Below are 57065 nucleotides of genomic sequence, written 5' to 3' on the forward strand. Positions count from 1 at the left end.
TCGTCGGTGCACGTGGTCGGACCGCAGGGGCTGAGCCTGGAGGAGGTGCGCTACCCGCCCGACGAGGAGCTGGCCGAGCGCGCCTCGGCCACCCGCCGGGTGCGGGAGCTGTCCCGCCGGGGCCACACGGAGTGAGGCCGCGGCCGTCCCCGCGGGGCACGGCAGCGCCGGGGCCTCATCGCGCGGAGCGGTAGTGGTAGCCGCGCACCCGGACGAAGCCCGCCCGCCCGTACAGCCGCACGGCCGGGGTGTTGTCCTCCTCCACCTGCAGGTACATCCGTCCGGCCCCCTGTTCCTCGGCCCAGGCGGCCAGCGCCGCGAGCACGGCCCGGGCCGCGCCCCCGCCGCGGGCCCGGGGGAGCGTGGCCAGGCCGAACACCCCCGCCCAGCCGGTGTCGGCCACGGCGCGGCCCACCGCGACGACCTCGTCCCCGGCCAGCGCGCAGGCGTAGGCGGAGGGGGCGCGGACCCGGGCGAGGGTGGCGCGCTCCGCGCGGAGGTCGGCGCCCGGGCCCTGGGCCGCCCCCCGGACCCGCAGCCACGCGGGGGCGGGGCGCCCCTCCACCAGGACGCGCGGTGCCCCCTCCGGGACCCCGGACCGGACGCGCGCGGCGGGCGCCGCCATGAGCGCCAGTGAGCCGTGGCGGCGGTAGCCGCGCCCGGCCAGGGCGGCGTCGAGTTCCCCGGGGCAGGCCCCGGGGGTGATCTGGAACCGGGCGACCGTGCCCCGGGCCGTGTGGAAGCGCTCGGCCCCGGTGATCCGCTCCGCCAGGTCCTCCGGGTCCGTTCCGGCGTGCGGCAGGACCGTCCCGGTCCACCAGGCGCCGTCGGGCGCGTGGCGCAGCCACCAGCCCCGGGCGGGTTCGACCCGCTCCGCGGGCATGGCCCGGGCGGCCCTCTCCTGGAGGCCCCGCACCAGGGCGGGGTCGCTGACGGCGGTCACGGCCCCGCTCCTTCCGGACGGCGCGAGGGGCGTTCCGGCCGAGGCCGCGACGCCCCTCGCGCGCTCGGGGCCGGGGTCATCCGCGGTCCTCGACGAGCGCGGCGTGGGCCTCCTCGAAGAAGCCCTCGCCGATGGCGCGCAGCTCGGTGGCGGACTCGCTCTCCTCGGTGTCCTCGGTGCCGTCGCTGTTGGCGGCCAGGGAGAAGAGCAGGTAGCGGCCCCACTGGCCGCTGCTGCCGTGGCCGCCCGAGTGGCCGAGGCGCTCGGCCGGGCTGCCCTCCTCGCCGGGCAGTCCGGCGAACCACTGCGCGGCCACCAGGTCCTGGGCGTCCAGGGCGGCGGCGGCCTCCTCGTCGGTGGGCATGGCCGCGACGCCGACGGTGACCGCGTGGCCCTCGTCCTCGCTCAGGTAGGACGCGCGCACCATCTGGCGGCACTCGTTGTCGGTGAGCACCTGCCCGTAGTCGCCGTGGGCCCCGGCGGCGCAGTCCTCGGTGCTCTCCACGGCCACCCGGGTGAACGTGCCCTGGTCGGCCACGTCCAGGGTCTCGGGGAAGAGCGCCCCGGGGTCGAGCGCGTCGGGGTCGTCGGCCTCGTCGGCCACGGTCGCGGCCTCGGCACCGCCGCCCGTGCTGCTGGCGAGGAAGAAGGCCCCGGCGCCCGCGACGACCAGGAGCGCGGCGAAGCCGGCGATCATCATGATCCGGCGGTTGCGCGCTCCGGTGTCCGCGGAGCCGCCGCCGTAGTCGTCGTAGGAGTCGTAGTCCTCGTAGTCGTTCATCGCCTGGACGTCGAACTGGGCGGTGTCGACCCCGGCGTCGTCGGGGACCTCGTCCCGGAACATGGGGCGCTCGTTCCCGCGGGCGGGCGGCGCCGCCGGAACGGCGTTGATGTACTCCGTGGCGCCCACGGCCTCCGCGGGGAAGACCGGCTCGGGCGCCGGGGGCGCCGGGGGCGGTGGCTGGTAGGCCTGCTGGGCGGTCGGGGGCGGACCCTGGGGGAACCCCGGCGGCGGTCCGGAGGGCGCGCCGTGCGGCGGTCCGGGGGCCTGGTGGCCGGGGGGTTGGGGCCGCGTACCCGGCTGGCCGCCGACGGACGGCTGGGGCGGGCCGAACTGCCCGGGCGCGCCGTGCGGCGGCGGTCCCGGGCGCATCGAGGGCTGGCCGCCGGTCGGGACGGGGCCGCCGTGGAGGCCCGGCTGCCCGCCCTGGGGGTAGGGGGGCGCCTGGGGGCCGCTCGGCGCCGGCGGGAGCGGCTGCTGCCCGCCGGGGAAGCCCGGCTGGGGGCCCGGGGCGTGCGGCGGGTTCTGCGGCCCGCTCGGGAAGACCGGCCGGGGGCCGGAGGGGAAGCCGGGTGCCCCCGGGGCCTGGGGCGGGTAGTGCTGAGGTGGCTGGTGAGGCTGCCCGGACACGGGCGCGCCGTGTGACTGCTGTGGTCCCGATGTGGAATGCTGGCCCCGCGAGGGCGCTGGTCCGAGCAGGTCCTGCCCGTCACCGGTCTCCGGCCCGACGGGCCGCCCGTCGGGGCCGTACTGTGGCTGGTTCGGATGGGTACTGATGGGAGTCTCCGAAAGCTGTGGGGGTGGGACTGGACCGCGGTCCGCGCTGTGCGTCCGTTCTGGGTTCCCGGGTGCCGGCGACCGTGACGGGCGTCTCCAAGGTTCGTGTCGGCGCCCGTCGATACGGGCACAGACCCGCCTTTCGGTGCAAGCGTAGCCAACGCGGGGGCGGAGGAAGGACGAAGCACTCTCGGCAACGGGCATAATAAAAGACGGAGAGGTCACGGATGTGACCCCGTGCTGGCGCTGTACCCGCCGAGCGCGGTCCTGCCGGTCCGCCCCGCCGCTGGCTTTGACCTGCGCTGTGGTGGCCAGGTAGGATATTCCGTCGTTGTGCGTTGAGTTGCCGTGGGCCCCGGACTCGGGCGCCGATCCACGCACCATCGTCTGCGCACTCACCTTTCGGAGAGTCCTGTGGCAGTGCACGGGACATCCGGCCAGACACCCCGCAACCGCGGGTGTGTATACGAGTCCCCCTTCCCCGTGAGCGGGATGGGGCAGCCGACTGAAGAGCGAAGGCAAACGATCGTGCGCACATACAGCCCCAAACCAAACGATGTCCAGCGTCAGTGGCACGTTGTCGACGCTACCGATCTCGTGCTCGGGCGTATGGCGAGCCAGGTTGCCACGCTGCTTCGGGGCAAGCACAAGCCGTACTACGCGCCCCACATCGACACCGGCGACTTCGTGATCGTCGTGAACGCCGACAAGGTCGCCCTGACCGGCAAGAAGCTGGAGCAGAAGCGCGCCTACCGGCACTCCGGCTACCCGGGCGGTCTGCGCTCCGTCGCCTACGCCGACCTGCTGGAGAAGAACCCCGAGCGGGCGATCGAGAAGGCCATCAAGGGCATGCTCCCCAAGGGCTCCCTCGGCCGCCAGATGGCCAAGAAGCTCAAGGTGTACGCCGGTCCGGAGCACCCGCACCAGGCCCAGCAGCCGGTGCCGTTCGAAATCAGCAAGATCGAGCAGCCCGCCTAGGCGTTCGCAGACCTTTACAGAGAGCACGAGGAGCACCGTGGTCGAGCCCACCGGTATCGAAGACGTCGAGCAGGAGTTCGCCGAGAACCCGGAGGAGTTCCCCTCCGAGTACACGAGCGAGTCCGAGGAGACCGTCGCCGCCTACGTCCCCACCGCGTCCGGCCCCAGCGCCGGCACCGGTCGCCGCAAGCAGGCCGTCGCCCGCGTCCGCATCGCCCCCGGATCGGGCGAGTGGAAGGTCAACGGCAAGCCGCTTGAGGTCTACTTCCCGGACAAGGTCCACCAGCAGACCATCAAGGAGCCGTTCGTCTCCCTCGGTTTCGAGGGCGCCTACGACGTCTTCGCCCGCCTGAACGGCGGCGGCACCAGCGGCCAGGCCGGCGCCCTGCGCCACGGCATCGCCCGCGCGCTGGCCACCCTGGACCCGGAGAACAACCGCCCGACCCTGAAGAAGGCCGGCTTCCTCACCCGTGACGCCCGTGAGGTGGAGCGGAAGAAGGCCGGTCTGAAGAAGGCGCGCAAGGCTCCCCAGTTCTCCAAGCGCTAGTGCTCATGCGCCGGCACCCGCTCGGCTGAGCTTCGGCCCGTACGCCGTTCCCACTCCGGGAACGGCGTACGGGCCCTTCGTTTTTCCGGTGGCTCCTCCGGCCACCTCGATCTTCACCGGCGCCGCGACGCGGCGCCGCCTTCGAAAGGGGCTGTCCTCCTGTGGCTCGGCTGTTCGGAACAGATGGTGTACGCGGTCTCGCCGGCCGCGACCTGACCGCCTCCCTCGCCCTTGAGCTGTCCGTCGCCGCGGCGCGCGTCCTGACCCGCGGCGGCGACGGTGCCCGGCCTCGGGCCGTCGTCGGCCGCGACCCGCGCGCCTCCGGTGAGTTCCTGGAGGCCGCCGTGGTCGCCGGGCTGGCCAGCACGGGCGTGGACGTGGTGCGCGTGGGCGTGCTGCCCACCCCGGCCGTGGCCTATCTCACCGGTGCGCTGGAGGCCGACTTCGGCGTCATGCTCTCCGCCAGCCACAACCCCGCGCCCGACAACGGCATCAAGTTCTTCGCGCGCGGAGGCCAGAAGCTGGAGGACGCCCTGGAGGAGGAGATCGAGGGCATGCTCGGCGTGCCCTCCACCCCCGCCGTGGGCGCGGAGGTCGGCCGGGTCGTCGACGCCCACGACGGGGCCGAGCGCTACGTCGAGCACGTGGTCGCCTCGGTGCCGCACAGCCTCAAGGGCCTCAAGGTGGTCGTGGACTGCGCCAACGGCGCCTCCTCCCTGGTGGCCCCCGAGGCGCTGCGCCGCGCGGGCGCGGAGGTCGTCGCGATCGGTGACCGGCCCGACGGCCACAACATCAACGAGGGCTGCGGCTCCACGCACCTGGAGGCTCTCCAGGAGGCGGTGCGCCTGCACGGCGCGGACGCCGGTATCGCCAACGACGGCGACGCCGACCGCTGCCTGGCCGTGGACGCCGAGGGCCGCGTGGTGGACGGCGACCAGATCCTGGCCATCCTGGCCACCGAGGCCAAGGAGGCCGGGACCCTGGCCGAGGACACCCTCGTGGTGACGGTCATGTCCAACCTGGGCCTCAAGCTGGCGATGGAGCGGGCGGGCGTGACCGTGGTCGAGACCGCGGTGGGCGACCGGTACGTGCTGGAGGAGATGAAGCGCGGCGGCTTCGGTCTGGGCGGTGAGCAGTCCGGGCACGTCATCCTGCTGGAGCACGCCACCACCGGCGACGGCGTCCTCACCGGCCTGCACCTGCTGGCCGCGATGGCCCACCGCCAGCAGGGTCTGGCCGAGCTGGCCAAGGTGATGACCCGCCTGCCGCAGGTCCTCATCAACGTCAAGGACGTGGACAAGTCCCGGGCCGGGGACTCCGAGGAGCTCGCCGCGGCCGTGCGCGCGGCAGAGGCGGAGCTGGGCGAGACCGGCCGGGTGCTGATCCGGCCCAGCGGCACCGAGCCCAAGGTCCGGGTCATGGTCGAGGCGCCGGAGCAGAACCAGGCCATGGCCGTGGCCGAGCGCCTGGCCGGGGTGGTGCGCTCCGCGCTCGGATAGGGGTTGTGTTTCCCCGGCGCGGGTTCGGGCGCCTTCAGGGCGGGAACCTTCGTTCTCTGTGTGCCCTGGGTGTCTCCCGGGGCTGGCGGGGACTGTGCGCGTACTCGGGCACGGGAGTGGCCGGGTGCGCGTTCTTGTGTGCGACGACCCGCGGGGGCGGGTCCGGGACGGTGGAGTTGGTCATGGTGGCGAACACGCGGTACGGGCACGCCCTGACGATCGGGGTGGACATCGGCGGGACGAAGGTGGCCGCCGGGGTGGTGAGCCCCGGCGGCCGCGTCCTGGCGCGGCTGCGCACGGAGACCCCCGAGCGCAGCAAGAGCCCGGCCGTCGTGGAGGACACCATCGTCTCGGTGGTGGAGGAGCTGCGGACGGAGTTCCGGGTGCGCGCCGTGGGGGTGGGCGCGGCGGGTTTCGTCGACGAGCACCGGGCGAACGTCCTGTTCGCCCCGCACCTGTCCTGGCGGCGCGAACCGCTACGCGACGCCCTGTCGCTGCGGCTGGGGCTGCCGGTGGTGGTGGAGAACGACGCCAACGCCTCGGCCTGGGCGGAGGTGCGCGCCGGAGCGGCCCGGGGCGTGGACAACGTCGTGGTGGTCAACCTGGGCACCGGTATCGGCGGCGCGGTGGTCCTGGACGGGCGGCTGCGCCGGGGCCGGTACGGGCTGGCCGGGGAGTTCGGGCACATGACGGTGGTGCCGGGCGGCCACCGGTGCGAGTGCGGCAACCGGGGCTGCTGGGAACAGTACGCCAGCGGCAACGCACTGACCCGGGAGGCCCGCGAGCTCGTGGTCTCGGGGTCACCGGTGGCGGAAACGCTGCACCAGGCGGTGGCCGGTGACGTCGGCCAGATCACCGGGCCGCTGGTGAGCGAGCTGGCCCGCAAGGGCGACCGGGCGTGCGTGGAGTTGATGCGCGACGCGGGGGAGTGGCTGGGGGCGGGCCTGGCCAACCTGGCCGCGGCGTTCGACCCGGAGCTGTTCGTGGTGGGCGGCGGGGTGTCGGAGGCGGGCGGGCTGTTGCTGGACCCCGCCAGGACGGCCTTCGAACGCAGTCTGACCGGCCGGGGCTTCCGTCCGGAGGCCCGGGTGGCCGCCGCGGCCCTGGGCAACGAGGCGGGGATGATCGGCGCCGCCGACCTGGCCCGGGAGGCGCTGCCCCGGTGGTACCAGCGCCGCCGCCAGCCCCGCCTGGGGCGCTTCGGCCGGAACTAGTGGTGCGCGGCCCCCGACTGGTGTCGCGCGGCCCCCGCTCTCCGGGACCACCAACCGCCGTCTTAGGCGCGGTGCCCTTCGTCGTTCCGGGGATGCGGACTCGCCTTTTCCCGTTGACGTGCGACGTCACGGACCTTCTGTGTAAGGTGGCCCGGCTGCCGGACGTTTTCCGTCCCCCAGAGTCCGACCTTCCCTCCAGAGAAACCGCCGAACGCGATGACCCGCACCCCTCATCCGCCGCGACTCCGGCGAAGCGAAGCGCGTCGGCTGGAACGGCGCCGTCGGCGCCTGCTCATGGCGGCGCTGGCCTGTGGAACGGGTGCCCTCACCATGGTGGGCGTGCTCGTCGTCGTCCTGCTCGCCCAGGGGCAGGACCGGACCGGAGACAGGGCCGAACGGCAGGAGGAGGCCCGCGTGTCCCCGACCTCCGCGGCCACCGCCCCGGACCCCGTGACGCCGAGCCCCGTACCCGTCCTCACGGCCTCGGCCTCGGAGGAGGCCAGAGCCCGGGAGGTGGAGGAGGAGCCCTCGCCGTCGGAGGAGCCGGAGGAGGGGAGGGCGGACGCGGAGGAGGAGAGGCCGCCGGCTCCCGAGGCACCGCGTCCGGCGGGGAGCGGCCCGCAGCCGCCGCCCGCTGACGATCCGCCTCCTCCCCCGCCTCCGGAGGACGACGGCGGGAGCGGCGGCGGTGAGGACCCCGACCTTCCCTGGTGGCCCTGGTAGCGGACCGCCCCGCGCGGTGCCGGGTGCCCCGTCCCGCCCCCGCCGCCCCCGGCGGTGCGCGGTACTTCGGGGAAGGGGTTTCCCGGTCCCCCTGGGCGCCTGGGCGGCCGGCGCCCTCTCTGGCCAGTGCCCTGACGTCGATGTCGACCGGGAGGGGCACGTCCAGCCTGAGGCGGTTCCGGGCGATGGCGGTGGGCACGTACTGGGGGGTCTTCGTCCCGCCGAGCTCGTAGACGTGGATGACGGGTTCGCCCTTCTCCCTCTCGACGCGCCAGAAGTGTGGAATGCCCGCCATGGCGTACTTGTCAGGTTTCGTCAAGCGATCCCGCTCCTCGGACTCCTCGGACGCGATCTCCACCGCCAGCAGCACCTCATCCGGGGAGCTCCCGGGGGAAGGTCGTCCATGTCGTCGGCGGTCCAGCCGCCGGGCGGGGGCGTGAACCAGTCGGGGAGCGGCTCGGCGGTCATCGAATCCCCCGGGTCGCTTCCTGAGCCCGCTCTAATCCGGTGACGGCGGTCATGACAGGACGGTGGCGCTGGGTGACGACACGGTGGGGCCGTTCGGCGAAAACGCACGTCGGCCGGGGCGCGGGTGCCGAGGCCGGGTGCTGCCCGCAATTAACCGAACCCGGTTCTAGTGTGGCGGCGGCATTCTCTGTAGAGTGCGGCCCATGGATCTCAACGGAATCTCCGCCCTCGTCTCGGGCGGCGCGAGTGGCCTGGGCGAGGCCACCGCCAGGGAGCTCGCCTCGGCGGGCGCGACCGTCGTCATCGCCGACCTCAACGCCGAACGCGGCGAGGCCGTCGCCAAGGAGATCGGCGGTGTCTTCGTCAGCACCGACGTCTCACAGGAGGACCAGGTCCAGGCCGCGGTCCAGGCCGCCGTCGACACCGGCAGGCCCTTCCGCGTGGCGGTCTCCTGCGCCGGGATCGGCTGGGCCACCCGCACCGTGGACCGCGAGGGCAAGCCCCACGACCTGGCCAGCTACCAGAAGGTCATCCAGGTCAACCTCATCGGCACCTTCAACGTACTGCGCCTGGCCGCGGCCGAGATCGCCAAGACCGAACCGCTCAACGAGGACGGCGAGCGCGGCTCGATCGTCAACACCGCCTCCCTCGCCGGAATCGAGGGGCAGATCGGCCAGATCGCCTACTCCTCCTCCAAGGGCGGCGTCATCGGTATGACCCTCCCGGCCGCCCGCGACCTGGCGGCCGTCGGCATCACGGTCAACACCATCGCCCCCGGCATCCTGGAGACCCCGATCTACGGGCAGGGCGAGGCCGCCGAGGAGTTCAAGAAGCGCCTGGCCGCCCCGGTGCCCTTCCCCAAGCGCCTGGGCACCGCCGAGGAGTTCGGCAGGCTGGCCCGCGCGCTGCTGGAGATCAGCTACGTCAACGGCGAGGTCGTGCGGATCGACGGCGCGCTGCGCATGCCGCCGAAGTAGGGGGAGAACGTGTCTGACGAGGTTCTCTACACGGCCGAGGACGGCGTCGCCGTCATCACCATCAACCGGCCCCAGGCCAAGAACGCGGTCAACGCCGCGGTCGCCGCCAAGGTCGCCGAGGCGCTGGACGACCTGGACGCGCGCAGGGACCTGACCGTCGGCATCATCACCGGGGCGGGCGGCACCTTCTGCGCCGGGATGGACCTCAAGGCCTTCATGCGGGGCGAGGTCCCCCTGGTGGAGGGGCGCGGGTTCGGCGGCTTCGCCGAGCGCGGGCCGAGGAAGCCGCTGATCGCCGCGGTGGAGGGCTACGCCCTGGCGGGCGGGTTCGAGGCCGTGCTGGCCTGCGACCTGGTCGTGGCCGCCGAGGACGCCAAGTTCGGCATCCCGGAGGTCAAGCGCGGCCTGGTCGCCGGTGCTGGCGGTCTGCTGCGCCTGCACCACCGGATTCCGCGCAACATCGCCATGGAGCTCGCGCTCACCGGCGACTTCGTCGGCGCCGGGCGCCTGGCGGAGCTGGGACTGGTCAACCACGTCACCCCGAGCGGCGGCGCGCTGGAGGGCGCCCGCGGGCTGGCCGCGCGGATCGCCGCCAACGGCCCCCTGGCGGTGCGGGTCTCCAAGGAGGTCATCACCGCCTCGGACGACTGGTCCACCGGGGAGATGTGGGAGCGGCAGAACGAGCTGACCGGACCGGTGTTCGTCAGCCAGGACGCCATGGAGGGCGCGGCGGCCTTCGCCGAGAAGCGCCCGCCGGTGTGGAAGGGCGAGTAGCCAGGTACAGCGACGGCGGCCGTCCCGGGGACGGCCGCCGTCGTCGTGTCCGCTCACTCCGCGGCCAGCAGGCTCCCGGTCGACTCGGCGAGGGTGTCCTGGCTGGCGGGCGCGTGGGGGAGGGACCGGAACAGGGAGGGCTCCATGACCACGGCCAGGGACTGTGAGAAGGCGTAGGAGAAGTGGTTGGTGTCGTAGTACACCACGTGGTTGCCGATCACCCCGGGGCACACGCCCTCGGTGCACAGGTAGTCGGTCATGTCCACGAAGCGGGTGTTGCCCGGTACACCCGTGAGACCCCCGTAGGGCGCGACCTCAGCCATGGAGGTGTACTGGTCCATCACGCAGTCCGCACGGTGGTTGCGGTCCAGGCACTCAGGCACCCGGAACGGGAAGCGGGGAGTGTCGCGCACGGCCACCACGTCGATGCCCATCGCGTCGAGCTGGCGCCAGCGCTCCACGAAACCGTCGGGGACGTGCTCCTCGCCCTCACCCTTGCCGCGTGCCGTGAGCGTGGCCAGGCCGAACACCGCGTCCGGCCGAAGCTCGGCGAGTTCGTCCATGACCTGTCCGTTCCAGTCGTTGCACTCGGGGAACGCGTCCCCGTTACGCCTGTACTGGGTCTCCGTGGTGAACTGGCAGGAGTTCTTGGTGATCAGCACCAGGCGCCAGCCGTGGTGTTCGGCCAGGGCGCGCAGGCCGTGGACCCAGTGGCGCACGTGGGAACTGCCGACCATGGCGATCGTGTAGTCGGAGTCGGTGTCACCGAACTCGCAGCTCACCAGTTCGGTGCTGGAGGAGGACGCGATGCAGCCGCGGGTCCGGTCCACGGTGTCCTGGATGACGGTGCTGGTGTCGGGGTGGACGGGCAGCACCGGCAGGGTGTCCGCCAGGGCGGGGTCCAGGTGCACGGCCGCGCCTGGGTAGGCGGCCGGGTTCGCGCTCAGCTCCAGGCGCAGCCGCCGCTCGTGTTCGATGGAGCCGCTCCACAGACCTGCGGCGACGAGTACCGGGACGACGAAGACCACGCCTGCGGCCAGGGACCAGATCGGGGTGCTGAAACGGGTGGTCGCCCGGGCGAGGCCGCCGTCGATGATCCAGCTGGTGAGCAGGGCCGCGGCGAAGGAGACCCCCAGGACCAGGAAGCCCCCGGCCAGCGTCGGGCGCTCGCTGTCGGTGACCTCCAGGTGGAAGACCAGCACCGGCCAGTGCCACAGGAAGAGCGGGAACGCGTGACCGCCCAGCCAGGTGAGCGGGCGCCAGCCCAGCAGCCGGTTCGCCGACCATCCGTCGGCTCCGTTCGCGCCCCCGACGATGACCAGCGCGGCGGCCAGGGTCGGCCACAGGGACGCGTAGCCGGGGTAGGGCAGCGCGTCGCCGATGACGACGCCGCAGGCGACCAGGGCGGTGAGCCCGAGCCACCCCGCTGCCAGTCGCAGCCAACGCGGCGGTCGCACGCGGTGGATGACCAGTGCCAGGACACCGCCCAGGGCCAGCTCCCACAGGCGCGCGCCGGCGTCGAAGTAGGCCCACACGGGCTCGTGCGCGGTGATCCACAGCGAGTACCCGAAGGACACCGCGAGGACCGCGGCCACGGCGGCCAGGGCGGCGCGGCGGACGCTGGCTCCCAGACGAACCGCGACCAGTCCGGCCAGCGTGACGAGGAGCGGCCAGAGCAGGTAGAACTGCCCCTGGACGGCCAGGGACCAGAAGTGCTGGACGGGGCTGGCGGCGTTGTTCTGCGCCAGGTAGTCCACGGAGTCGCCGGCCAGGTGCCAGTTGAGGTGGTACAGCGCCGCCGCCCGCACCTCGGCGATGACGTCGGTCCACCGGGAGCGGGGCAGGAGGAGGTGGGCGCCGACCAGCACGGCGCCGAGCACGACCGCGCCCGCCGGGAACAGCCGTCTGACGAGCTTGCTCCAGAAGGCGCCGAGGGCGATCCGCCCGTCGCGTTCCATCGCCCTGACCAGGGAACCGGTGATGAGGAAGCCGGTGAGCAGCAGGAAGACGTCCACACCGCCGGAGACCGTGCCGAACCAGATGTGGTACACGGCGATCAGCAGGGCGGCGACGGCGCGCAGTCCCTCGATGTCCGGGCGACGGCGGCCACGGACGGGCGGACTCACGTCGATCACGTCGGTTGCGCGGCCGAGGGCGGAAGAGAACACAGATCAGCCTTGGGCTCGGGGTGAGAGGAGGGCAGGGCAGCCGGTGTGACGGCTCGTACTCGTCGGGGCCCGAAGGGATGGAAGGCGCCCGGGAAGACCCTGCCGGTCCAGTATCGGCGTGTCCGGTGAGTGCCTGGTCAGGAGTGCGGAGCCTGTTGCCGAGCCGAGATGGAATCTGTGTGGATATGTGCCCTGACATGGGCAGATGTGTGCACTGGATCACGCTGGGGGTGGCGGCGGGTGGTCGCGCTGTTGCCTGACGGGAGTCGGTCGGCGTGGCTCTGTGGTTGGAGGGGCCGGCGAGCGCCTGACAGCCGACACCCGGGTGGTGGACGCCGGGGGCCCGGTGTCGATGGTGCTGGACGGCGAACCCGTACTCCTCGGAGTCTCCGAGGAGAGGGGAAAGACCCGTCGGAGACGTTCTCGTGGTGACCGCTGAATGAGAAGGTGGCGACGTCCCCCAGAGGACGCCGCCACTGACTCAGGGCTTCTCCGCCGGTGAGGGGAAGGGGAAGTAGTGGTTGAGGAAGTCGCTCATGCGACGGTGCACCTCGTCACGGCTCTCCTCCGGGACGTCCACTTCGTTCAGGCAGAAGAAGGCGTAGTGGCGCCTCTGGCTGATGTCCCCCAGCAGACGGTCCGCGTCCTCGCGGCTGACGTTGACGTAGCGGTAGCTGTACTTGCCCGGAATGCCGAGCCCCGTCATGAGGGCGTGGTTGTAGTGCATCGGCGAGGTCACCGCGATGTCGGTGGGAGCCCGGAAGCGGGAGCGCGCGGTGCGGGCGAACTCCTCGGGGAACAGCTCCTCCAGTTCAAGGAGCACCGAGCGGCGCTGGGGGAGCGGTGTGTGCAGGAAGTTGTTCGTCGTGAACTTGCCGTGCACCCCCTCCAGGAGTTTGCGGACGTTCTTGCTCGCGGAGTTGGTGGCCGTCTCGTCCGCGCGGGGGGAACCGAGCCCGATCTTCAGGGGTGAGACGGGGACCTTGATGATGCCGTTGCCGTGGAAGAAGTGCTGGGGGGTGACGGGGCGGCCGAAGAACACGTCGTCGTTGAGGTAGAGGTAGTGCTCGGACAGGCCCGGGATGTGGTGCAGGCGGGTCTCGATCGCGTGGGAGTTGAACACCGGCAGGGCGTCCTCGGGGAAGATCTCGCGGTGGTCCACCACACGTACGCGGTCCTGGGAGGTGTCCAGCCAGGACGGGGTCTGCCCGTCGGTGACGATGTAGACGTTGCGCACGAACGGCGCGTACATCTCCAGGGACCGCAACGAGTACTTCAACTCGTCATGACTCGTGTACCGGGAGGAGTTCGTTTCCTTGTCCAGGATCTGGGCGGCCTCGCCCTTGTAGCGGGCGCGCTTCTCCCGGAGGGCGGGCTCCTCGCCGTCCACCCAGGTGTAGACGACATCGATCGGGAAGGTGACGTCGTGGGTCGTGGGGACGGTGAAGCCCTGGAAGGTGGGGAAGTCCCGGCCGCGGACCTGGATGGTAGCCGGTTTCTGCTCGCTGGAGGGCAGAACGTCGGAGACGAGGTTGCGTCTGGGAGCGACCAGTGAGTCCCTGAAGACCTCCTCGGAGGCCTGGGGTTGAACCCATGCGAGAGCCTCCTGGCCAGCGGGGGAGTCGAGGAGCTTCGCGCCGTCCCGCCAGAACTCCACGTCGCAGCCGAGTTCGGGGGTGCCGAGGAGTTGTCCCTCGCCACCGATCCGGATCTCACCGATCCGCAGTACCTCGGCTTCGGCCAGTACCGGGTTCAGTCCGTTGTCCGCGCAGACCATGGTGTGCATGAACTTGGTGCTGTTGCGCGGGCGGGAGATGTACACGGCGCTTCTGCCCTGCCGTTTGAGCAGGGAGTCCAGGAAGGCGCGCTGCTCACTCTGGTGGACACCGACGGTGTGCCGGAAGGCGGTCGGCGAGGGAACGAGGAAGTAGGAGATCCCGGCGGCCTCCAGGGCGTCGGTGACATAGCCGAGATTGTCTGCCGCCGCGTCCTGGGCGGTGAAGTTGTCCACCACCCTGCCGGGCAGGATCTGGTCGTCGACGGTCACCATGCGCAGAGAGGTGTCCGAGTTGAGGAGGGCTCGCCGGTTCGCCGCCGAGCGCTGGCGCCAGAGGAGTTCTGCGACGTGTCGCTTCTTGTCCTGAAGGGTCTGGGAGCGGAAGCGGTTCACGCGGGATCGCAGACTCATGCTTGGGGCACCTCTCTGGAAGTACTTCGGGGACGACGGTGACCCGGCCGATCGAGACACGGGTGCGCGAGCCATGCGGAGAGAAGGGTTGACGTCGCTCAGGTCCCCGGGAAAGACTCCGGTCCCGCATGCCGGTACAGGTCGGCTGTAGGACGTCCGAAGCGCAGTTTACTGCATATTCCCCTGCGCTTCGGGCGTGATTAAGGTCGCCGCCAGGCCCGGTTCGGTGTGGCGGGTGCTGTCTCTGCAGCGGCCCCGAGGGTCGTCCTCTCAGCGGCCGGGGTTCCGTGGATGCGGTGGTGCCGAGAGCCGAGGACGCCCGGGGTGCTTCGAGGGTTACACGGGATTCCATATCGTTGTTCTTCTGATATGAGATGGAATCATTGTTCTTGTCACACATGTGCTCTTGGTCTGTTTCATCGAGTACTGTGACTCTTTGCGGTCGAATGCGTATACGGGACTGCGTCGTGAGCTCCGGTCGCCCGGCATCCCGGGAATTCACTCCACGCCCATGCCCCGGAGAGGTCGACCGCGGCACCTCTTGCGACTGAGGACGGTAGTCAGCGATGATCCATGTGCGGAGGCTCGTGTCACGTCTACGGATTAGGCGGAGACTCGCAGAACGCCTTCGGTTGAGGGCCAATGCCAGGTGTGCCGCCTCCATCGCCGAATCGACGCCCGGAGTGTCCCCCGTCACCTGGCGCGGTGAGTCGCTGTGCGGGCGGCGCGTGGACGGTTTCACCGCCAAGGACGCCGCGGAGTCCAACCTCCGCCTCGTGACCGGAGTCCTGGAGGCAGGCGGTATCGACTACTTCCTGGTCCCGGGCAAGAACAGGACGGGCCACTGCGTCGGTGTGGCGCGTGGCGACCGCGATCGGTTCCTCGCTCTGGTCGCGGAGCGTCACGGTTCCGGCCCCCTTCTGGTGGGTGTGCCCAAGGGAGGCGGCAGGATGACCCAGATCTCCTTCGCCTCGGGGCGGATTCCGCGCTCTGACGTTCTGCGTTTCTGCGAGCTGCGGCTGGGCGCCCGGGGACAGGTACTCGGGGGCTACGAACTCGGCTGCGACGTGGAGTTCTGGCGCGACGGTTCGGAACTGGTGGGAGAGGGGGGGAACTCCTTCCTGAAACGGCTCCGGATTCAGGACGGAGAAGAGGTGCTGAGGGGGGCCCTGGTGGCACCCCGGCACAACCGCGTCGCTGACATGCTCCCCCAGGACATGCGGAAACCGGCGTGGGCGGAGGTCGGAGCACGGCAGATCCCGACCTTCGAGGTCTTCACCGCGACCACCCCCGAGGACGTCACCTTCCCGATCGATGTCGTCTACACCTGGGTGGACGGCCAGGAACCCGCTCTGCGGGAGAAGCGCGCCCGCTATCTGCCCGAGGAGAAACGGGACGTCGCCCCGTGGGAGTTCGGTGAGTCCCGGTACACGAGTCATGACGAGTTGAAGTACTCGTTGCGGTCCCTGGAGATGTACGCGCCGTTCGTGCGCAACGTCTACATCGTCACCGACGGGCAGACCCCGTCCTGGCTGGACACCTCCCAGGACCGCGTACGTGTGGTGGACCACCGCGAGATCTTCCCCGAGGACGCCCTGCCGGTGTTCAACTCCCACGCGATCGAGACCCGCCTGCACCACATCCCGGGCCTGTCCGAGCACTACCTCTACCTCAACGACGACGTGTTCTTCGGCCGCCCCGTCACCCCCCAGCACTTCTTCCACGGCAACGGCATCATCAAGGTCCCCGTCTCACCGTTCAAGATCTCCCTGGGCTCAGGTGCTCCTGGGGCCACCGCTCCCAACGCGGCGGGGGGCAACGTCCGCGCGTTGCTCCACAGGAGCCGGGGGAGCTTCGTCACTCAGCGCTTCCTTCACACTCCGCATCCGCAGCGGAAATCGGTGCTCAGCGAGATCGAGCGGGAGTTCTCCGCTGACTTCGCCCGTACGACGCGCTCCCGCTTCCGGTCGGCCAGCGACATCGCCCCCGTCTCCATGGCCCACCACTACGCCATGATCACCGGTCGGGGGGTGAGTGGTAAGTACCGTTACCGCTACCTCGACATAGCGGGGGAGAAGGCGGAGGGGCAGTTCCGCGAACTGGAACGCGACAGGTCCTACGACCTGTTCTGTGTCAACGACGTCGACTCCGACAACCGACAGAGGCGGAGAATGCGGGAGTTCCTGGAGGGCTACTTCCCCTTTGCCGCCTCCTGGGAGGGAGCACACCGCTTCGGACAACGGTCCGACCTGGCGGCGTGACTCCCCAGCCGGGGAAGCCGGCCGCGAGCGGCTGCCGCCGACACCGGACCCCTACGTCCTCCCCGAACGGGACCCGTGCGGTGGGACGGACATCCTCGTCACGGACCACTCGTCGCTGATGTTCGACTTCGCCAACACCGGCCGTCCGATGCTGTTCTTCACCTACGATCTCGAGGACTACCGGGACAACCTCCGCGGGTTCTGCTCCGACTCCGGGGAGACGGCCCCCGGCCCGCTGCTGCGCACATCGGACGAGGCCATCGAGTCCATCCGCGGGATCGACGGGGTCCGGGCGTCGTACGCTGAGCGCTACCGGGCGTTCGTGGACCAGTTCTGCCCCCTGGACGACGGCAAGGCCGCGTCCCGGGTCGTCGAGAGGGTCTTCGGCGAGCTCCTCTGAGCCGGACGGGTCCGGTGGGACGGGCCGCTCCGCGCGGGGCGGCCCCACGAGACGTAAGGAGGCAAGGGCTGTGCGGATCCTGCTGACCGGAGGGGCCGGGTACATCGGTTCCCACACCGCGGTCGAGTTGGCCGGACGGGGCCATCAGGTGGTCGTCCTCGACAACCTGGTGAACAGCAGCGCCGAGGCCGTGCGCCGGGTCGAGAAGATCACGGGGACCCAGATCCCGTTCGTCGTCGGCGACTGCACCGACAGCGACGTCGTCGAGAGGGTCCTCGCCGAGCACGGCGTCGACGCCGTCGTGCACTTCGCCGGGCTCAAGGCGGTCGGCGAGTCCGTGAGCCAGCCGCTGCGCTACTACCGCAACAACCTGGACGCCCTGCTCACCCTGGCCGAGGCGATGGACCGGGCGGGCGTGCGCGACCTGGTGTTCAGCTCCTCGGCCACGGTCTACGGGGACCCGGAGAACGTGCCGATCCCCGAGGGCAGCGCCCTGCGGGTGACCAACCCCTACGGTGCGACCAAGCTGTTCGGCGAGCGGATCCTGGAGGACCTGGCCGCCGCCTCGTCCGACTGGCGGATCACCGTGCTGCGGTACTTCAACCCGGTGGGAGCCCACCCCAGCGGGCTGATCGGGGAGGACCCCAACGACATCCCCAACAACCTCTTCCCCTACATCTCCAAGGTCGCGGCGGGCCGCCTGCCCGAGCTCACGGTCTTCGGGGACGACTACGGCACCCCGGACGGGACCGGTGTGCGGGACTACCTGCACGTGGTGGACCTGGCCAGGGGCCACGTCGCCGCGCTCGACCACCTGGCCGACCAGCGGGGGTTCCGGGCGTTCAACCTGGGCACCGGCCGGGGGACCTCCGTCCTGGAGGCGATCCGCGCCTTCGAGGAGGCGTGCGGCCGCCCGATCCCCTTCCGGGTGGGGCCGCGCCGCGACGGCGACATCGCGACCTGTTTCGCCGACCCGGAACTGGCCAACCGGGAACTGGGCTGGCGCGCCGAGCACACGGTCGCCGAGGCGTGCGCCGACGCCTGGCGCTGGCAGTCGGCCAACCCCGACGGCTACCGCTGACCACGGAGGGGCGTTGACCGGGTGCCGGTACGCCGGTCAACGCCCCGCCTGTCCCGGGCGTCCTGCCATGGGCGACAAAAGGAGCGAAACGCACCATGGATCTGGACTGGGACACCCCCTACGAGGAGGGGGAGGAGTTCTTCTACGACGACGACGGCGCCTTCGGAGTGGGGCTGCCGCCCGGAGCCGACCCTCCGGACCACGGCGAGAACCCGTGACCGACGGGTGAGGGGCCCGCGCACGCGCGCGGGCCCCTCACCCCTGTCCCGGCCCCGGTCAGTCCCGGACCGCGGCCCGCCGGTCGGGGAAGAGCACGCTCAGGCCCCAGTGCAGCAGCAGCCCGCTGAACAGCCCCACGACCCAGCCGTAGTCCGCCAGCGGGGCCAGGAACGGGATCAGCCCCTCGGCCGGGAAGGGCCCCGAGCCCTCGGGGGAGTGCGAACCGCCCACGGCCAGCAGCGCGCCCGCGCCGAAGGCCGCAAGGGCGCGCCAGTTCCACCCGTGCGTGTACCAGTACTCCGAGCCGCGTTCGTACAGCGCGGGCAGGCTCAGCCGGGTACGGCGCAGCAGCCAGTAGTCGGCGAGCAGGATGCCCGCCACGGTGCCCAGCACGCCGCCGACCGTGCCCAGCCACGTGAAGATGTAGACGCTCTCGTTCTCCAGCAGCCTCCACGGGAGGATCAGCACGCTGACCAGGCAGGTGACGATCGCCCCGGTGCGGAAGCTGATCAGCCGCGGTCTGAGGTTGGCCAGGTCGTAGGCCGGGCCGACCAGGTTGGCCGCGATGTTGGTGGAGACCGTGGCCAGCAGCACGACGAAGACCGCGAACAACAGGCCGATGCCGCTGTCCATCCGCGCGACCACGTCGATCGGGTTCCACAGGGGTTCGCCGTAGACCGCGGCGGTGCCCGCCGTGACCATGACCGCCAGCAGGGAGAACAGCGTCATCGTGGTGGGCAGGCCCAGCGACTGGCCCAGGACCTGGGCGCGCTGGGAGGAGGCGAAGCGGGTGAAGTCGCTGATGTTGAGGGTCAGCGTCGCCCAGTAGCCGATCACGCCCATGAGCGAGGGGAAGAACAGCGCCCAGAAGGACGGCCCCCAGTCCAGCGGCTCGCCGGAGCCCAGGGACAGCATCGCGCCCAGCCCCCCGGCCTCCACGGCCATCCAGGCCAGCAGGGCGACGCCGCCGAGGACCATCAGGGGCGCGGCCCACACCTGGACCCGGCGCACGCCCTCCATGCCCCACAGGATGATCCCCAGCTGGGCCGCCCAGAACAGGCCGAAGGACAGCCACAGGGTCCACGGGTTGCCGCCGACCACCGCCGCGCCGGTCCACCCGTCCCCGAACAGGCGTCCGGCCAGGACGTACACGCCCTGGCCGCCCACCCAGGTCTGGATGCCGTACCAGCCGCAGGCGACCGCCCCGCGCAGCAGCGCGGGCAGGTTCGCGCCCCGCAGGCCGAAGGAGGCGCGCGCGAACACCGGGAAGGGGATGCCGTACCTGGCCCCCGCGTGACCGGTCAGCACCATCGGCAGCAGCACGACGAGGTTGCCCAGCACCACGGCGAGCATGGCCTGGCGCCAGTCCAGTCCCGCCGCGATCAGCCCGCTGGCCAGGGTCCAGGCCGGGATGCTGACCGACATGCTCACCCACAGGGCGCTGAAGCTGCCGGTGCCCCAGGTGCGCCGGGACATCGGGACCGGCTGCAGGTCGGAGTTGACGAAGGGGCCGTCGGGGAGGGCCGCGTCCTCGGCCAGGGAGACCCGCCCGTCGGGGTGGGTGAGGGCGTCGGGTTCCGCGGAGGGCGGGGCGTGGGTCACGGGGCACCTTGGTTTCGATGGAACTGTCAGGGAGGGGCGGGGTGCGGGCCCCACCGACGGTGGAACCCGGAGAGAAGCGCGGAAAAATCCCTTTCTGTCACGGTCCGCCGAATATCTTCGCACGTCACACTCGGACGTGACCCGGCACCACCGAGGGACCTCGCGTCCCCCGGACCCCGTCGGCTTCCCTCCGTGACGAAGCGGTTCCGCGTGGTTGTCGCCGGGTTTCGCCGCCCGTACCCTGGCCGTCCCCCTCCCGTCATGCCCGGGGGCGACCCTGATCCTCGGCCCGGGGCTCCCGCGGCCCGTCCCCCTCCACCCGCCCGTCCACGTAGGGAGGTCCCGTGCCCCGCTCACACGGAAGGCTCGCCGCCTGGCTGCTCGCGCTGTCCCTCGCCGCCGTCGCCTGTACGGCTCCGGCCGCGCCGGAGGTTCTCCCGGCCTCCGCCGCCGTGGCCCGGGAGGTCTCCGCCCTCCCCGAGGACTGGTCGGTGCGGGAGGTCGAGCCGGGCTTCCTGCTCTACGAGGGCGAGGTCGTTCGCGGAGAGGATCCCGCCTGGTCGGTGTCGGTGACCGCGGGGCAGGACTGGCTGGGCTCGCGAGCCGAGGCGGAGGAGGTCACTGCCAAGCTCGCTGGTCTGGGGTGGGCGGCGGAGGTGGTGGAGATCGCCTGGCCGGAGGCCTTCGTCCAGGCGGGGCTGGCGCTGGGGTGGAAGGTGGTGTTGCGGGAGCGGTATGCGACCCGGGCCCGGGCCGAGGCGCGCGCCGCCGAGCTCGGCGACGGGGGCTGGCGCGCGTCGGTGGAGTGGTCGGGCGCCGAGCCCTATGGCGGGTACTCCAGGACCCGGGTGGTGGCGGCCGTCCTGGACCCGGCGGAGTTTCGCGGAAGCGTGGAGGCCACCTTCGGGGAGCGGATCGACGCTGCGAGCACGGTCGCGGAGATGGCTCGTGAGGGGGGCGCCCTGTTCGCGGTGAACGGGGGCTACTTCGTGATGGAGGAGGCCGACGGCGTGCCGGGGACCCCGGCCGGGATCGGTGTCTACGGCGGGCGGCTGGAGAGCGAGGCCGTGGAGGGCCGGGCGGCGGTGGTCCTGGAGGGCGACGGGTTGTCGCCCTCGTTCGTGGAGCTGTCCACCGAGGTCACCGTCTCGGTGGACGGGCGGGTGCGTGAGGCGGAGGGGGTCAACCGGGTGCCCGGGGTGCGGCGCAACTGTGTGGACCCCCGGCGGCCGACCCGGTACCCGTTGCATGACGTGACCTGCCGCCTGGACTCGGAGCTGGTGGTGTTCACGGACGCCTTCCGCGGTTCCACCCCCGAGACCGGTGGGGTTGAGGCGGTGGCGGACGCGGCGGGTGTGATCACCTCGGTGGGGGCCCCGGGCGCCGAGGTCCCGGCCGGGGGGCACGTCGTGCAGGGTGTGGGAGGGGCGGCCGCGTGGCTGGAGGAGAGCGCCGAGGTCGGCGAGCGCCTGAGGGTTGACACCCGGGTGGTGGACTCCGGGGGCGGGGAGCTCGCCCTGGGCGAGGGCACGAGCGTGGTCAACGCGGGTCCGCGGTTGGTGAGCGGTGGCCTGGTGGGTATCGATGCGGAGGTCAACGGGCTGATCCACCCCGACGATCCCCGTTTCGGGTACGCGTGGGCGTTGCGGGGCAATCCGCGGATGGCGATGGGGGTGGACGGCGCGGGTCGTTTGTTGTTGGTGGGTGCCTCGGGTCGGGCGCCGGGGGAGAGCGACGGGTTCGGTCTGGAGGCGCTGGCCGGGCTGATGCGGGACCTGGGCGCGGTGGAGGCGGTGGCGTTGGACGGCGGGGGTTCGGTGTCGATGGTGCTGGACGGCGAACCCGTACTCCTCGGCGTGTCCGCCCGGGGCGAGCGGTCGGTCGGGGACGCCGTCCTCGTGCGCGCCGGGTGAGCGTCGCCCCTCCGTCAGATGCCCAGGTCGACCTCCACCTCGTTGCCGCCGCGGAAGCGCGAGCTCAGCCCGATGTGGGAGATCTCGGCCGCCGAGGGGACGTCGAAGGCGATGCTGACCCCCACCGGTGAGCCGTCGGCGGGCAGGTCCTGCCACATGGGGGTGCCGAGTTCGAGGGTGGCGCCGTAGTCCTCCTCTATCCGCTCGCCGGAGACGGTGTACACGTGCTGCTCATCGCGCCAGAACTCGTCCGATCCCGCCGCGGCCACGTCGATGTGCACGATGAGGTACTCACCGAGGGGCCGGTAGCCGCCGATCTCGTCGGTGACCTCGGTACCGGTGACCGAGAAGACCATGCCGTCGTGTTCGACGGACTCGTTCGGCCCCGGGGTGTCCGCGGCGGTCGGCGTGCCGCTGGCACCGTCCTCGTTCCCCTCACCCCGGTCGTTGAAGACGAAGGCGATGAGCACCACCATGACGACGCCGAGGACGAACAGCGTGCCGCAGCCCAGGCCGACCCACAGCCAGGGCGAGGCGCCGCCCGGCCGCTGTGGCGGCGGGGAGCCGGGCCCCTGCGGTCCGAACGGAGGGGGAGGGGGCCCCATGGGCGGCTGCCCTCCGGCCGGCGGCATTCCGCCGGGCGGCGGGAGCATGGGCGGCGGACCGCCGTGGCGGGGTCCGTGCGGGGGCGGAGGCTGACTCATGGCGGTCCCGGCTTTCTGCTGCGGACGGCGGCACCGTACGGGAGGCGGCGGTCGCGCGCCGCTTCCCTCCAGTGTGGCGGACGGGGCCGCACCGCACACTGTTCACCACACGGCCCCGACGCGGGAGGCCCCGAGCCGGGGCCTCCCGAGCGGCGGTCGGAACCGGTGCTGATCCGCACCGGTACGCCGTTGGCCGGCGGGCTCAGAGGCGGTCACTGATCCCGCGGAGAAGCCGCTCGAACGACCAGGTCGCGAAACCGGCGGGCAGGATCCCGGCTCCGCGCAGCGCGGCCTCGCCCTGGAACAGGGTGCGCGGCCCGGAGGTGGCCACGCCCCGGGCGGCCGCGGTGGCGGCCAGGCGGGCCTGCGGTCGGCGGGCCCGCTCGTAGGCGGCCAGCGCCGTGGACAGATCCGGGGCCTGGGCGAGGCGGCGCACCAGGGCCGACACGTCCCCCAGTGCCTGTCCGGTGCCCTGCGCCCAGGACAGGTCGATGAGCCACTGCAACTGGCCGTCGCCCGCGGGGTTGAGTCCCACGGTTCCCTCGCGCCCCAGGAACAGCAGTGCGCTCGAGCCCGGGTCGAAGGGCGCCGGGATGAGGCCCCGCCAGGTGGCCGCCCCGGTCGGCCGCGCCCGGGTGCCGGGGCCGAAGAGCGCGGTGCGCACCCGGGATCCGATGCCGTCGGCGCCGACGAGCAGGTCACCCGAGTACCGTTCGCCCTCCTCGGTCTCCGCGTGGACCGACCGGCCGTCGTCGCCCAGGTCGCGCAGGCGCGCGTCGAAGCGGACGGTTCCCGGCGGCAGACCCTCGGCGAGCCGGGCGAGCAGCGCGCGGCGGGGGACCACCACCGTGGGGGAGCCGAGCCGGGCCTCCAACCGCCGGGTGTCCACCGACATCACCGGTCGATCCCGGGTGCTGCGCACCTCGACGGCGTCGACGCTCTGACCGGTGTCCTTGACCCCCAGGTCCTCCGGGACCGCCGTGCCGTTGGCCCAGAGCAGGACGGCGCAGCCCCCGCCGCGCGGCTCGGGGCTCTGTTCCAGGACGGTCACCTCGTGTCCCGCGGCCAGCAGTCCCCGGGCCGCCACCAGTCCGGCGATTCCGGCCCCCACGACGAGAACGCGCATGCCCAACCTCCACGGCTTGTAATACTACGGAGGGTAGTACTACGGAGCGTCGAAGAACAGGGGGTTTCCGGGGTCCGGCTCCTAGGCTGGGGGCATGGCACGACTGCTCATCGTTCACCACACGGTCTCGCCCGCCACCCAGGAGCTGCTGGGCGCGGTCCTGGACGGCGCCCGCAACGACGAGGTCGAGGGGGTGGAGGTGCGAGCCGAGGCGGCGCTGTCGGCCACGGCCAGTGACCTGCTGGGCGCCGACGCCCTGGTCCTGGGCACCCCCGCCAACATCGGCTACATGTCCGGCGCCCTCAAGGTCTTCTTCGACACGGTCTTCTACCCCGCGCAGGGGGCCACCGCCGGGCTGCCCTACGCCCTGTACGTGCACGGGGACAACGACACCTCCGGCGCGGTCCGCGCGGTGGAGTCCATCGCCAAGGGCGTCGGGTGGGAGCGGTGCCGGCCGCCGGTCACGGTGACCGGCCGCCCGGACGCCGCGGCCCGTGAGGCCTGCTGGGAACTGGGTGCCGTATCCGCCCTGGCCGCGCTCGGCCAGGTGTGATCCCGGTCAGGTCGGGTCGGCCCCGGGTGACGCTGAGGTACGAGGGCCTCCCCGAAGCCGCGCGGCACGTCTGACGGGAGGCCCCGGGGTCCCCCCTGGCGGGCCGCCGGAGCCGGACGCGCGACGGCGCCCCCGCTCAGAGGAGCGGGGGCGCCCACCCGTGCCAGGGGGTCGTTCGGGCGCCCGAACCCGGGCCGGAGCGGCCCGGGAGCAGCGCGGCCTAGATGCGGTCCCAGGCCTCGGTGAGGACCTTGCGCAGGATGCGCTCGATCTCGTCGAAGTGCTCCGGGCCGCAGGTCAGCGGCGGGGACAGCTGCACGACCGGCTCGCCCCGGTCGTCGGCGCGGCAGACCAGCCCGGCCTCGAAGAGCGCCCCCGACAGGAAGCCCTTGAGCAGCCGCTGCGCCTCCTCGTCGGTGAAGGTCTCCTTGGTCTCCTTGTCCTTGACCAGCTCGATCCCGTAGAAGAACCCGTCGCCGCGCACGTCGCCGACGATCGGCAGGTCCAGCAGCCTCTCCAGGGTGGCGCGGAAGACGGGCGCGTTCTCGCGCACGTTCTCCAGCACGCCCTCCCTCTCGAAAAGGTCGAGGTTGGCCAGCGCGGCCGCGGCGGCCACCGGGTGCCCGGCGAAGGTGACACCGTGCAGGAAGGCCGCGCCCTCCTCCTTGAAGGGCTCCATGAGCCGCTCACGGGCGATCAGCCCGCCCAGCGGCACGTAGCCGCTGGTGGCGCCCTTGGCGAAGGTGATGATGTCGGGCAGGTACCCGTACTTGGTGGCGCCGAAGTACTCTCCCAGGCGGCCGAAGGCGCAGATGACCTCGTCGGAGACCATCAGGACCCCGTGTCGGTCGCAGATCTCGCGCACCCGCTGCAGGTACCCGGGCGGCGGCGGGAAGCAGCCCCCGGAGTTCTGCACGGGCTCGACGAAGACCGCGGCCACGGTCGCGGGGTCGTTCTGGACGATGGCCTCCTCGATCTGGTCGGCCGCCCAGCGGCCGAAGGCCTCCAGGTCGTCCCCGTGCTGGGGCGCGCGGTAGAAGTTCGTGTTCGGAACCTGCACGGTGCTGGGAACCAGCGGCTCGAACGGGGTCTTGATCGCCTGCAGGCCCGTGATCGCCAGTGCGCCCATGCTGCTGCCGTGGTAGGCGATCCGCCTGCTGATCACCTTGTGCCGGGTGGGCTCGCCGATCGCCTTGAAGTACTGGCGGGCCAGCTTCCAGGCGGACTCGACGGCCTCCGAGCCGCTGGTGGTGAAGAAGACCCGGTTGAGGTCGCCCGGCGCCAGGCCGGCGAGGCGCTCGGCCAGTTCGGCCGCCTTGGGGTGCGCGTAGGTCCAGATCGGGAAGTAGGCCAGCTCGCGTGCCTGCTCGGCGATGGCGTCGGCGATCTCGGCCCTGCCGTGGCCCACCTGGGAGACGAACAGCCCGGCCAGGCCGTCCAGGTACCGCTTCCCGTCGGTGTCGTAGACGTAGGCGCCCTCGCCCCGCGTGATGACGGGGACGTCGGCGTCGTCGTAGACGGCCATCTCCGTGAAGTGCATCCACAGATGGTCCTTGGCGGCCCGCTGGAGTTGCTCCGGGCTCAGGTGCGCTGCCACTTGGTGCTCCAAGATCGCTGGGTGGTGCGGGGACCGTGCGGTCGACCCGGGGGTCATCGGACTAGGACCCGCTCAATAGAAATAGTGGCATCTGTGGCCGTTCTGTCAAGTATCCGTCGTGAAATCGAATTTTTACAACGGAATCCCTTGATCTCGCTGGTCATGGGTGGCAGTGTGACGGTTCACAGCCTCATGTGTGCCCCAGCGCACCCGACCAGCAGGGAGCCGTAGTGACCCAGGAGTCCGGACTCGACCACCTCCGCAACTTCGTCGGCGGGGAGTACGTCGACACCGCGGACGGGATCCGCGGCGACCTCGTCGACCCGGCCACCGGCAAGGTCTTCGCCACCGCCCCGGTGTCCACCGCCGAGGACGTCGACCACGCCTTCAAGGTCGCCCAGCGCGCCTTCGACGACGAATGGCGCGACTGGACCCCCGCCCAGCGCCAGATCGCCCTCAACAAGTTCGCCGACCGGGTCGAGGAGCGCGCCGACGAGCTGGTCGAGGCCGAGGTCCGCAACTGCGGCAAGCCGGTCGGCCTCACCCGCTCCGAGGAGATCGCCCAGGTCCTGGACGCCCTGCGCTTCTTCGCGGGCGCCGCCCGCAACCTGGAGGGCCGGGCCGCGGCCGAGTACATGGCCGACCACACCTCCTGGATCCGCCGCGAGCCGTTGGGCGCCGTCGGCCAGATCACCCCCTGGAACTACCCGATGGCCATGGCGGCCTGGAAGATCGGTCCCGCCCTGGCCGCGGGCAACACCATCGTCCTCAAGCCCTCCGACACCACCCCGGTCTCCACGCTGCTGCTGGCCGAGATCGCCGCCGAGTTCCTGCCGCCGGGCGTGTTCAACGTCGTCGCCGGGGACCGCGACACCGGCCGCGCCCTGGTCGACCACCCCGCCCCCCGGCTGATCTCCCTCACCGGTTCCACCCGAGCCGGGTACGAGGTCGCCCAGGCCGGGTCGCGCGACCTCAAGCGCCTGCACCTGGAGCTGGGCGGCAAGGCCCCCGTGCTGGTCTTCGACGACGCAGACGTCGAGCGCGCCGCCGCCGGGATCGCCGAGGCCGGGTACTTCAACGCCGGGCAGGACTGCACCGCCGCCACCCGCGTGCTGGCCGCCCCCGGCATCCACGACGACCTCGCCGCCGCCCTGGCCGAGCAGGCCCGCAACACCGTCACCGCCCCGCCGAGCAACCCCGACGCCGCCTACGGCCCGGTCAACAACGCGGGCCAACTGGCCCGCGTCAGCGGCTTCCTGGAGCGCACCCCCGACCACGCCGAGATCCTCGCGGGCGGTTCCCGGGTCGGCGACGAGGGCTACTTCTACGCCCCGACCGTGGTGGCCGGACTGCGCCAGGGCGACGAGATGGTCACCGACGAGATCTTCGGCCCGGTCATCACGGTTCAGCGCTTCACGGATGAGGAAACCGCTGTGAACTGGGCAAACTCCGTAGAATACGGTCTGGCGTCCAGCGTGTGGACCCGCGACCACGCCCGTGCGCTACGGGTCTCGCGCCGCCTGGACTTCGGCTGCGTGTGGATCAACACCCACATCCCGGTCACCGCGGAGATGCCGCACGGCGGCTTCAAGCACTCGGGCTACGGCAAGGACCTGTCGATGTACTCCTTCGACGAGTACACCCGGGTCAAGCACGTCATGAGCTACATCGGCGACTGACCCCGGCCGGGCGCACGGCCCGGTACCCGGCCCACCAGGAACGAGAGAGTGATAGGAATCTCCCCGCCATGGCTCCCACCAGCACCACCCAGCCCGAGGCCCCCGACACCGGCACCGCCCCGGCGGCGGGTCCCGCCATCAGCCTGACCGGAGTGGTCAAGTCCTTCCGGTCCGGCTCCGAGACGGTGCGCGCGGTCAACGGCGTCGACCTGGAGATCGAACGGGGGGAGTTCTTCTCACTTCTCGGTCCGTCCGGCTGCGGCAAGACGACCACCATGCGCATGATCGCCGGGTTCGAGGACCCCACCGAGGGCGTCGTGTGCCTCGACGGCCGCGACGTCACCGGTGTGGCCGCCAACCACCGCGACGTCAACATGGTCTTCCAGAGCTACGCGCTCTTCCCGCACATGAGCGTGGCCGACAACGTCGCCTTCGGGCTCAGGCGCAAGAAGGTGGCCAAGGCCGAGGTCACCCGCCGGGTCGCCCGGATGCTCGACCTGGTCGAACTCGGCCACCGCGCCAAGCACCGCCCCTCGCAGCTGTCCGGCGGGCAGCAGCAGCGCGTGGCCCTGGCCCGCGCCCTCGTCAACGAGCCCGCCGCCCTGCTCCTGGACGAGCCGCTCGGAGCCCTGGACCTCAAGCTCCGCCAGTCCATGCAGGTCGAGCTCAAGCGCATCCAGCGCGAGGTCGGCATCACCTTCGTCTACGTCACGCACGACCAGGGCGAGGCGCTGACCATGTCCGACCGCATCGCCGTGATGAACCACGGCGTGGTCGAACAGCTCGGCGCGCCCACCGAGATCTACGAGCGGCCCGCCACCCGCTTCGTCGCCGACTTCATCGGTACCAGCAACCTCCTGCGCGGCGTGGTCGGCCCCGCGTCCGGGGACCTGTGGAAGGTGGAGGTGGCCTGCGCCTCCACCGCCCTGGCCGCCGAGCTTCCCGCCCAGGTCTCCACCGGCTCCCACGTGCACCTGACCGTGCGCCCGGAGAAGGTCCGCATCTCCGCGGCCCGGCCCGAGGGCGAGGTCAGCCGCCTGCCCGGCACGGTCACCGAGACCGTCTACATGGGTTCGTCGACCCACTACCAGGTGGACGTCGGTGACGGAGAGGAGGTCACGGTCTACCAGCAGAACTCCGCCAGCTCCGCCCTGGCCGCCGAGCGCGGCGAGCGGGTGTGGCTGTCCTGGCCGCCGGAGCACTCCTACGTCCTCCCCGCCTGACCGGCCCGACCGACCACCGTCCAGACCCCCGAAGTAGGTAACGACGCATGAACCGACGCTCCGACCCCGCCCTCCTGCGCGGACTGACCCGCGCCCGCCTCACCCGCCGCCACACCCTCCAGGCCGGCGGCGCGGCCGCCGCCGCGCTCGCCCTGGCCTCCTGCGGCGTCGGCGGCCAACAGCGCGACCCGGCCGAGGACGGGAACTACTGGTCCGACAAGGAGCGCACGGGCAACCTGCGCTGGGCCAACTGGCCGCTCTACATGGACTCCGAGCGCACCCAGATCCAGCAGTTCACCGAGGCCACCGGGATCAGGGTCGACTACAAGGAGGACGTGCACGAGGCGCCGTCGTTCTTCGGGCAGATCCAGCCCAAGCTCGCCAACGGCGACGACATCGGCTACGACCTCATGGTCCTGACCAACGGCTTCGAGCTCGCCAAGCTCATCGAGCTCGGCTACCTGGTCCAGCTGGACCACACCAGGCTCCCCGCCTTCGCCGAGTACGCCGGGGAGGTCTACCAGAACTCCACGTTCGACCCCGGCAACAAGTACACGGTCCCCTACGCCTCGGGCATCACCGGCATCGCCTACAACCCCGAGTACGTCGACCGCGAGATCACCAGCCTCAAGGACCTGTGGGACCCCGAGTTCGCGGGCAAGGTCGGGATGTTCGCCGACCCGCAGGAGATCGCCAACTTCGGCCTGCTCGCCAACGGCGTCCGCCCCGGGGAGTCCACCCCGGAGGACTGGGAGGCCGCCGCCGACAAGCTCCGCGAGCAGCGCGACTCCGGCGTGGTGCGCTCCTACTACGAGCAGGACTACATCCAGCCGCTCACCACGGGCGACCTGTGGATGACCATGGCCTGGTCCGGCGACATCTACCAGCAGAACGCCGAGGAGGGCACGAACCTGAAGTTCGTCATCCCCGACGAGGGTGCCACGCTGTGGACCGACAACCTGATGATCCCGTACACCTCCAAGGCCCCGGTCGACGCCATCGAGCTCATGAACTTCCTCTACGAGCCGGAGATCGCCACCGGGCTGACCGAGTACATCGGCTACATCTCCCCGGTCCCGCACGCGCAGGAGGTCATGGCCGAGTGGGCCGACGCCGAGAGCGACGGGGAGCGCGCCGAGGCCCTGCGCGAGATGTCCGAGAGCAGCCTGGTCTTCCCCGACGAGGGCGACTACCAGAAGCTCCACAACTACGTCGCCCTGCCGCCCGACCAGCAGGGGGAGTTCTCCTCCCTCTTCCAGGCAGTCACGCAGAGCTGAGCCGCACATGAACCGTAAGATCACGCCCTACGTGCTGGTCCTGCCGGCGTGGGCCTGGCTGGCACTGTTCTTCGTGGTGCCCATCGGCGGGATGCTGTCCCTGTCGCTGACCACCGGAAACGTGGTCACCGGCTTCCAGCAGACCTTCGAGGTGGGCAACTACGCCACCGCCGTCGGCACCTACTGGGAGCAGATCCTGCGCTCCCTGTTCTACGGGGCCTGCGCGACCCTGGTGTGCATCGCCCTGGGCTACCCCATGGCGTACTGGATCGCCTTCCGGGGCGGGGCCTACAAGTCCACCTACCTGCTGCTGGTCCTGCTGCCCTTCTTCGTCTCGTTCGTGCTGCGCACCATCTCCTGGCGCTTCTTCCTCGCCGACAACGGCGTGGTGCTCGGCACGCTCAAGAACATCGGCCTGCTCCCGGACGGCTTCGCGGTGCTGAACTCCGCGCCCGCGGTCATCCTCGGCCTGGCCTACAACTTCCTGCCCTTCATGGTCCTGCCGATCTACGCGGTCCTGGAGCGCATGGACCCGCACCTGGTGGAGGCCGCGCACGACCTGTACTCCAACCGGATCCAGGCCTTCGCGCGGGTGATCCTGCCGGTGTCCCTGCCCGGGGTGTTCGCCGGCGTGCTGATGACCTTCATCCCCACCAGCGCCGACTACGTCAACGCCTCGGTCCTGGGCGGAACGCACAACACGATGATCGGCAACGTCATCCAGACGCAGTACCTGGTCAACAACAACTACCCGATCGCCGCATCGATCACCTTCGTCCTCATGGGCCTCCTGCTCGTCGGGATCTTCAGCTACGCCAGGGCCCTGGGCACCGAGAAGGTCATGGAGGTGCACGCGTGAGCACCCTGACGCAGACCCCGCCGGACGCACCGACCGGGGACCGGCCGCCGAGACGGCGCCGCCGCGTCCGCGTGGACTGGGGCCGCTACCACACCTGGGCCGTCCTGGCCTGGCTGTTCGCCCCGATCCTGTTCATGATCGCGTTCAGCTTCAACGACCCGGCCGGCCGCCACAACATCACGTGGCAGGGCTTCACGCTGAAGTGGTACCAGAACGCCTTCGCGCACTCCGAGCTGAACGAGGCGATGTTCAACTCGGTCAGCATCGCCCTGCTGACGATGGTGCTCGCGGGCGGCCTGGGCACCCTGCTGGGGCTGGCGCTGGGCAGGTTCAGCTTCCGCGGCAAACAGCTCACCAACCTGGTGATGTTCGCGGCCATCAGCGCCCCCGAGGTGGTGCTCGGCGCCGCGCTGCTGTCCACGTTCCTCATGATGAACGTGACCACCGGCTACTGGACGACCGTGATCGCGCACGTGATGTTCTGCGTGTCCTTCGTCGCCATCACCGTGCGGGCCCGCGTCATCACCCTGGACCCGCGCCTGGAGGAGGCCGCCCGCGACCTGGGCGCCGGGCCGTGGGACACGTTCCGGCTGGTGACCCTGCCCATGCTCTCCCCCGCCATCATGGCGGGCGGGCTGCTGGCCTTCGCCCTGTCCATCGACGACTACATCATCACCTCGTTCGTCAGCGGCGACGTCACCACCTTCCCGCTGTGGATCTGGGGCGCCACCCGTGTGGGCATCCCGCCCCAGGTGAACGTGATGGGCACCCTGCTGTTCGCGGTGGGCCTGCTCATGGCCGTCATCAACATCGTCACGGCCCGCCGCCGGAACGCGGCCTGACGGAGCGTACCGGCGCCGGGGGCCGGGCGGGTTCTGGCTCTTCCGCCCGGTCCCGGAGCCGCGGCGCGGCCCCCGCGGGGCGCGCCGGTGTGTCCACCCCAGCCAGGCAGGGCCGAATAACGCCCGGCGGTGGGCCCTCCCGGGCGTGGTTTCTGCCTGAGCCGGCGCACGTCAGGCGGGCACCGGCCTCAGCGCGGACACGGGGGTTCGGTGATTCCGGTGGCGGCGGTCCGCCCGAGGGGCGGACCGCTCCGCCCTGACCCGCTCCGCAGGGGTCTGAGTCCTCCCCGGACCGAAGGCCGGGGTCTCCTCGCAAGAAATCAGGTGATACTCATGGCCGACGGAACGAGCGAGAGGGTGGTCAGGGCCCTGGCGGACACCCGCCCCCGGGTCTTCTGGCTCGACCCCGACGTTCCGGGGCACGACGTCCCCGAGCCCGCGCCCGCCCTGGTCGGCGACGCCTTCGCCGACCTGGTGGTGGTCGGCGCCGGGTTCAGCGGGCTGTGGACCGCGCTGATCGCCAAGGAGCGCGACCCCGACCGCGACGTGGTGCTGGTGGAGGCCCGCACCGCCGGGTGGGCGGCCTCCGGGCGCAACGGCGGGTTCTGCGCCGCCAGCCTCACCCACGGCTACGACAACGGCGCCGAGCGCTGGCCCGAGGAGATCGCCGAGCTCGAACGCCAGGGACACGCCAACCTCGACGCCATCGAGGAGGCGGTGGCCCGGTACGGCATCGACTGCGAGTTCGAGCGCACCGGGGAGATCCTCGTCGCCACCGAGCCCTGGCAGGCCGAGGGGTTCGCCGAGTCCGCCGCCACGATGAACGGCCTGGGCTACGCCGCCCAGGTCTGGGACGCCGAGCGGATCCGCCGCGAGGTCGACTCGCCCACCTACGTGGCGGCGCTGTACGAACCCGACGGCGTGGCCATGGTCCACCCCGCCAAGCTCGCCTGGGGCCTGCGCGAGACCTGCCTGCGGCTCGGGGTGCGGATCTTCGAGAACACCCCGGTGCGGGCGATCCGGTCCGTGCCCGCGGGCCTGCGCCTGGAGACCTCCGGCGGCGCCGTGCACGCGCCCAGGGTGGCCTGGGGTACCGGGGCCCTCCCCGGCCCGCTGCGCCGCCTCAGGCACTACCTGGCCCCGGTCTACGACTACGCGCTGATGACAGAGCCGCTCTCCGAAGGGCAGATGGCGTCGCTGGGCTGGAAGGGCCGTCAGGGGTTGTCCGACGCGGCCAACTTCTTCCACTACTACCGGCTCACCGCGGACAACCGGATCCTGTGGGGCGGCTACGACATCGTCCACCACTACGGCGGGAAGGTGCGCCCCGAGTACGACCAGCGCCCGGAGACCTTCCGCACCCTCGCGGAGCACTTCTTCGCCACCTTCCCCCAGTTGGGGGACGTGCGGTTCACGCACAGCTGGGGCGGGGTCATCGACACGTGCAGCCGCTTCTCCGCCTTCTTCGGCACCGGGTACGGGGGCCGCCTGGCCTACGCCGCCGGGTACACGGGGCTGGGCGTGGGCGCGACCCGCTTCGGCGCAGAGGTGATGCTGGACCGCCTCGACGGCCTGGACACCGAGCGGACCCGGCTGCGGATGGTCCGGGAGAAGCCGCTGCCCTTCCCGCCCGAGCCGGTGCGCTCCCTGGGCATCGGGCTGACCCTGCGCGCGACCGCGGCCGCCGACCGCAACGGCGGACGCCGCAACCTGTGGCTGCGCGCGCTGGACGCGGTGGGGCTCGGCTTCGACAGCTGAGGGCCGGTCGGGGAACCGGGCCGCCAGCGCACCGGCCGCCCGGCTCCCCGACCGGCCAGCTGGGTGGAAAGGCGGGCACAAGTCCGGGTAAGGGCTTGTCCGCGGCGGTGCCGGGGACGGCGTGGCGTGCTCGCGCGCCACCCCTACCGGGGCAAGATGGGCCAGGTCACGGGGAAACGGGACGAATGCGTACGCACGTCGCGCGACCCCGACCCCGCACCAGGCACACCGCGTGGCCGCCCACCGACCCGGGTCCTCAGGCCGCGCGGTGCCTCTTCCCCGGGGGACCCCGGGCTCCTCCTTCCGGAGGCCGCGCTCCCCCCGGAGGCCGGACCCGGGTCGGGGGCCGTCAGTAGCCCCGCCAGGCGCCCTGGTGGTAGCCGATCACCCGCGGGTGCATGAGGGTCGACTCCCGGACCTCTCCCCCGCGGCGGTCCTTCGGGAAGACCTGGGCCGCGGCCAGCAGCGAGTCGTCCAGGAAGCGCAGTTCGGGTGCGTCCTCGGGAACGCGCAGGTCGGGCGGCCCGTCGGCGGCGGCGAGGTAGAACCCCCAGTTGCCGAACGTCGGCACGTCCACGTTGTAGGGGGTCGCGGCCAGCCCGGCCTCCTCCAAGGAACGGCCCACGCTCCAGTAGGCGTCCGGGGCGAAGAAGGGCGAACCCGACTGCACCACCACCCGGCCCCCCTCGTCCAGGGCTTGGCGCAGGAGCGCGTAGAACTCGACGGTGTAGAGCTTGGCGGTGCCCACGTCGGTTCCGTCCGGCAGGTCGGCCACGACCACGTCGAAACGCTCCCCGTTGTCGCGCAGCCACTGGAAGGCGTCGGCGTTGACCACGCGCAGGCGCGGGTCCCCGAAGGAGTCCCCGTTGAGGTCGCGGATCACCGGGTTGGTGGCGGCCAGCTCGATCACGGCCGGGTCCAGGTCCACCAGGGTCACCGAGGCGACGTCGTCGTAGGCGAGGATCTCGCGCAGGGCCAGCCCGTCGCCGCCGCCCAGCACCAGGACCTCCTCGTGCGGCCCCGCCATCGCCGGGTGCACCAGGGACTCGTGGTAGCGGTACTCGTCCAGGGTGGAGAACTGCAGGTCCCCGTTGAGGAACATGCGGGTGTCCCGGCCGTCCAGGGAACGGGTGAGCACGATCTCCTGGTACTCCGAGCGCTCGGCGTGCACGATCGGGTCGCGGTACAGGGCCTGGCGGGCGTCCACCTCGAACCGGTCGGCGTAGAGGTAGGCCAGGCCCAGCACGGCGAGGACGAGGGCCAGGCCCAGGCTCAGCCCGACGCGGGCGCGCCGGGACAGCTCGCCGCGGAAGAGCCACAGCACCACCGCCACGCCGACCACCGCGTTGAGCGCGCCCACCATCAGCGCCCCCTTGGGCAGCCCCAGCAGCGGCAGCAGCAGGAAGGGGAAGGCCAGGCCCCCGATCAGCCCGCCCACGTAGTCGGCCGCGAACAGGTCGGCCACCGCCTCGGAGGCCTCCTGCCGGCGGATGCGCTGGATCAGCGTCATCAGCAGCGGGATCTCCATGCCGATGAGGGCGCCGATGACGAAGGCCAGCAGCACCAGGGCGGGCTGGTAGGCGGAGAACCACGCGAAGGCCCCGTACAGCAACAGCACCGACAGGCCGCCGACCAGCGAGAGCAGTCCCTCGATCACCGCGAAGGAGCTGGCTGGGCGGGCCTGGAAGCGCTTGGACAGCAGCGAGCCGACCCCCATGGCGAAGACCATCACGGACAGGACCACGGAGGCCTGGGTGATGGTGTCGCCCAGCAGGTAGCTGCCGATGGCCACGAGCGCCAGCTCGTACACCAGGCCGCAGGCGGCGCAGACGAACACCGCCAGCAGCACGAGGAAGCGGGCCGCCCGGGCCGGTACCGGGAGCCCGGGTCGTGTGCGTGCGGCGGTCTCAGTCAACGCGGGTGCCTTCGTCCGGTGGTGCGTGCGGCCGGAGCCCGGCCGTTCGGTGCTGCTGGGGGCGGCGCCGGGGCGCCGCCGGGGTCAGGTCAGGGCCGCGGCGACGACCACGGCGATCGCGATGTGCGCGGATGCGCTCACCCAGGTGGCCGGGTGCGGTTCGCTGTCGCTGATCATGCGGGCGATCTTGGCCGGGGTGATGGCGTCGATCAGCAGGAAGGACAGCGCCATGACCGCCAGTCCGATCAGGCCGTAGACGGCGGTCGAGAGCAGTCCGGCGCCCAGTCCGATCTCGGAGTCGCTGGACAGGATCGCCGAGGTGACGACGACGGCGGAGCCCAGCGTGTTGGCGGACACGAGCAGCACGGCGTTGCGGTTGCGCTCCTCCCAGATGAGCTGGTGCAGCTTGCCGGGGGTGAGCAGGTCGGTGAGCAGGTAGCCCACCACGAGCACGGCGATGCCCACTCCGCCGTAGGCGAGGGCAGCGAGGGAGTTGAAGAGGATCTCGTTCATGGTCCTGTCCGCTGGTGAGGGGATGTGTGGGAGGAGGTACTGGAGGTGAGGGGGCGCTACTTGCCGAAACCGCTGCCGCCGCCACGGGTGTTGCTGCCGCTGCCGTTGCTCTGGCTGCTGCCGCCGTAGTCGTTGTTCCGGTTGCTGCTGTAGCTGCTACCGCTGTTGCCGCTGCTTCCGCCGAAGAAGAAGAACCCTCCGCCCGAGGAGCCGGAGGAGGACGACTCGCAGTCATCGTCGTCGTAGCCCTCGACGGCGACCACGTCGTCGTCCGGGCAGTAGCGGTTGTTGTCGCTGGTGCAGGCGCTGAGCAGGAACAGGATCAGGAGGATGCCGCCGATCACGGCGAAGACGGCGATCACGGTGTTCCTGCCGTCGTGGGGTTCCTCGTATGCCTTCATGGGGCGCTTCTCTCAGGGGTGGGGGGCGTGGTCACTGTCGAGGAGGTCGTCACCAGTTCGCCACTCTGCGGGTAGGCGTGCCAGGTGCGCCAGCGGGTCCGTCCCGCGCGGTCGCGGGACAGGCTCAGCGCCGTGACGGCGAGGGGGTCTCCCGGGAAGGCGACGAGCAGGCCGTCGGGGGAGTCGGCCACCTCTCGGCGGAGCCGGTCCACCCGCCGGGTCAGCGCGGTGCGCGACAGGCGCTCCACGAGCGAGGTGAAGCGGTAGCGCCCGGAGCGCTCGGCCCGGTCCGGCAGGCCGCCGGGGAGTCCGGGGAGGCAGGCCACGGTCTCCACCAGGGGCGTGTCCGCGGCCGGTGCCGCCGCCTCGGGGGTGAGGGCCACCTGGTGGGAGGCCCCGAGCACGCGGAGTTCGACCCGGGCCCCGGGAACCCGCAGGGTGCGGGCGGCCAGGGCCTCCACCAGCGGGTGGCCCAGGGTCCAGACCAGGTCGTCGGCCCGGGTGTCGACGAAGGGGGTGCTGATGCTCGCGAGCACGCTCCGCTCAGCTCCCCGGGTAGATGGTGAAGGTGCCGGGCGCGACCTTGGTGCCGGTGCTGGCCTCCCAGCGGCCGTGGTCGAAGCGCTCGAAGGACAGCAGCCTGCCGTCGCTGGACTCGTAGTCGGCGTAGTCCATGCCGCCCTCGGCCCTGAGGCCGGTGGTGCCCTCGGAGCGGTAGGAGCCGCTGCCCTTCTCCTGGAGTTCGTAGACCACGCCCTCCAGTTCGACGGACCTGCCCTGGGGGATGATGTCGACGTCGGGGCGGCCGGTCCACAGGGCGATCTCCACGTCGGGGTCCGCCTCCACCGAGAGCCAGCGCTTGCCTCCCTCGACCTCCAGGAAGTGCTCCGACCAGGTGTACCCGCCCTCGGACAGGCGCAGGGTGCCGCGGATCCAGGTGCGCTCGACGCCCCAGTCGATCATGTCGCCCGCCTTGAGCGCGAGGGGGTCGCCCGCGGTGCCGTCGTCCTTGTCGGCGAAGGGGTCCCGCGGGGGCAGCGGGGCCGGGGGAGCGGAGTCCCGCCCGCGCGAGCGCCGCGCGTAGACCACGGCGGCGATCACGGCCGCGACGGCGACGACGATGAGCAGCAGCAGGATTTCCATGGCCAGGGTTCCTCGCTTCGCGACGGGGGTGGGGGCGGACGGCGCGGCCCCTGTTCGGGACCCCTCCCCGGGCCGGGCCATCCTACTGGGGCTTTGACGCCGCCGACAGATGCGAGGTTCCGGACATAAGGGGCAAAAACCCGAGAGGTCCGGAGCTTTCGCGGACGGCCCGGGGCGGGCGGGCCCGGGTCAGGCCCAGGGGTCGCCGGTCTCCACGGGAAGTGTGTCGTCGCCGCCCCACCGGCTCCACGAGCCCGGGTACAGGCGGGCGCCGCGGTACCCCGCGTGCTCCAGGGCGAGCAGGTCGTGGCAGGCGGTGACCCCGGACCCGCAGTAGGCGGTGACGGTGGCGGCGGAGTCGGCGCCCAGTGCCGCGAAGCGTTCCCGCAGGTTTTCCGGACTGGCCAGGAAACCGTCACCGTCCAGGTTCCGAACCCACTCGGCGCCGCGCGCGCCGGGGATGTGCCCGGGCCGGGCGTCCGCGGGGGCGGGCTGCTCGCCGGTGTAGCGGCCGTGGACGCGTGCGTCCAGCAGCAGGTGCGCCGGGTCGCCCGTGCGGGCCCGCACCTGCTCGGTGTCCGCGACCCGGTCCCCGGGCCAGGGCACCGGGGTGCGGTGGACGGGCTCGGGGGTGACCTCGCCCTCCTCCAGCGGTCCGTCCCACGCCCGGAGGCCGCCGTCCAGGAAGGCCGCGGGGGTGCCCAGGACGCGCAGCATCCACACGAGGCGGGCGGCGACAGAACCGCCCGCGTCGTCGTAGACGACTACGCGGGAGTCGTCGCCGATGCCGAGACGGCCCAGGGTGCGGGCGAACGCGTCGGGGCCGGGGAGCGGGTGGCGGCCGCCCTCGGGGCTGGCCGGCGCGGCGAGGTCGGCGTCCAGGTCGGTGAAGACCGCGCCCGGAAGGTGGCCGGAGCGGTGGGCGTCGCGGCCGGAGCGGCCGTCGAGGTACCACCGGGAGTCGACGAGGACGACCTGGTCACGGTGCGCGCGGAGCCAGTCGGCCGAGACGGCCACCGGAAGCGTCAGGGGTTCGGACATGGGCGCCAGCCTAGCGCCGCGCCGCCGTCCGCGCCGTGACGCCTCAGCCCTCTCCCGCCTGGTCCAGGCGGTGCACGCGCCGGATCCACCACAGCCCCAGGGCCGGGAGCACCAGCGGGATGAAGAGGTACCCGCTGCCGAAGTTCGACCACACCGTGTCGTCGGGGAAGACCTCCGGCAGGAACACGCTGGTCGTGCCGACCGCCAGCACCCCGGCCATCTCGATGCCGCACGCCACGAAGGCCACCGTGCGGGAGGTGCGCCCGGCCCGCGCCAGGCCGAACGCCGCCACCAGGTAGATCACCCCGGCGAGCAGGGACAGGGCGTACGCCAGCGGGGCCTCGTCGAACCTCGTGGCCAGCTGGTAGCCGCCCCGGGCGGTGGCGGCGAGCGCGAACACCCCGTAGACGGCCACCAGGAGCCGGCCGGGGCCGGTCCGCAGGGTCCTGGCGGTGGGCGGGGAGGTCTCAGACAACGGGGTTCCAGAGCTGTTCGAGCCGGACGAGCAGGACGGGCAGGATCAGGCACGCGAAGGCGATCACGGCCGGCCCCCACCTGCTGCGCTCCATGAAGCCCCACACGGCGCACGCGGGCGGCAGCAGGGCCACGGTGGCCAGGTAGGAGACGAACATGGCCGTCTCCGCGGGGCGCTCGCCGCCGACCATGGCGGCGACGGAGACCCCCACCTGCCCCAGGACGAGGAGCCACAGCAAGCCCATGCCGACCAGGTGGGGGACCACCATCGGCTGGTCGCGCAGGGTCGAGACGAGGAACCACCCGGCCATCGCCAGCGACACCATCTGAATCGTCATGGTCAGCCAGTCGACCACGCCGCCTCCCCGCGCACCGTCCCTCCGCCCATGTCAGCGGTGTGTACGACACAGCGTAGTACGTTAGGGCCACCGGACGGCACCGGCCCCGTTCCGGGACCGCGCCCACCAGGGAGGAGAGGGTTCCGGGCGCCCCTTAGCGGAGGCTCACCCGACGCGAACCCGCCCACGTCGGATATGGTCCTCGCAGCCGCGCGTGTTCCAGCCGGTGCACACCCCAAGGCCCGCGGCGCGTCCCACAACCATCGTGTACGAGAACCGGAGCACACGCGTGTCCAACCCCCAGTACCCCTCCGGCCCCCAGCAACCGCCCTACGGCGGCCAGCCCCCCTACGGCGACCCCACCGGCGGCCAGCCCTCCTACGGCGACCCGACCGGAGGCCAGTCCCCGTACGGCGCGCCCCCCGGCGGCCAGCCCCCCTACGGCGACCCGACGGGCGGTCAGCCCCCCTACGGGAACCCGCCCGGCGGTCAGCCGCCCTACGGCATGCCCCCCGGCCCGCCCGGAGGCGAGTTCCCCTACGGCCCGCCCCCCGGCGGCCAGCCGCCGAAGCAGGGCATGTCCACCGGGGCCAAGGTCGGCATCGGGGTCGGCGCCGGATGCCTCGGCATCATCGTGATCCTGGTCATCGTCATCGTGTTCGCGATCTTCGCCTCCGGAGGCGAAGACACCCCGTCCTCCGCCCCGAACCCCTCCGTCACGCAGGAGGAGGAGCCCGCCGAGGACACCGCCCCCGCCGAGGAGGAGCCCGCCGCCGACGGGCGGGGCGTCAGCATCACCGCGACCCCCGCCGGGACCGCGGGTGACGTCATCGACGACACCGTCTACACGGTCCTGGACGTGGAGATCGTCAACAACGGCGACCAGGACCTCGACATCAACCCGCTCTACTTCTCGACGGTGCTCGACGACGGCACCGAGCGCAGCGACTGGGCCGAGGCGCTCTTCGCCGACATCGAGCCGTTCGAGGTCGGCACCCTCCCGCCCGGCTCCAGCGTCTCCGGACAGATCGCCGTCGAGGGGGAGGTCACCATCGTCGAGGTGCGGTACGACCCGACCTTCGGCATGGAGGAGCCGATCACCACGACCGTGCAGTAGTCCGCGCACGCGCGACCCCGCCCGCGGCCGGTCCGCGGGCGGGGTTTCCCGTCCGCACGGGACTTCCCCCGGCGCACGCTCCGCCTTCTACGGCAGAACGGAGATCTTTCCGGTCCGCTTGGATAGGGTCTTCGCGCGCGTACCCCCGGCTCAGTACGCGGTGTCCTTCGCGGCTCCCGCTCCGCCGCCCCCGTGCGCCGGGGAGAACCCGGCTACGGGCCCCACCCGGACCGCGACGGCGTCGGACGCGAGCAGCCGACAACGCCCCGCCGGGCCGGTACCTCAGGTGGCCGCCGGATCCGCCTCCTCCACGTCCTCAACGGCGGTGAGGACCTCCGCGTCCCCCGAGGCCAGGGCCGACTCCAGCATGCGCTTGGTGACGGCGGCCTCCACCTGGTCGACCGCGTGCGCGGTCATCTCGTCGCCGTACCCGGGCAGGGCCCGGCTGCCGACGTAGGCCCGGCACAGCCGCACGGCCTCGGCCGTGGCCGGTCCGTACCTGGAGTCGATCCCGCCCCTGCCCAGGGCGTCGCCGAAGCCCGCCCGGTGATCCTGAGCTGGAGCAGCTTGACCGCCGCCCCCCTGCTGCCGATGCGCAGCCCGAGCATGCCGGGTACCTCCGTGTTCTGGCCGGGGCCGGGTGGCTGTTCGAACGCGCCGGATCTGACGAGGGCGTAGGCCCGGTCGCCGGGGCACGAGGTGGAGACGAAGTCGCGGTGCCCGAGCACCCGTCCGGCGACCGAGGTGCCCGGCTCCATCAGCCAGCGGCGGAGTTCGCGGACGGCGTTGACCTGCTCGGGGGTGACCGGGTCGGTGGGACCGGTGGCCAGAGTGACCGAGTAGTGGGAGGAGTTGCCTCCGGGCTGCGCGGCCTGTACTCGGTACAAGCCCCGACCTTCTATGACGTATCCATGCGGACAGGCCATAAAGGAATACCCGATGTCGGCCCAGCCCCGGGCCGGGCCGGTGTGGAACGCGCGGGTGCGCCGCCAGTAGGCGAGGCAGGCCGCGTGGTCCCTGGCCGCCAGGCCCTGGTCGGAACCGCCGTAGTGGACGACCAGTCCCGAGCGGGGGGCGGCCCTGGCCGCGGGCGAGGCCCCCACCCGAGCCCGGACCGCGACACGTACTTGCTCGGTCGTGGCATATCACCATTGTGTCAAGCGGACACTCCGAAGAGTAGTGGAGTTATGGCTCCCGGTGATATTTCTCTGGTCCCGGGCCCCCGTGTGGCGCAGGCCCCCCGTCCGGCCCGGACTGGGGCACCATGGTGGCCGACCCACCCCCGGGAGGTAGTCCAGTGCTCTCCGCACACACCGTCAGCGTCGTCCGCGAGGCCGAGCACGCGCTCATGGCGCGGCTCCCCGACGGAACCCTCATGCGCCGGGCCGCCGCCGGGCTCGGCGCCGAGTGCGCCCGGATGCTGCCGCGCGTGTACGGCGCGCGGATCGTCCTCCTGGTCGGCGGCGGCGACAACGGCGGCGACGCCCTGTACGCGGGCGCCGGCCTGGCGGCCCGGGGTGCGGCCGTGCTCGCGCTGCTCGCCGGACGCGGCGCCCACGAGGGCGGGGCCGAGGCCCTGCGTGCCGCGGGCGGCCGGATCCGCCCGTTCGGCGGTACCGGGGCGGACGAGACCGACGTCTTCGGGGCCGACCTCATCGTCGACGGGCTCCTCGGCATCGGCGGCCGGGGAGGGCTGCGCGAACCGCACGCCGCACTGGCGCTGCTCGCCGTGAACGCACCGGCGCCCGTGGTCGCCGTCGACCTGCCCAGCGGCGTGGACGCCGACACCGGGGAGGTCCGCGGGCACGCGGTCCGCGCCGACGCCACCGTCACCTTCGGCACCCCCAAGCCGGGGTTGTTCGTGGACCCGGGCGCCGAACGCGCGGGCCGGGTCCGCGTCGTGGACATCGGGCTGGGACCGGAACTGCCCGGGCCCGACCTGGTCCGCCCCGAAGCCGGGGACATCGCCTCCCTCCTGCCGGTCCCCGGAGCCGAGACCGACAAGTACCGGCGGGGCGTGCTGGAGGTCCGGGCGGGCTCGGACCGCTACCGCGGCGCCGCCGTCCTGTGCGTGGGCGGAGCACTGCGCACCGGGGTCGGGATGGTCCGCTACGGGGGCGGACCGGCCGTCGTCGACCAGGTGCTCTCCCGCTGGCCGGAGGTGGTCGCCAGCCACCTCGAACCGCAGCACAGCACCGACCTGGCACCGGGCCGGGCCTCCGCCGTGGTCGTCGGCTCGGGACGCGGTACGCACCCGGCCAACACGGAGGAGCTGCGCGCGGTCCTGGACAGCGAGCTTCCCGTGCTCGTCGACGCCGACGGGCTCACCCTGCTCACCGGTGAGGGGGGCCGGCCGCTGGTCGAGCTGCTGCGGACCCGGTCCGCGCACACGGTGCTGACCCCGCACGCGGGCGAAATGGCCCGGCTGCTGGGGGTCGACCGGGGCGAGGTCGAGGCGCGCCGCCGGGAGCACGCCCTGCGCGCCCGCGACCGCTTCGGCTGCACGGTCCTGCTCAAGGGGTCGACCACGCTGATCGCGCACCCCGGGGCGCCCCTGGTCGTCAACCCGACGGGTACGCCGCTGCTCGCCACGGCCGGTTCCGGTGACGTGCTCTCCGGTGCGATCGGCGCCCTCCTGGCGGCCGGACTGCCCGCCGGGGAGGCCGCGATGTGCGGCGCCTACGTCCACGGGCGGGCCGCCTCACTGGCCCGTGACGGCGCCCCGATCAGCGCGTCCGACCTGTTGGACGCGCTGCCGCGTGCGGTCGCGGAGGTCTCCCGGGCCCGCTGAGGCGCCGCCGGGGCGCCCCGTGGCTCGCCCCCGCCTTCCAGACGATCGCCCGAACGGGGCTCAGCCCGCGCGGGCCGCGTCGATGCCGCGCTGCACGATGTCGGTGATGAAGTAGTCCCCCGGGTCGCGCTCGTCGCGCAGCCGGTGCACCAGGGAGTCGTCCACCCACAGGAACTCGGTGTGCTTGTCCGGTTCCAGGCGGGGTGCCTCCAGGTCGCCCTCGACCCGGACCAGGTAGTCCACCTCGTGCCGGGTGACGCCGTCGCCGGGGTCCCAGTCCAGGCGGAACAGCTCGGCCAGCACGGCGGTCAGCCGCCAGCCGGTCTCCTCCTCGATCTCGCGCGCCAGGCCCTGGAGCATGCTCTCGCCCGGCTCGACGTGCCCGCCCACGATGTCCCAGCAGTGCGGGAAGACCCTGCGCGTGGGCGACCGGCGCTGCGCGAAGACCCTGCCCCGGCCGTCGGCGATGACCGCGCCCGCCACGTGGGTCCGCCCGTCGGAGGTGTCCGGGAACTCGATCCCCGGAGCCACCGTGATACCGCCGCTCATGCGCCCTCCTCCTCGTCCGGGGGCCAGCCTACGTCCCGGCCCCGGCGGGGGAGGCGCAGGGTGAGCAGCCTGGCGCGGGGCGCCAGCCGGGCGGCCAGGTCGAAGACCGCCTCGGTGCGCGAGTGGTCCTCGTCCAGCACCGAGAACAGGTTCACGCCCAGGTAGAACGTGATCGCCCCGTAGGCCACCTCGCGGGCGGGCAGCAGCCTGGCCAGGGCGGATCCGCCCAGCACCCGGTTCCACTCCCGCTCGATGAAGGCGATCCACGGCTCGGAGCGGTCCCGGATCTCCCGGCGCAGCTCCGGTTTGGTGACGGCCGCGGCCACGAGCTCGGAGAACTCGGTGATGTAGCCCCGCTCCAGGTCGGTGCGGTAGATCCGCACGGCCGCCTCCACCAGCTCCTCCAGGGTGTCCGCCCGCGCGGCGACCTCCTGGTACATGGCCATGCGCTCCGCGCTGGAGCGGTCCAGCGCCGCGAGCAGCAGTGGGTCCACACCCCCGAAGTGGTAGAAGACCAGCGCCGAGTTGGCCTCCGCGCGCGTGGCGATGGCCCGTGCCGAGGCGCCGGCGTACCCCTCCTCGCGCAGGACCTCGCTGGCGGCGGCCAGCAGCCGCTCCTTCGTCTCCTCGCCCGTGCGCCGTCCTCCGCTGTTCCTCGCCACGCGGCCCTCCTTGCTCTCGGGACGGTGTTCAGCATACGGTTTAATCACTTGATTAAACCGATTGCTTTAATCATCTGGCGAAGGAGCTCCCCCGTGACCCCACCCCCGCCCTCCGAGCCGGACGGGCCGCCGCGGCCCTCCCGGGAGCGCTGGCTGCTCGCCGGCGTGGTCCTGGCCGCCTTCGTCGCCCTCCTGGCCCTGCGCGTCCAGCACTGGGGCCGGTTGGACCAGACCGCCCTGTTCTACGTCGGGCTCCCCGCGACGATCGCGCTGTTCGTGGTGCTCACCGTGCGGGCCCGGACCGTCGTCGGCGTCGCCCTGGCCGCCACCACCGTCTGCCTCACCCTGGCCGGACCGCTGCTGGGCGAGGGACTCGTCTGCCTGCTCATCGCCGCGCCGCTCATCTACGGGGTCGTCGCCCTGGTCGGCTGGGTCGCCGGGCTGATCCTGCGCGGTGGACGCTCCCAGCACGCCCTGTTCGCGGTGCCGCTGCTCTTCGCGCTCGCCCTGGAGGGCGTCGCCGGGGTCTCGCTGCTGCCCCGGGCCGACCGGGGGGAGGGATCGGTCCTGGTGGCCGCCGACCCCGCGAGCGTCGCCGCGGCCCTGGCCGCGCCGCCCGCCTACGGCGAGCCCGAGGCGCTCTTCCTGCGCGCCGTCCCCTTCCCACGCCCGGTCGAGGCCTCCGGGGAGGGCCTGGAGGCGGGCGACACCCGGTCGGTCCGCTTCACCCCGCGCCGGGTCCTGCGGCCCGGGGCCGAGCCCACTCCGCGCCACATGGAACTGAGGGTCGCGGAGAGCCGGGTCGGCGCGGACGGCGGCCGGGTGGTGTTCGACGTGGTCGAGGACACCGCCTTCGCCAACTGGATGGACATGCGCCGCGCCGAGGCGGTGTGGCGGGCAGAGGGCGGCGGCACCCGGCTGACCTGGACCATCGACTACGAGCGCACCTACGAGCCGTCCTGGTACTTCGGGCCGGTCCAGTCCTACGCGACGGACCTGGCCGCCGGGTACCTCGGCGCGGCCTTCGCCGCCGCCGCGTCGGGGGAGGGGAGCTGATGGACCCGGAACCCTCCGCCGCGCTGGTCCGCGGCGTCGGACTGTTCCTCCCCCTGCTGCTCACGGCCGTGCTGTGCCTGTGGCGCGCCCCCCGACAGCGCGAGGTCGCGGCGATGGTCGTGGCCGGGGTCTGGGCCCTGCTCACCCTCGTCCCGCTCAACCTGTACGCCCTGCACGCGGGCTGGTGGTCCTTCCACGCGCGGGGGGCCGTGTGGCTCGGCATCCCCGTCGACCTGCTGCTCGCCTGGGCGCTGCTGTGGGGCTCCCTGCCCGCCCTGCTGCTGCGGCTGCTCCCCGTCCCGCTGCTCACCGGGCTGCTCGTGTGGATCGACGTCATCGCCATGCCGCTCGCCGAACCCGTCGTGGTGCTGGGACCCCTGTGGCTGCTGGGGGAGTTCGCGGGTTCGGTGCTGTGCCTGATCCCCGCGCTGATGCTGGCCTACTGGACGCGCACCGGCCAGCTCGTCCACGCCCGGATGTGGGCGCAGGCGGGGCTCGCCTTCGTGCTCATGGCGGTGCTGCCGGTGGTCGTCCTCGGCGCCCGACCCCTCTCCGACGCGGCGGCCTTCGGCGCGGCCCAGGCCCTGGCCCTGGTGTGCCTGCCGGGCCTGGCGGCGGCCCGCGAGTTCGCCCGGGTGGGCGGCGGCACCCCGCTGCCCTTCGACCCGCCCTCCGCGCTGGTGACCAGCGGCCCCTACGCCTATGTGCGCAATCCGATGCAGACCACCATCGTCGCGCTCTACCTGGTGCTGGCCCCGGCGACGGGGAACCCGTGGTTCCTCGCCGGAACCGGGGTCGCGTTCGGCTACGGCGCCGGGTTCGCCGCCTGGCACGAGGGCGGACAGCTGCGCCGGGCCTTCGGCCCCGCCTGGGAGGACTACCGCTCGGGCGTGCGCGCGTGGCTGCCGCGCTGGCGGCCCTGGCCGGACCGCCCGCGCGCCCGGCTGTACGTGGCCGCCGACTGCGCCATGTGCCGGGGGCTGGGCGGGTGGCTCGCCGCCCGCTCCCCGGTGGCGCTGGAGCTGCGCCCCGCCGCCGAGCACTCGGAGGTGCTGTACCGCCTGACCTACCAGATGGCGGACGGGCCGCGCTGGAGCGGGGTGTCCGCCTTGGCCCGCGCGCTCGAACACCTCCACCTCGGCTGGGCGCTCACCGGCTGGGCGCTCGACCTGCCGGGGGTACGGCACTTCGCCCAGCTGTGCGCCGACGCCTTCGGCGCCGGTCCCCGCCCCTCCCGGACGGGGCAGGAGGACGCGACGCCGGCCCGCCCCCGTGCCGAGCAGGTGGGACGGTGACCGAACCCCACGGTCCGCCCGCGCCGGGGCGGCGTTCCCCGTGGACCGGCAGGCAGTCGGGGCGGAGACGGGACCGCGTGTTCCCGCGGGTCGGCCCTGCCCGGCGGTCGGACCGCCGCGGGACCGCGCCCTCCTCGGCGCGGACCGCCCACCGTTATGCTCGGTCGGGGCCCGGCCGCGCCGGAGGCGGCGCGGGGCCCCACGTGTTCGCCCCCCGTCAGGCACGAGGAAACCGATGGAAGAACAGGCCATGCTCGCGCGGGACCTCGTGCTGCGCGTCTGTGCCGGAGCGACCGAGCTCGACCCCCACTGGATCCGGAGCGGCGGCAAGGTCACCACCCCCTTCCTCGTGCCGCGCGACCGCAACCTCATCCGCGCGATCGTCGCCGCGGGCCGCGCCATGGGCGTGGACCGGCTCCTGGTGTGCCGGACCCGGCCCGAGTTCTCCTACGACCCCGTCACCGAGGTCCCCCTCGACACCGACACCCTCATCGACCTCATCCGCGGCTGGGGACCCACGCCCACCGACTTCCTCGTCTGTGTCGAGGACTTCTCCGCCGCGGTACTGGTCACCGCGGACGAACTCACCGTCGCCGCCGGACCCGCCGACTTCGTCCGCGAACTCGTCGGAGCCGACATCCCCCAGGCCCGGGCGCACTTCGGCGCGCGCGCCCGCGCCGAGGGCGGCCCCGTCCTCACCCGCGCCGCCCAGCTCTACCACTGCGCCGAGACCGGCGCCCGCCACGCCCGGGGCTCCCGCGGCCCCGGCCCCGACCTGGCCGAACGCCTGGTCCGGAGCGTCGACCGCGCCCGGCGGAACTCGCCGCGCGCCGTCCGCTCCCTGCGCGCCCTGCGCGGCGCCTGGGGGTGGCTCATGGTGGTGGCCCTGCTCCTCGCGCCCCTGGCCGCACCCGAACTGGGCGCCGCCCTCCCCGCGCTGGCCGCCGCGTTCGCGCTGCTGCTGCAGCTCGGTCTGCTGGCGCGCTCGCGCACCGTCTCCTTCGCCGCCCTGCTCCGGGTGGCCGCGTTCGGGGCGCTGCTGCTGTGGCCCCTGGCCCTGGCCGAGGCCGCCGTGGCCCGGCTGCTCGGCGCCGACCCCTACGGCGTGCTCGCCTACACCTACGTCGCCGTGCCCCTGGAGGAGCTGGGCAAGCTGCTCCCGCTGCTGCTCCTGCCCCTGGCGGCGCGCAGGCGGCTGCGCCGCCTGGCCGCGGTCGACTTCCTGCTGCTGGCCGCCGCCTCCGGAGCCGGGTTCCAACTGGCGGAGCGCCTGTTCACCCAGGTGGCCCTGGGCGCCCCCGACCTCTCCGCCGACGGGGGGCTGTTCCTGCCCGGCGGCAGCACCGTGACCGACCCGGCGGGCGAGGTGCTGGCGGTCTTCTCCGGGCACGCCGTCACCACCGGCCTGGTCGGCGCCGCCCTCGGACTGGCCGTCGTGGGCCGCCGCCACGGGGCCTGGCTGTGGCTGCTGCCCCCCGTCGCGCTGACCCTGGCGGTGCTGGACCACCTCAACCTCAACGCGCGGCTGGCCAACGCCGCGCTCCACCCCGCGTCGGAGTTCGTGCACGGCCTCCTCGGCGGCGGGGCGCTCACCCCCTGGCTGCTGGTGCTGCTCCTGGTGTGCGCGGTCGCCCTGGACTACCGGCTGATCGCGACCGCCGCCGAGTCCACGCCCCCGCTGCCCGGTCAGCCGCCGCTGGCGGGCCTGCGCCGCCGGGCCCGGGGCCGTTCCGTGGCCACGCGCGTCCGCGTGCCCGCCGACATCGCGCCGATGTTCCGCCGCACGGCGCTGTCCTGGGCGGAACTGCCGGTCATCCTGGCCACCGCCCTGTCCACGGTCGCGCACGAACTGGCCGCCGCCACCATCGCCGCGCGGCGCGGCCCAGGGGTGCTCTGCGACACCTGGCGGTTCCTGCGCTGGCGCCGCGCCAACGCGATGGGCGAGGCCCGCTCCGCCGGACGGCCCTGGCGCCACCACCCCTCGCAGGTGGAACTGTCCGGGCAGGCGCGCGAACTGGCCCGGCGCCTGGGACTGGCGGCCACCGGCGGGGTCACCGCGGCGGTGGGCCTGCTGGCCTGCGCCACCGCGTACGCCGTCCTCGGCGCACCGGCCGCGGACGGGACCCCCGCCTACGCCTACCTGGCGCTGGACCGGATCCAGGGCTGGCTGGCCGGGCTCTCCCCGGGGGACACGGTCTGGGCCGCCGTGGTCACGACCGCGGTGCTCACACTGCTGACGGCGGGCAACGGCGTGCCGCACGCCCACCCGCGGATGCGCGAGTTCCTGCGCGAGCCCACCGCCAACACCGGCGCGATCCTGGGCATGCTCGCCCCCGGCCAGGTGGGGTACGCCGTCCTGGGCCTGGCGGGGCTGGCCCTGCCCCGGCGCGTGGACCGGCTCCTGGTCCGCTGATCCGCTCAGAACCCGTAGGCGTCCCTGCGGTGACGAATCGAGTGGATCCCGATCACCTCCTCGTCCGGACGGACCTTGCGGACGATCCGGCCTGACCACGGTGGAGACCAGCCCGGCTTCCGTCGGTGTCCTGTACAGGGGTGACGCCCCTGGGCGGCTCGAAGGCGCGCACCGGCGGCACCTCGCCGGTGAACCGCTCCACCCGCACCCGCGTCAGCTGGCCGGTGCAACCCTGGCTCAACGCGGACGTGCCCACGTCCTCCGTGAGCGCGTTCGGGTTGCCGTGAGCGCATCCCACCCCGTCGGCGGAGGGGTCGTACCAGGCCCCCGTCGACAGCTGCACCACGCCCGGCCGGAGCGCCTCGCTCACCACCACACCGGCCAGGCACGAGCCCCGGGCGCTCACCACCCGGACCACGTCCCCGTCGGCCGCGCCGCACGCCCGCGCGTCGTCCGGGTGCATCCGCACCGGCGCGCGCCCGGCGACCTTCTGCGCCATGCTGTGCGCGCCCATGTCCTGCTGGCTGTGCAGCCGCCCGCTCGGCTGGTTGGCGAGCAGCACCAGGGGGAAGTCCTCCGACCCGGCGCCGGCCACCGCCGGACCGGGCAGCCACACCGGGTGCCCGGGGCAGTCCTCGTATCCGAAGGAGGCGATCGTCTCCGAGAACAGCTCGATCCGCCCGCTGGGGGTGCGCAGCGCGTTGGCCGCCGGGTCGGCGCGGAACTCGGACAGCAGCGCCGCGTCCTCCACCCGGCCGGGCATCTCCGCCCGGCCCCGCTCCCAGAACTCCTCGAACCCGGGCACCTCCAGGCCCCGCCGCGCCACCAGCGACCGCCACCGCTCGTAGGACACCCGCATCCAGTCCCGGCTGGTCCGGCCCTCGGTGAACTCCTCGCGCACTCCCAGGCGTTCGGCCAGGTCGGCGTAGGTGTCGTACTCGTCGCGGGCCTGCCCGTGCGGGGGCACCGCGCGCCGCATCGCCCGCACGCTCAGGTCGCCCTGGCTCGCGGCGACGTCCTCGCGCTCCAGCACCGTCGTGGCCGGGATGACGATGTCGGCGTGGCGCGCGGTCGCGGTCCAGTGCGTCTCGTGCACCACCACCGTCTCCGGGCGCCCGAAGGCCCGGGTCAGCCGGGCCAGGTCCTGGTGGTGGTGGAAGGGGTTGCCGCCCGCCCAGTAGACCAGCCGCACGTCCGGGTAGCGGCGCTCCTCGCCGTCGTAGTCGTAGCGCCCGCCCGGGTCCAGCAGCATGTCGGCCACCCGCGCCACCGGGATGAACGAGTCCACCGGGTTGCCGCCCTGCGGCATCCTCGGCAGGCCCAGCGGGGTCGCACCGCCGCCGTAGTTGCCCATCGACCCGTAGCCGGAGGCGAAGCCCCCGCCCGGCAGCCCCACCTGTCCCAGACAGCACGCCAGGGCCAGGCCCGCCCACAGCGGCTGCTCGCCGTAGCGCGCCCGCTGCACCGACCACCCCACGTTGACCAGGGTGCGCCGTCCGGCCATCCGCCGGGCCAGCGACCGCAGCCGGTCGGCGGCCACCCCGCTGATCCGCTCGGCCCACTCCGGGGAGCGCTCCGTACCGCCCGGGCGGCCCCGCTCGTCGCGCTCGCCCAGCACGTACGCGCGCAGCGCGTCCGCGCCCACCGTGTACCGGTCCAGGAAGTCGGTGTCGGCCAGGCCCTCGGTGAACAGCACGTGCATCAGCGCCAGCAGCACGGCGGTGTCGGTCCCCGGGGCGAGGGAGACCCACTCGGCCTTCACGTCCTCGGAGGCGTCGTCCGCCAGCGGCGACACCGACACGAACTCCACCCCGGCGTCGGCGGCCCCGCGCATCGCCGGGCCCGCGGTCTGCGCGGCCCGGCCGCCCGAGGAGGTCCACGTGTTGGACACGCGCAGCCCGCCGAAGGAGACCAGGAGCTCGGTGTGCTCGCGGATCCGGGTCCACGCCGGGGCCCGGTGCAGCAGGCGGTTCGCCGCCGGGGTGCCCAGGATCCGGGGGAACAGCACCTCCACCGCGCCGTGGCTGTAGGTGGTGCGCGAGCTCGTGTACCCGCCGATCGTGTTGAGGAACCGGTGCAGCTGGCTCTGCGCGTGGTGGATCCGGCCCGCGCTGCCCCACCCGTAGGAGCCGCCGTAGATCGCCGCGTTCCCGTGCGTTCGGCGCACCCGGTCCAGCTCCCCGGCGAGCAGGTCCAGCGCGGTGGACCACTCGACCTCGACGTACTCGTCGTCCGGATGGCCCCGGAGCGGGTCAGGGCCCGGGCCGCGGTCCAGCCACCGGCGCCGCACCGCCGGGCGCGCCACGCGCGAGGCGTGGTGCTGGGCGGCCGGGGTGTTGGCGATCACCGGGGAGGGCGCCGGGTCGTCGGCGTCCGGGCGGGTCCCGACCACGCGGCCGTCTTCGACGAGCACCTCGTAGCTGCCCCAGTGGGCGCTGGTCGGGTACGACGACGTCGCGGGCATGCTGGTTCCCTCCGTGGTCCTTCGTCCCTTTTGGGGTCGGACCTCACTCTACGCACCGCCGGGTGCGATGATGGGCCGCGCGGCGCGGGAGCGGAGCCGGGTGATCCCGGCCGTCCCCGCACCGCCCAGGTGGCCGAACGGAGGAGGAGACAGCGGTGACGGGCGAACTCAGGTCGCGTCGGTCGGTACTCGCGGTCCCGGGGTCCAACCCCCGGTTCGTCGACAAGGCACGGGGGCTGGACGTGGACGCCTTCTTCCTCGACCTGGAGGACGCGGTCGCGCCCCTGGAGAAGGAGGCCGCCCGCGACACCGTGGTGCGCGCCCTCAACGACGGCGGCTGGGGCGGCAGGGTCCGCAGCGTGCGGGTGAACGACGTCACCACCGCGTGGGCCTACCGCGACGTCATCACGGTGGTCGAGGGGGCCGGAGCCGAACTCGACGCGCTGGTGCTGCCCAAGGTCACCGGCGCCCGCGACGTCCAGTGGCTGGACACCCTGCTGACCCAGATCGAGCGCGCCGTCGGGCTGGAGGTCGGCCGGATCGGCATCGAGGCCCAGATCGAGGACGCCCGCGGCCTGGTCGCCGTCGACGCGATCGCCGGCGCCTCGCCCCGCCTGGAGTCCCTGGTCTACGGCCCCGCCGACTTCATGGCCTCCCTCAACATGAAAAGCCTGGTCGTCGGGGAGCAGCCGCCCGGCTACGACACCGGAGACGCCTACCACTACGTGCTCATGCGCATCCTCACCGCCGCGCGCGCCAACGGCCTCCAGGCCATCGACGGCCCCCACCTGCAGATCCGAGACGTGGACGCCTTCCGCCGCTCCGCCGCCCGCACTGCCGCCCTCGGCTTCGACGGCAAGTGGGTCCTGCACCCGCTCCAGGTGGAGGCGGCCAACGAGGTCTACGCGCCCACCCAGGAGGACTACGACCACGCCGAGCTCATCCTGGACGCCTACGAGCGCGCCACCACCGTCGACCGCCGGGGCGCCGTCATGCTCGGCGACGAGATGCTCGACGAGGCCTCCCGCAAGATGGCGCTCGTGGTCGCGGGCAAGGGCCGCGCCGCCGGACTCCGCAGGACCCGCTTCCTCGACTCCGGGGCCTGACCCGCCGCTGACCGGCCCGGATCTGACACGCGCCCCACCCGTCTCTTACCGCGCTCTCACCCTGATGCGCCACCATAAGCGCCATGGAAGCCACCGCCACGGTTCTGGTCGCCGACGACGACCGAGCGATCAGGGACTCACTGGAACGCGCACTCCAGCTGGAGGGCTACGAGGTGCGGACGGTACCGGACGGGGTCCAGGCCCTGGCCGCCGTGCACGCCCAGCCCGTCGACCTGCTCATCCTCGACGTGATGATGCCGGGTGTGGACGGGCTCGGCGTGGCCCGGGTCCTGCGGGCCGAGAAGGACCGCACGCCCATCCTCATGCTCACCGCGCGCGTGGAGACCCCGGACCGGGTGGCGGGGCTCGACGCCGGAGCCGACGACTACCTCGCCAAGCCCTTCGAGCTGGAGGAGCTCCTGGCCCGGCTGCGCGCCCTGCTGCGCCGCGCCGCGCCCGCCGACGGCGAGGCCGCGGAGGAGGGTCCGCTGCGGGTCGGCGAACTGCGGCTGGACCCGCGCGCCCGCCGGGTCTGGCGCGGCGAACACGAGGTCGAGCTGTCCAAGACGGAGTTCGACCTCCTCGAACTCCTGGTCCGCAACGCCGGGATCGTCCTGGACCACTCCACCATCTACGACCGCATCTGGGGCTACGACTTCGGCCCCGAGTCCAAGAACCTCGCCGTCTACATCAGCTACCTGCGCCGCAAGCTGGAGCGGGGCGGCGGAGCGCCGCTCATCCAGACCGTGCGCGGAGTCGGCTACACCCTGCGGCCCCAGGACTGAGCCCGTGCGCCCCGACCACCACCCCGCCACCGGCGGCGACCGCGCCACCGTCCACGCGCACCCCACCGCCCCCTGGTGGCGGCGCGTGCCGCCCCCGAGCGACTGGCGGCCGGGCGTGCTGCTGCGCCCGGGCGGCTGGCGGCTGGGCACCCGCTTCGCGGTGATCTTCGCCCTGGTCGCCGCCCTGGTCATCGCCCTGGTCGGCACTCTGGCCTACAGCACCGCCGCCGCGCTCATCCGGGCCGACGCCGAGAGCGAGTTCGACAAGACCGTCCGCGAGCTGTCCGACGAACTCGTCAGCCTCCACGAGCGGGACGGCACCGCCTTCCACAGACAGGGCCCGTTCCTGTCCGGCCCCAACCTCCAGCTGCAGTTCCTCGGCCCCGACGGCAGCAGGACGGTCACCGTGACCGACCCCTCCGAGGTCGTCTTCTTCGGCCCCTCGGACACCGACCTGGAGATCGCGGCGAAGGCGGAGCCCGGGGTCGTCGACACACGCGAGCAGACCATCGAGGGCCAGGGGTACCGGGTGGCCACGGTCTCCGTCGGCGGCGGCGGAGGAGCCCTCCAGCTCATCCAGGGGCTGTCCCCCACCGAGCTGATGCTCGACCGGCTCGCCACCCAGATCCTGTGGGCGGGCCTGTTCATCGCCCTGTGCGCGGCCGCCGCGGGCTGGCTGCTGGGCCACCGGACCACCGGCCGCCTGGTGCGCCTCACCGACGCCGCGGAGTACGTCAGCTCCACCGGCCGACTCGACCCGGTCGACGCCGGACGCGGCGGCGGGGACCGGGAGGAGGACCCCGGAAACGACGAGGTGGGCCGCCTGAGCAGCGCCTTCAACGCCATGCTCGCCCGCCTGGCCCGCTCCCAGGACGAACAGCGCCGCCTCGTCCAGGACGCCGCGCACGAGCTGCGCACGCCGCTGACGAGCCTGTACACCAACGTCCAGGTGCTCGGCCAGGCGGACCGGCTCAGCCCGCGGGCCCGCGAGAGCCTCATCGAGGACCTGCGCGGGGAGACCCGCGAGCTCACCGCACTCGTCAACGAACTGGTCGGCCTGGCCACCGGAGACCACGAGGACGAGCCGAGCGGCGCCGTCTCCCTCGCCGAGGTCGCCGAGAGGGTGGCCCGGCGCACCCGCCGCCGCACCGGCCGCGACATCGTCGTGGACGCCGACGACAGCGTGGTCTGGGGCCGCCCCGGCTCCCTGGAACGCGCGATCGCCAACCCCGTTGAGAACTCGGCCAAGTTCGACCCCGAGGGCACCGCGCCGATCGAGATCCGGGTGCGCCGGGGGACCGTGGAGGTCCTGGACCGGGGGCCCGGGATCGACCCGGCCGAGCTCGACCACGTCTTCGAGCGCTTCTACCGGTCCGCCTCCGCCCGCGGACTGCCCGGCTCCGGCCTCGGGTTGTCCATGGTCAGGGACATCGCGCACGCCCACGGCGGCGACGTCTTCGCCCGAAACCGGGAGGGCGGCGGCGCCGCCATCGGGTTCCGCCTGCCCGTGTTCACCCCGCCGGCCGGGGAGTCCGGGACCGCGGACGACGAGTCCGGAGGCGGGGTCCCCGGAACGGGTTGAACCCCCGGGGCCGGCCGGGCGCCCGCTCCGGGAACGGTCCCCGCCGGGGCGGTCGCCGCATCCGGGAAGGGGGCCTCACACCCGGGCGGAGGCGCCCATCAGGCCCCCGGCCGCCCCGAACGGCCCGGACGGGACGGCGCCCGCGCGCACGCCGGACACCTCCCGGTAGATCCGCTCGAACCGCTCCAGGGAGTCCTGCAACCGGTGCCGGGAGGCCATACCCCGGCTGTACACGCCCATCCGCAGCCGCAGGTCCTCGTCGGCGAGCACCGAGTCCAGGCGCGCGGCCAGCTCCTCCGGGCGCCCGGGCGTGTACAGGTACCCGTTGCGCCCCTCCTCCACCAGGTGCGGCAGCGCCATCGCGTTCGCCGCCACCACCGGCAGGCCGCTCGCCATCGCCTCCAGGGTCGCGATGCTCTGGAGCTCGGCGGTACCGGCGATGGCCCACACGTCCGCGCACCGGTACACGTCCGGCAGGTCGGCGTGGGCGACGAAGCCCAGGAACACCACTCGGTCGGCCACGCCCTCGGCCCGGGCCAGCTCCTCCAGGCGCGCGCGGTGCGAGCCCCGCCCCACCAGCACCAGCTGCGCCCCGTCCGTCCGGGCCAGCGCGCGCACGATCTCGTCCACGCGCTTCTCCTCGTCCAACCGGCCCACGAACAGCACCGTCGGCCGGTCCGGAACGCCCAGCCGGGCACGCAGCCGCGCCCGGCCCGCCGCCGCCTCCAGCGGACTGAACCGGGCCAGGTCGATCCCGCACGAGACCGGTTCGACCGGGCGGGCGAAGCCCTGCTCGCGCAGCAGGCGTGCCGCGGCCGGGGTCGGCGTGGTCACGTGCTCGGTCCGGGACAGCACCGCGCCCAGGTCCCACCAGGCCAGCCGGGCCGCGTGTGGGCGCAGCGGCCCGGGCACGTGCACGTAGTCGAACAGGTTCTCCGGCATGAAGTGGTTGGTGGCGATCACCGGGACGCCGCGGGCGCGTGCGGCCGAGGCCAGCATGCGCCCGACCAGGAAGTGGTTCTGGATGTGCACGGCGTCCGGTCGCAGGCGCTCCAGGAGCCGGTCCAGGTGGCCGCGCACGCCCAGCGGGAGCGCGAGCCGCACGCTGTCGTGGACCAGCGAGGACACCGAGCGGAGCCGGTGCTCGACCACGCCGTCCCGCTCCGCCGTGTACGGCCCGCCCGTGGGGGAGGGGCACACCACGTGCACGCGCGCGCCGCGCTCGGCCAGCCCGCGGGCCAGGCGCGCGGTGAAGTAGGCGGCTCCGTTCACGTCGGGCGGGTAGGTGTCGGTGCCGATCAGCACCCGTGTGCGGGGCCGGGCACCGGGGACCGGCTCGGGAGGGGGAGCCAGTGCGGGGGAGGGGGGAGCGAAGGAGGTGGACATGGACGGGTTCTCCTGGGCTGTCGGGGCGCCGCGTACGCCCGAGTGTGGACTGCCCGCGTTGACCGCCGCCGACCTTGCGGTGACCGCCGGGCGACCGCTGAGGTAGCACCGGGGACGGGGGGAGGCGGGCGGTGTCACCCGGCGTTCACCCCGGGTGCCGGTGTTCACCCGGACCGGGGCGCGGCCCGCTCCGGCCCCGGGCTCCCGCGCGGCGAGGGGGCGGCCCCGGGCCGAAGCCCGGGACCGCCCCCGGAGCCGCCGTCGCGGCCGGACCCGCCGACGAGGCGGGCTCAGTCGCCCCCGTCCTCGTTCTGGGCCGAGGTGGCGCTCTGCTCGCCGAGGGTCACCGTCACCTCCTCGGGGGAGCCGCTGCCGCCCGGCAGCACCCCCAGGGCCACCTCCTCGCCGGGCTGGCGGACGCGGATCTGGGCGATCAGCTCGTCCGGGGTGGAGACCTGCTCGCCGTCCACGGACACCACCACGTCACCGGGGCTGATCCCGGCCTCGTCCGCCGCACCGCCCCTGGTCACGTCCACGATCTCCGCGCCCCCCACCCGCGAGTTGGTGATGGTGGCCTCGATCGCCGGGTAGCTCGCGCTGCCGTCCTCGATCAGCTGCTCCGCGATCGGGCTCACCTGGTTGATCGGGATGGCGAAGCCCAGGCCCACCGAACCGCTCTCCTGTGAGATGCTCGCGATCGCGGTGTTGATCCCGATCACCTCGCCGTTCATGTTCACCAGCGGACCGCCCGAGTTGCCCGGGTTGATCGCCGCGTCCGTCTGGATCGCGTTGATCACCGTGGAGGTCTGCCCGTTGCCGCTCTCGGTCGCCCCCGTGTTCACGGGCCGGTTCAGCGCGCTGACCACGCCCGTGGTCACCGTGCCGCTCAGCCCCAGCGGGGAG

At 72.9% G+C, this 57065-nt stretch carries 50 protein-coding genes and 2 pseudogenes (2 of these 52 running past the window's edge); 28 read left to right on the top strand and 24 right to left on the bottom strand.

Translation table 11 applies throughout. From position 1 onward, the window contains the following. A protein-coding gene (gene truA, locus FYW95_RS03180; RefSeq protein WP_159941478.1) for a tRNA pseudouridine(38-40) synthase TruA crosses the window boundary here: on the top strand, nt 1-135 show its 3' end. 705 nt of this gene lie to the left of the window's left edge; 135 of the gene's 840 nt are visible here — the last part of the coding sequence; its start codon lies beyond the left edge, outside the window; it ends in the stop codon at nt 133-135. 40 nt (nt 136-175) lie between these two features. Here the strand turns inward: truA and FYW95_RS03185 are convergent, their stop codons facing one another. Then, entirely contained in the window at nt 176-943 is a 768-nt protein-coding gene (locus tag FYW95_RS03185; RefSeq protein WP_236572033.1) for a GNAT family N-acetyltransferase, read from the bottom strand. Nucleotides 944-1019: 76 nt separating this feature from the next. Continuing rightward, nucleotides 1020-2354: a hypothetical protein gene (locus tag FYW95_RS28810; RefSeq protein ID WP_370462359.1), complete on the bottom strand. Its 1335-nt coding sequence runs from the start codon at nt 2352-2354 to the stop codon at nt 1020-1022. 675 nt (nt 2355-3029) lie between these two features. Between FYW95_RS28810 and rplM the strand changes: the two genes are divergently transcribed. The 5 genes from rplM to FYW95_RS27965 all read left to right on the top strand — a co-directional run bounded on the left by rplM (nt 3030) and on the right by FYW95_RS27965 (nt 7462). Then, nucleotides 3030-3479, top strand: a complete 450-nt coding sequence (gene rplM, locus FYW95_RS03195) for a 50S ribosomal protein L13 (protein WP_159941479.1) — start codon at nt 3030-3032, stop codon at nt 3477-3479. 37 nt (nt 3480-3516) lie between these two features. Beyond that, a complete protein-coding gene (rpsI, locus tag FYW95_RS03200; protein WP_159941480.1) occupies nt 3517-4026 on the top strand; it encodes a 30S ribosomal protein S9 in 510 nt (169 codons plus the stop codon). 161 nt (nt 4027-4187) lie between these two features. Then, nucleotides 4188-5525: a phosphoglucosamine mutase gene (gene glmM / locus FYW95_RS03205; protein ID WP_159941481.1), complete on the top strand. Its 1338-nt coding sequence runs from the start codon at nt 4188-4190 to the stop codon at nt 5523-5525. 182 nt (nt 5526-5707) lie between these two features. Next, a complete protein-coding gene (locus tag FYW95_RS03210) occupies nt 5708-6739 on the top strand; it encodes an ROK family glucokinase (RefSeq protein ID WP_159941482.1) in 1032 nt (343 codons plus the stop codon). Between the two features lie 216 nt (nt 6740-6955). Then, the gene (locus FYW95_RS27965; RefSeq protein ID WP_236567672.1) at nt 6956-7462 is read left to right on the top strand and encodes a hypothetical protein; all 507 of its coding nucleotides are present in this window, start codon (nt 6956-6958) and stop codon (nt 7460-7462) included. Between the two features lie 118 nt (nt 7463-7580). On the opposite strand, the pseudogene FYW95_RS27970 reads toward FYW95_RS27965, so the two are convergent. Continuing rightward, nucleotides 7581-7930 (bottom strand): annotated as a pseudogene (locus tag FYW95_RS27970) (Uma2 family endonuclease); the annotation flags it as partial. A gap of 203 nt (nt 7931-8133) precedes the next feature. On the opposite strand from FYW95_RS27970, the gene FYW95_RS03220 reads away from it, so the two are divergent. Then, a complete protein-coding gene (locus FYW95_RS03220; RefSeq protein ID WP_159941483.1) occupies nt 8134-8907 on the top strand; it encodes an SDR family NAD(P)-dependent oxidoreductase in 774 nt (257 codons plus the stop codon). A gap of 9 nt (nt 8908-8916) precedes the next feature. Continuing rightward, nucleotides 8917-9681: a crotonase/enoyl-CoA hydratase family protein gene (locus FYW95_RS03225; protein ID WP_159941484.1), complete on the top strand. Its 765-nt coding sequence runs from the start codon at nt 8917-8919 to the stop codon at nt 9679-9681. Between the two features lie 53 nt (nt 9682-9734). On the opposite strand, the gene FYW95_RS03230 is transcribed toward FYW95_RS03225, so the two are convergent. Together FYW95_RS03230 and FYW95_RS03235 are read right to left on the bottom strand one after the other, a co-directional pair. Further along, on the bottom strand, nt 9735-11849 hold the full coding sequence (locus tag FYW95_RS03230; RefSeq protein WP_370462978.1) for an acyltransferase family protein: 2115 nt from the start codon (nt 11847-11849) through the stop codon (nt 9735-9737). A gap of 481 nt (nt 11850-12330) precedes the next feature. Further along, on the bottom strand, nt 12331-14037 hold the full coding sequence (locus tag FYW95_RS03235; protein WP_159941485.1) for a stealth family protein: 1707 nt from the start codon (nt 14035-14037) through the stop codon (nt 12331-12333). A 683-nt stretch (nt 14038-14720) separates the two neighbouring features. On the opposite strand from FYW95_RS03235, the gene FYW95_RS03240 reads away from it, so the two are divergent. The 4 genes and pseudogenes from FYW95_RS03240 (at nt 14721) to FYW95_RS28580 (ending at nt 17997) form a co-directional block, all read left to right on the top strand. Then, complete coding sequence (locus tag FYW95_RS03240; RefSeq protein ID WP_201294642.1) at nt 14721-16298, top strand: stealth family protein; 1578 nt, start codon at nt 14721-14723, stop codon at nt 16296-16298. 85 nt (nt 16299-16383) lie between these two features. Continuing rightward, nucleotides 16384-16698 (top strand): annotated as a pseudogene (locus FYW95_RS03245) (CDP-glycerol glycerophosphotransferase family protein); the annotation flags it as partial. Between the two features lie 70 nt (nt 16699-16768). Next, on the top strand, nt 16769-17779 hold the full coding sequence (gene galE, locus FYW95_RS03250; RefSeq protein ID WP_160049975.1) for a UDP-glucose 4-epimerase GalE: 1011 nt from the start codon (nt 16769-16771) through the stop codon (nt 17777-17779). A gap of 95 nt (nt 17780-17874) precedes the next feature. After that, nucleotides 17875-17997: a hypothetical protein gene (locus FYW95_RS28580; protein WP_255459338.1), complete on the top strand. Its 123-nt coding sequence runs from the start codon at nt 17875-17877 to the stop codon at nt 17995-17997. A gap of 58 nt (nt 17998-18055) precedes the next feature. Here FYW95_RS28580 and FYW95_RS03255 read toward each other — a convergent pair whose 3' ends face one another. Next, complete coding sequence (locus tag FYW95_RS03255; protein WP_159941488.1) at nt 18056-19600, bottom strand: NCS1 family nucleobase:cation symporter-1; 1545 nt, start codon at nt 19598-19600, stop codon at nt 18056-18058. A 344-nt stretch (nt 19601-19944) separates the two neighbouring features. Here FYW95_RS03255 and FYW95_RS03260 point away from each other — a divergent pair, with 344 nt between their 5' ends. Further along, entirely contained in the window at nt 19945-21513 is a 1569-nt protein-coding gene (locus FYW95_RS03260) for a phosphodiester glycosidase family protein (protein WP_160049976.1), read from the top strand. A gap of 14 nt (nt 21514-21527) precedes the next feature. On the opposite strand, the gene FYW95_RS03265 is transcribed toward FYW95_RS03260, so the two are convergent. Beyond that, complete coding sequence (locus tag FYW95_RS03265) at nt 21528-22118, bottom strand: DUF4352 domain-containing protein (protein WP_236567673.1); 591 nt, start codon at nt 22116-22118, stop codon at nt 21528-21530. Between the two features lie 301 nt (nt 22119-22419). Then, on the bottom strand, nt 22420-23343 hold the full coding sequence (locus FYW95_RS03275; RefSeq protein ID WP_159941491.1) for an FAD-dependent oxidoreductase: 924 nt from the start codon (nt 23341-23343) through the stop codon (nt 22420-22422). 94 nt (nt 23344-23437) lie between these two features. Here FYW95_RS03275 and FYW95_RS03280 point away from each other — a divergent pair, with 94 nt between their 5' ends. Next, nucleotides 23438-23896: a flavodoxin family protein gene (locus FYW95_RS03280; RefSeq protein ID WP_159941492.1), complete on the top strand. Its 459-nt coding sequence runs from the start codon at nt 23438-23440 to the stop codon at nt 23894-23896. Between the two features lie 220 nt (nt 23897-24116). On the opposite strand, the gene FYW95_RS03285 is transcribed toward FYW95_RS03280, so the two are convergent. Beyond that, nucleotides 24117-25493, bottom strand: coding sequence for an aspartate aminotransferase family protein (locus tag FYW95_RS03285; protein WP_160049977.1), 1377 nt, complete (start codon nt 25491-25493; stop codon nt 24117-24119). Between the two features lie 230 nt (nt 25494-25723). Between FYW95_RS03285 and FYW95_RS03290 the strand changes: the two genes are divergently transcribed. From FYW95_RS03290 to FYW95_RS03315, 6 genes are all read left to right on the top strand, one after another. Continuing rightward, nucleotides 25724-27172: a gamma-aminobutyraldehyde dehydrogenase gene (locus tag FYW95_RS03290; RefSeq protein ID WP_159941494.1), complete on the top strand. Its 1449-nt coding sequence runs from the start codon at nt 25724-25726 to the stop codon at nt 27170-27172. Between the two features lie 68 nt (nt 27173-27240). After that, nucleotides 27241-28395 (top strand): ABC transporter ATP-binding protein, encoded by a 1155-nt coding sequence (locus FYW95_RS03295; RefSeq protein WP_159941495.1) that lies wholly within the window; start codon nt 27241-27243, stop codon nt 28393-28395. A 47-nt stretch (nt 28396-28442) separates the two neighbouring features. Beyond that, on the top strand, nt 28443-29672 hold the full coding sequence (locus tag FYW95_RS03300) for an ABC transporter substrate-binding protein (RefSeq protein ID WP_159941496.1): 1230 nt from the start codon (nt 28443-28445) through the stop codon (nt 29670-29672). Between the two features lie 7 nt (nt 29673-29679). Further along, nucleotides 29680-30531: an ABC transporter permease gene (locus FYW95_RS03305; protein WP_159941497.1), complete on the top strand. Its 852-nt coding sequence runs from the start codon at nt 29680-29682 to the stop codon at nt 30529-30531. A gap of 5 nt (nt 30532-30536) precedes the next feature. Next, entirely contained in the window at nt 30537-31373 is an 837-nt protein-coding gene (locus FYW95_RS03310) for an ABC transporter permease (protein WP_159941560.1), read from the top strand. 333 nt (nt 31374-31706) lie between these two features. After that, the gene (locus FYW95_RS03315) at nt 31707-33131 is read left to right on the top strand and encodes an NAD(P)/FAD-dependent oxidoreductase (protein WP_160049978.1); all 1425 of its coding nucleotides are present in this window, start codon (nt 31707-31709) and stop codon (nt 33129-33131) included. Nucleotides 33132-33480: 349 nt separating this feature from the next. Here FYW95_RS03315 and FYW95_RS03320 read toward each other — a convergent pair whose 3' ends face one another. From FYW95_RS03320 to FYW95_RS03355, 8 genes are all read right to left on the bottom strand, one after another. After that, a complete protein-coding gene (locus FYW95_RS03320) occupies nt 33481-35046 on the bottom strand; it encodes a polyamine aminopropyltransferase (protein ID WP_159941499.1) in 1566 nt (521 codons plus the stop codon). 84 nt (nt 35047-35130) lie between these two features. Next, the gene (locus FYW95_RS03325) at nt 35131-35559 is read right to left on the bottom strand and encodes a DUF350 domain-containing protein (protein WP_159941500.1); all 429 of its coding nucleotides are present in this window, start codon (nt 35557-35559) and stop codon (nt 35131-35133) included. Nucleotides 35560-35615: 56 nt separating this feature from the next. Continuing rightward, complete coding sequence (locus FYW95_RS27540; RefSeq protein WP_201294646.1) at nt 35616-35960, bottom strand: hypothetical protein; 345 nt, start codon at nt 35958-35960, stop codon at nt 35616-35618. After that, nucleotides 35957-36496: a DUF2617 family protein gene (locus FYW95_RS03335; RefSeq protein WP_159941501.1), complete on the bottom strand. Its 540-nt coding sequence runs from the start codon at nt 36494-36496 to the stop codon at nt 35957-35959. The genes FYW95_RS27540 and FYW95_RS03335 overlap by 4 nt, the downstream gene beginning before the upstream one ends. A gap of 7 nt (nt 36497-36503) precedes the next feature. Beyond that, nucleotides 36504-37103: a DUF4178 domain-containing protein gene (locus FYW95_RS03340; RefSeq protein ID WP_159941502.1), complete on the bottom strand. Its 600-nt coding sequence runs from the start codon at nt 37101-37103 to the stop codon at nt 36504-36506. A gap of 189 nt (nt 37104-37292) precedes the next feature. After that, the gene (locus FYW95_RS03345) at nt 37293-38144 is read right to left on the bottom strand and encodes a sulfurtransferase (protein ID WP_159941503.1); all 852 of its coding nucleotides are present in this window, start codon (nt 38142-38144) and stop codon (nt 37293-37295) included. Between the two features lie 43 nt (nt 38145-38187). Continuing rightward, on the bottom strand, nt 38188-38619 hold the full coding sequence (locus FYW95_RS03350; protein ID WP_159941504.1) for a hypothetical protein: 432 nt from the start codon (nt 38617-38619) through the stop codon (nt 38188-38190). Continuing rightward, complete coding sequence (locus FYW95_RS03355; protein WP_159941505.1) at nt 38612-38974, bottom strand: cyclin family protein; 363 nt, start codon at nt 38972-38974, stop codon at nt 38612-38614. The genes FYW95_RS03350 and FYW95_RS03355 overlap by 8 nt, the downstream gene beginning before the upstream one ends. A gap of 271 nt (nt 38975-39245) precedes the next feature. Here FYW95_RS03355 and FYW95_RS03360 point away from each other — a divergent pair, with 271 nt between their 5' ends. Continuing rightward, nucleotides 39246-40073, top strand: coding sequence for a DUF4352 domain-containing protein (locus FYW95_RS03360; RefSeq protein WP_159941506.1), 828 nt, complete (start codon nt 39246-39248; stop codon nt 40071-40073). Between the two features lie 282 nt (nt 40074-40355). Here the strand turns inward: FYW95_RS03360 and FYW95_RS28585 are convergent, their stop codons facing one another. Both FYW95_RS28585 and FYW95_RS03365 read right to left on the bottom strand, forming a co-directional pair. Continuing rightward, a complete protein-coding gene (locus FYW95_RS28585; protein WP_255459337.1) occupies nt 40356-40490 on the bottom strand; it encodes a hypothetical protein in 135 nt (44 codons plus the stop codon). Then, the gene (locus tag FYW95_RS03365) at nt 40487-41176 is read right to left on the bottom strand and encodes a peptidoglycan recognition protein family protein (RefSeq protein WP_236567658.1); all 690 of its coding nucleotides are present in this window, start codon (nt 41174-41176) and stop codon (nt 40487-40489) included. Before FYW95_RS03365 ends, FYW95_RS28585 begins: the two co-directional genes overlap by 4 nt. Nucleotides 41177-41370: 194 nt before the next feature. On the opposite strand from FYW95_RS03365, the gene FYW95_RS03370 reads away from it, so the two are divergent. Further along, on the top strand, nt 41371-42864 hold the full coding sequence (locus FYW95_RS03370; RefSeq protein ID WP_159941507.1) for an NAD(P)H-hydrate dehydratase: 1494 nt from the start codon (nt 41371-41373) through the stop codon (nt 42862-42864). Between the two features lie 60 nt (nt 42865-42924). On the opposite strand, the gene FYW95_RS03375 is transcribed toward FYW95_RS03370, so the two are convergent. Then, nucleotides 42925-43413 carry an NUDIX hydrolase gene (locus FYW95_RS03375; RefSeq protein ID WP_159941508.1) on the bottom strand — a complete coding sequence of 163 codons (489 nt, stop codon included), beginning with the start codon at nt 43411-43413 and terminating at the stop codon, nt 42925-42927. Continuing rightward, nucleotides 43410-44075 carry a TetR/AcrR family transcriptional regulator gene (locus FYW95_RS03380; protein WP_159941509.1) on the bottom strand — a complete coding sequence of 222 codons (666 nt, stop codon included), beginning with the start codon at nt 44073-44075 and terminating at the stop codon, nt 43410-43412. The genes FYW95_RS03375 and FYW95_RS03380 overlap by 4 nt, the downstream gene beginning before the upstream one ends. 93 nt (nt 44076-44168) lie before the next feature. On the opposite strand from FYW95_RS03380, the gene FYW95_RS03385 reads away from it, so the two are divergent. The 3 genes from FYW95_RS03385 to FYW95_RS03395 all read left to right on the top strand — a co-directional run bounded on the left by FYW95_RS03385 (nt 44169) and on the right by FYW95_RS03395 (nt 48839). Continuing rightward, on the top strand, nt 44169-45131 hold the full coding sequence (locus tag FYW95_RS03385) for a hypothetical protein (RefSeq protein ID WP_159941510.1): 963 nt from the start codon (nt 44169-44171) through the stop codon (nt 45129-45131). Beyond that, a complete protein-coding gene (locus FYW95_RS03390) occupies nt 45131-46426 on the top strand; it encodes a methyltransferase family protein (RefSeq protein WP_159941511.1) in 1296 nt (431 codons plus the stop codon). The genes FYW95_RS03385 and FYW95_RS03390 overlap by 1 nt, the downstream gene beginning before the upstream one ends. A 235-nt stretch (nt 46427-46661) precedes the next feature. Continuing rightward, nucleotides 46662-48839 (top strand): PrsW family glutamic-type intramembrane protease, encoded by a 2178-nt coding sequence (locus FYW95_RS03395; protein ID WP_159941512.1) that lies wholly within the window; start codon nt 46662-46664, stop codon nt 48837-48839. A gap of 52 nt (nt 48840-48891) precedes the next feature. Here the strand turns inward: FYW95_RS03395 and FYW95_RS03400 are convergent, their stop codons facing one another. Beyond that, nucleotides 48892-51303 carry a molybdopterin-dependent oxidoreductase gene (locus FYW95_RS03400; protein WP_159941513.1) on the bottom strand — a complete coding sequence of 804 codons (2412 nt, stop codon included), beginning with the start codon at nt 51301-51303 and terminating at the stop codon, nt 48892-48894. Nucleotides 51304-51458: 155 nt separating this feature from the next. Between FYW95_RS03400 and FYW95_RS03405 the strand changes: the two genes are divergently transcribed. The 3 genes from FYW95_RS03405 to FYW95_RS03415 all read left to right on the top strand — a co-directional run bounded on the left by FYW95_RS03405 (nt 51459) and on the right by FYW95_RS03415 (nt 54776). Continuing rightward, complete coding sequence (locus FYW95_RS03405; RefSeq protein WP_159941514.1) at nt 51459-52409, top strand: HpcH/HpaI aldolase/citrate lyase family protein; 951 nt, start codon at nt 51459-51461, stop codon at nt 52407-52409. 83 nt (nt 52410-52492) lie between these two features. After that, nucleotides 52493-53194: a response regulator transcription factor gene (locus tag FYW95_RS03410; protein WP_159941515.1), complete on the top strand. Its 702-nt coding sequence runs from the start codon at nt 52493-52495 to the stop codon at nt 53192-53194. A gap of 85 nt (nt 53195-53279) precedes the next feature. Beyond that, a complete protein-coding gene (locus FYW95_RS03415; RefSeq protein ID WP_159941561.1) occupies nt 53280-54776 on the top strand; it encodes a sensor histidine kinase in 1497 nt (498 codons plus the stop codon). Between the two features lie 75 nt (nt 54777-54851). Here the strand turns inward: FYW95_RS03415 and FYW95_RS03420 are convergent, their stop codons facing one another. Together FYW95_RS03420 and FYW95_RS03425 are read right to left on the bottom strand one after the other, a co-directional pair. Then, nucleotides 54852-56162, bottom strand: a complete 1311-nt coding sequence (locus FYW95_RS03420; protein ID WP_159941516.1) for a glycosyltransferase — start codon at nt 56160-56162, stop codon at nt 54852-54854. A 290-nt stretch (nt 56163-56452) separates the two neighbouring features. Then, nucleotides 56453-57065, bottom strand: the final stretch of a protein-coding gene (locus FYW95_RS03425; RefSeq protein ID WP_159941517.1) for a S1C family serine protease. It continues 1067 nt past the right edge of the window; only the last 613 of its 1680 coding nucleotides appear in the window; its start codon lies off the right edge, out of view; it ends in the stop codon at nt 56453-56455.

Source organism: Nocardiopsis sp. FR4 (assembly GCF_009830945.1).
Taxonomy (GTDB): domain Bacteria; phylum Actinomycetota; class Actinomycetes; order Streptosporangiales; family Streptosporangiaceae; genus Nocardiopsis.

Excerpts from the sequence above, each read along its gene's own strand:
- FYW95_RS03275 (WP_159941491.1), bottom strand. The coding sequence starts at position 23,343 with ATGCGCGTTCTCGTCGTGGGGGCCGGAATCGCCGGACTGGTGGCGGCC.
- FYW95_RS03235 (WP_159941485.1), bottom strand. The coding sequence starts at position 14,037 with ATGAGTCTGCGATCCCGCGTGAACCGCTTCCGCTCCCAGACCCTTCAG.
- FYW95_RS03410 (WP_159941515.1), top strand. The coding sequence starts at position 52,493 with ATGGAAGCCACCGCCACGGTTCTGGTCGCCGACGACGACCGAGCGATC.
- FYW95_RS03340 (WP_159941502.1), bottom strand. The coding sequence starts at position 37,103 with ATGGAAATCCTGCTGCTGCTCATCGTCGTCGCCGTCGCGGCCGTGATC.
- FYW95_RS03305 (WP_159941497.1), top strand. The coding sequence starts at position 29,680 with ATGAACCGTAAGATCACGCCCTACGTGCTGGTCCTGCCGGCGTGGGCC.
- FYW95_RS03390 (WP_159941511.1), top strand. The coding sequence starts at position 45,131 with ATGGACCCGGAACCCTCCGCCGCGCTGGTCCGCGGCGTCGGACTGTTC.
- FYW95_RS03345 (WP_159941503.1), bottom strand. The coding sequence starts at position 38,144 with ATGTCCGAACCCCTGACGCTTCCGGTGGCCGTCTCGGCCGACTGGCTC.
- FYW95_RS28580 (WP_255459338.1), top strand. The coding sequence starts at position 17,875 with ATGGATCTGGACTGGGACACCCCCTACGAGGAGGGGGAGGAGTTCTTC.
- FYW95_RS03220 (WP_159941483.1), top strand. The coding sequence starts at position 8,134 with ATGGATCTCAACGGAATCTCCGCCCTCGTCTCGGGCGGCGCGAGTGGC.
- FYW95_RS03295 (WP_159941495.1), top strand. The coding sequence starts at position 27,241 with ATGGCTCCCACCAGCACCACCCAGCCCGAGGCCCCCGACACCGGCACC.
- FYW95_RS03315 (WP_160049978.1), top strand. The coding sequence starts at position 31,707 with ATGGCCGACGGAACGAGCGAGAGGGTGGTCAGGGCCCTGGCGGACACC.
- FYW95_RS03420 (WP_159941516.1), bottom strand. The coding sequence starts at position 56,162 with ATGTCCACCTCCTTCGCTCCCCCCTCCCCCGCACTGGCTCCCCCTCCC.
- FYW95_RS28585 (WP_255459337.1), bottom strand. The coding sequence starts at position 40,490 with ATGACCGCGCACGCGGTCGACCAGGTGGAGGCCGCCGTCACCAAGCGC.
- FYW95_RS27540 (WP_201294646.1), bottom strand. The coding sequence starts at position 35,960 with ATGAAGGCATACGAGGAACCCCACGACGGCAGGAACACCGTGATCGCC.
- FYW95_RS03300 (WP_159941496.1), top strand. The coding sequence starts at position 28,443 with ATGAACCGACGCTCCGACCCCGCCCTCCTGCGCGGACTGACCCGCGCC.
- FYW95_RS03400 (WP_159941513.1), bottom strand. The coding sequence starts at position 51,303 with ATGCCCGCGACGTCGTCGTACCCGACCAGCGCCCACTGGGGCAGCTAC.
- FYW95_RS03265 (WP_236567673.1), bottom strand. The coding sequence starts at position 22,118 with ATGGGGCCCCCTCCCCCTCCGTTCGGACCGCAGGGGCCCGGCTCCCCG.
- FYW95_RS27965 (WP_236567672.1), top strand. The coding sequence starts at position 6,956 with ATGACCCGCACCCCTCATCCGCCGCGACTCCGGCGAAGCGAAGCGCGT.
- FYW95_RS03210 (WP_159941482.1), top strand. The coding sequence starts at position 5,708 with ATGGTGGCGAACACGCGGTACGGGCACGCCCTGACGATCGGGGTGGAC.
- FYW95_RS03375 (WP_159941508.1), bottom strand. The coding sequence starts at position 43,413 with ATGAGCGGCGGTATCACGGTGGCTCCGGGGATCGAGTTCCCGGACACC.
- FYW95_RS03280 (WP_159941492.1), top strand. The coding sequence starts at position 23,438 with ATGGCACGACTGCTCATCGTTCACCACACGGTCTCGCCCGCCACCCAG.
- FYW95_RS03395 (WP_159941512.1), top strand. The coding sequence starts at position 46,662 with ATGGAAGAACAGGCCATGCTCGCGCGGGACCTCGTGCTGCGCGTCTGT.
- FYW95_RS03325 (WP_159941500.1), bottom strand. The coding sequence starts at position 35,559 with ATGAACGAGATCCTCTTCAACTCCCTCGCTGCCCTCGCCTACGGCGGA.